Here is a 45,628-nt window from a genome sequence, read left to right on the forward strand (position 1 = left end):
GCCTGCTGCATTGTAAATGTCGACCAGTGCCAATGAGTCGCGTTCCATTCCCTGGATATCTGTTTTCAGATTTACAACAGTACGGATATCAAACTCAGGCACAAGTGACGACTGTGCTTTACAAGTGTAAGTCCCTTCGTCAGGGATGCCTACATTTGAAATGGTCAGTTGGGCATCGGTACCAACAGGTTCATCAACACCTTCTTTGAACCATACATAAGCTTCACCTCCATCAACAGTTCCATCCAGAGTAGCGTCGCTACCACCGGCTACAGTTTGTGTTTCTTCTTCTTTCGCATATTGATAATCGTCGCTAAACCCTGCATATCCGGCTTTCGCATCGTGGTAAGGTTTTACATCGGCAAACGAGAAGTAGTTACCTGTCAGCTGAACTTTGCTGCTGGCACCGCCATTGGCCAGTTCAACAAAGGGCAGCGGGCCTTCAAGCTTGTTGTTCTGCAGGTACAACCTTGTGAGCTGTGTTGCATTCTGGATTGATGCAGGTACCGTACCTGTGAAATCGCTTTCGTGCAAATAAGCTTTGGCCAGCGATGGCAGGTTGAACAGGGCTTCAGGTAGCTGGCAGCCTAACTTTGTTGCCTGGAAGTTGATCTCACTCAGGGCTGTCATACTTTCAATTCCGGCTGGAAGGTCGCCTGTAATATTGGTAAACTTGATCTGCAAACGGGCAATCTTCGTACAGTTCCAGAGTTCGGCAGGTATGCTTCCGTGGATGTCAACATAAGTACGGGCATCTTCGTCTCCTTTAATCTCCAGTTTAGTCAGTTCGGTAAGTTGTCCGATGGATGGAGATATTGTACCAACCATGTCGCTTTGGTACAATGCCAGTTCAGTTACACGGCCGTCAGTAACCACAACACCTTCCCAGGTATCAACAGTTCCAACAAGCCAGTTGCCCTGGTTGGCCCAGTTTGCTCCGCCTGCTGCATTGTAAATGTCGACCAAGGCTAGAGAGTCGGCTTCGTTCACTTGTGCATTAGTACTTGTATAAGAGAAGCACAAGATCAATGCTAGGATAAGATAAAAGTTCTTCATAACTAATTTTTGTGTTTTTGATTAGTATTCTTTCAAAAATCGTGTATTGAATGTGTTATCATTTTCGTCGATAATCAACATCATGTAAAATCCATTCTCCAGCTGACTGATGTCGATTGTTGATTCATTCTGCTGAAGTGATAAAGTGCATTGGCCAAATAAATTGTAGATTTTGATTTCTTTCATTGGCGTATTATTCTTACTGCTAATAAAAAGTTGATTTTTAGCAGGGTTCGGATATACTTTAATCTGATCGTTCTGCCATTCATTGATAGCAGTTACAATTCCGAAAGTTGCATATATTGTATCGTTCCCGGTAATGGTGTGCCAGCGTTTTTCAGCCGACTGATTTTCCCAGGTATCGCCCAACCTGAAGTTGAAGCTGATTTCATCGCCCACATTGTAACCACCTACGGTTGTAATATAAGTAGATGCTGAATGATTAAACGACTCCATTTGGACTCCTGTTGTCCAGTCGCCCTGGATACCCATCAGGTAAGGGATGAGGTCTTCAGCGTTTGTCTCATAACCATCAAGGTCAAGAATGAAGGTCACTTTATTGTTTCTGTAGCCAAAGAAGGTATCTCCTGAAAAGTTCTTTTCTGAAACTTCAATCACAAGATTCCTGCCTTCGCTGATGATTTCATCTGTATTGATCTCATTCGGAGTGATTTCAATTGTAATGATGCCGTTCCCATCTGTAGTCCGAACAGTATCGTATTCTACTGTTGTAGTTCTTTTAAGTACCGTCCAGGTATAGCTTCCTGGTGATAATTCTACAGTTTTGCTCCAAATGTGATCACCTGATGTTGCATCTCCATTGGTGCCATCATCGAAAAGTGCAAATGGCAGGCTCTTCAAGTCTCCTCCGATGAAAATGTTATTCAGGCTTTGCGTTCCATCTTCAACAGTAATAGTAATTGCCTGTCTGTTTTCTACGATCAAATTCGTTACCTGTACCGGACCAAATGATTGCAATGCTCCACCATATAGTCCGTTTAATTTTCCCTTAGTGTAGTTAATGATGATTTCATCAGCCGACGACAGAGATTCAGTCAATACCAGTTCTAATGTTTTAGAAATAGTCGGATCTGTTGGCCCCGGATTGAGTACAATTGTTGCCACCGCTGTTGGTGTTGAACTGTTAACAACAAAGTCGGTTACATTAAATGTTACCGGATCAATGTATCTGTCGAAAGTGATAAGAATACCGCTACCATCCACACGGGTTTTAGCGCTTACAACCAAAGGAGCAACTCTCGTTTTGTTTTGTACAGCTAAATTGTTGAAGGATTGCAACTCACCTCCATTTGCACATTTAATGGTTCCCTGCGTATAAGACAGTATGACCTCTTCTGCATTAATAACGGGCGATGACAGTTCAAGCACATAGGTGTCGTTTAATCTCCCGGTACGTTTAAGGTTGGTGACTGTAATGTTTTTACCCCCGCTTGTAATCTCAAATTCACTGCTTTGAGCCGATGAAGGTAAGACCATTGGCTTGTTGAAAGTTATCTGTAGCGTATTTCCGCTATACGATGTTTCGGCATGTTTAATTACCGGCGTTGATGGGGTAAAACGCACGTAAATGGGCTTGCTAAAAGAGTTGACATAGTCTACGTTAAGGTCGTTTAAGCGAACAAGCTCATTTACAACCAATGCCTTATACTCTCCCGTATCGCTTGCCGATACACTGTTGATAGTGTATTCTGATCCACTTTTGTAGGTATTGAATCCTTTTTTATACCATTTGTATTCTCCGTTTTCACCTCCAACATTTGTTGACAACGTTACCTTCTCTCCGGGCGAAACAATTATCTCCCGTTCACGCCCCATATTGGTTAACTGACGTGCCTCATACTTAATATCGCCGGGGTTGCTAAAAGTCTGGAAATACTTAACAGAAGCTTCCCAATTGGCAAAGGAAATCTGATTGTTATAGACATAGAATGCGTCACCACTGGGGCCGTAATGTTCTACAATTTGTTCGGGAGTCCAGAAATCGAAAGTGGGTATACTGTCTAATAGATTATACCGAAGATTACAAAAACTAAGATTAATGCAATTCCGAAATGCTTCGGACAGAATTCCACTGAAATATACGCCTTCAATATCAATTGCTTCGAGATTCTCCTGAAATAGTTCATCAGGCAACTCAGTTCCTTTCAATCCGATATTTCCGTTTACTTTAAACCATTTTAAAGCAGTAAGAAGACCAACTTCTTTTGGAACGTATCCTTTCAAATTATTGTCACCTGCAGATCGTCGGCTAATTGTTGGGAGAAGATGAATGACTCGCCAAACAGAGTCGGTTGTATTACCAAGCTGTTGTTTTTCCAATAATACACCAAACCAGTCTTTTACCGGCCCTTCGAGCCATTTTCCCATTCCCGCATTTGGGTAGATGTCAGTATGGTACTCCAGCACATTATCACTTAAGTCGTTTATCGAAAAACCATCCTGGTTGCTTTTCCAATTAGGCCCGTCGGTTGCGTTATAGAAGGCAACCAATGCCAGCGAATCCTGCTCCAAACATTTGGTATATCCGCTGTAATCCTGAGCGCTGGCTGAAAAGATGAAAGCCAGTGCAAAAAAGTATGTTAATAACTGTTTCTTCATCTTTACTTATTTTTGAGTTACCACGTCCATTTCAATTACATAACTTTCGCCTTCATACCATTCTGTATTAGTTGGATGAATGGCTTTAATCATGGCCAAACCATATTTGTAAGAGTTTGCAGATGCAAAATCAGTCTGAAAGCCGATGATGTCGCCCACCTTAATGTCGGAAACATAAGTAGCTCCATTTTTCAGGGTATCGTTACTGGCAACGTAGGATAGTTCCGCCGCCGTTAAAAGTGGAAATTCATCTGTTGAAATTGAAGTTGCTTTTTTCAGTTTTGATTTGTTCCTGATTTGCATGCTGGAAGAATAGTGCCAGTCGTAAGGCGCTACCAACATTGCACTGGAGTTTTCTACAATGAAAACAAAATCGAGTGCCTCCTGAACCTTTAAGTTTGCTTCGCTTATGGGTTCGTAATTAGGAAGGTAGTGATACACTTTACCATCAAGGCTTGAAAAACCGTCGGTTTTCGAACTATTATTAAAGTACAAAGCAACATTGTTGTATTTTACAATACCCGGTACGGTAATTACTTCCTGTTCAATGGTTAACTTACCCTCGCCATCAACCATTCCGAATGTAAGTATAGAATTTAGTGAATCCTGATTGACAATATAGTTGTAATAGATGTCAATACTCTTTACATTTTTCTGAATGGTTCCATAGGTGTGGTCAATAAACGGATCGTTACCTCCCGAAGGAATGGTATATCCTGTTCCGCTTCCACCGGAAACCGATGAGGAAACGGTGAGTGATTTTATGGCACTTTCGGAAATTACATCAATTTTGAATGATATGGTGTCACCTATTTTTCCACGGATATAATTCACCGGGACTATGGTAAACTGTGCCGATGATTCAGGATAATCAATCCGGTAGCCCTCTTCAACATCGTAACAGCTGTTTAAAACAATGGCAACGAGGCTCAGTATGAATGCTATTTTTAGATATTTATACATAGTCATAGATTATTGATCGTTATTTTTCCACCAAAACATTGAATTCCAGTTGTTGTCGTACCACGATTTAAACTGCGTACCGTATTCGGCATCTCCTGCACGGCATGGATACTCTGCTTTGTAAGTAGGTTCCTGAAATACCGGCATTTGTAAAAAGTCGCTTCCTTTGGGCTGCAACAGCCACATTAAGGCAAGGTTCCTATCGCCCTGTCCGGTTACCGGAATATCAAAAGCAGTTGCGTTGGCATTGGCTACGTTTACGCTGTTGGTTGAAAGTTCAGAACCAGGATAATCAGCCCTCGAAGGGAATTTAGTTCCACTACCGGTGGCCACATAAGCTTCAGCTCCTGAAGATGCTCTCCAACGTGGCAACATCGTCCGACGATGGTCGAAATAGGGTTCGAAGTTTAACAGGAAGCTTGCAATCCACTTTTGTTCTGCAATCAGTGTCAATTTATCTCTTCCTCCCTCGTAGTCAACACTGGATTGTGCAAGGTAATCTTCAATGCTTTGAGGCGCTGCATCACCAAAGGCCCTGGCATATTTTTCTGAATCGAAGGTTGCACCAAAATGATCAAAAGAAGATTCTATCGATTTTTCATAGTATTCTTTTGCCGTAATATCGGTGGATGTTAGAATTCCTCTTTCAACTGCTTCGGCCAGGAAGGACAACATTTCAGAATAAGTGGCCAGTGCCAAAGGCTTTGTTGCACTCTCCTGCGTGGCTGTTCCTTTATCGTCTTCCACCCTGAAGAATTCTCCAAGTTTAGAAGCATAGTTGGCTCCGTCGTTCCACGATGATGCATAGGCATTATCCGTGGTTATGCCATAAAGGTGACCAGCATATTTATCGGTGCCTGGGTTACTGGGCAGAACGTTGCAAGTTGGATCGTCGTGAACATATTGTACGGGACGTGCATATACCGGCAAGCGAGGATCGTTAAGTGATATTAAACGCTCTATAAATATGTTGCTAAAAGGGGCTTCGTTCATTTTTGCTGAAGACAAGGTGTAATAGCGCGATTGGTATTGTGATCCATCGTAATGGAAGTATGCATTGTCTTCGTTCGAAGTCATAACCGGATAAGTGTTTGGATCCGATACGATTTCATTGATTAATGCCGTTGCGGAATCGGGAGCTGCCTCGTACATGTACATGGCATAGCGGATAAGCATGGTGTTGGCAAATTTTTTCCACTTCAGCATATCGCCACCGAAAATCAGGTCGGTTTGACTGTCAATCATACCAGAGCTTTCGATGGATGCTCCAGCTGACTTCAGTTTATTGATGAGCACGAAATACAATTCTTCCTGTTTATCGTAAACCGGGTCGATAGGGGCATTTTCTGAAATGGTTTCAGAATAAGGTATGTCGCCATACAGCAATGTTAGATTGAAAAAATCGTAGCATTCCCAGATGGTGGCTACAGCCTGGTAATTTACATCACCCATTGCAGTGGCAGCATTTCGCATTTTTTTGATGTACCTGACAGCAGTGTATCCACCTCCCCATGGACCATCATAAGCTGAATCGTCGAATGCATGCCATGCCTGATGGCGGTTTCCCTGGCTTAAACTGATGGTTTTTCCATGATACTCACAAACGACCGGAATTACATTCCAATGTATATAGTCCATACCTGCAATGCCGTACCAAATCATATCGAGCATAAACTGGCTCGGATCATAATCGGTGGTATTGGTTTCGTCAACCGCTGGCGGGTCGTTAGGGTTTTCATTGATATCAGCCTCCCAGGTATCGCAACCCGATACAGCCAGAATAGCGATAAGAATCAGATAGTTCAGTATGTGTTTAACTTTCTTCATGACAATTTAAAATTTAATGTTTAACGAGAAACCATAACTACGTACTGAAGGTGTAGAAGAAACAGCATAGCCCGGAACCTTCGATCCATAGCCGAAGTCGCTGCCTTCTTCAGCATAGCCAAAAGTCTCCGGATCGATGTGCTTCACTTTTGACCACACGGCCAGATTCCTTCCTATTACTGCAATGGTTGCTGTTTGTATGAAGGTCTTTTTCAACCATGTTTCAGGAAGTTTATACGCTATCCTGAGTTCCCTCAACTTTAGGTAGGTATCATCAATCAATTCATTTTCAGGAGCGGTTTCTTCCATTTGGGTAGCCCAGTATTCCTGTCCGCTTTGTCCACCTATTTTGCCGAATTTTTCCAAATCAGCCAGAGTCAGTTTACGATAGGTACCGTCGGCTTCTTCAACCATGCCGTCAGGAACAATACCTGTACGGTCGTTCAGTAAAGTTGCTTCCGACAAGCCATACATATTCAACTTTCGTTCAATTTCATTGTAGATCAATCCGCCATAGCGTAAATCAAATAAACACGAGAAACTGAAATCTTTGTAGTTAATGCTATTGCTCATCGAAGCCATCCAGTCGGGATTGTAATTTCCCAGCACCCGGCGTTCGGTTAAGCGTGTATCGCCCGACAAACTGTAAAGGCGTTCTCCGTTAGGCGCCCTTTCGTAGGCTTGTCCATAAAAGGTACCACGGCGTTGTCCTACACGATCTTCTATGTAGATAAACTCATTAACTCTTTGTGTTTTATTGAAATCGGGTTGATCAACCAGCAATTCATCTACATAAGTCCGATCCAGCGACCAGTTGAATTGGAGGTTCCATTCCAGATCGTTTGTTTTCACAGGAACGGTGTTCAAAGTAAGTTCTACTCCCTTGCTACTGATTTTACCTGCGTTCATCATTTCATATTGGCGACCTCCCGAGGTGATCGATTTATAGGTCTTCAATATTTGATTAACGGTAGATGAAGTATAATAGGTAAAATCCAACTCTATTCTACTATTGAATAAGCGAATGTCCGTCCCGATTTCTTCACCGGTAGTTAATTCCGGTTTAAGGTAGGGGTCTGTGGTATAGTCAACCGGCGAAGGGTATGTTTCACCGGTTTCACTGCTTGTACTCCAGTAATATTTATCGGCTGTAATAAAATATGGCTGAGGAATGTCTTTACCTACTTTTGCCCAACTGGCCCTTATTTTCCAGAAGTTAATTGTTTCAGGAAGTTCGAAGATGTCACTCATCAATGCCGATAAGGTAAACGATGGATAAAAGAACGAATTGTTATCGGGATGAAGGGTTGACGACCAGTCGTTACGGCCCGTAATATCCAAAAATACTTTACGCTGATAATCAAGGTTTATAAAGCTGTAAAGACTATTCCGTTCCAGCTTGCTAATTCCATTGTCTATCCGAATGGGATAATCGCGATTATTCAAATTGTATAAATCCACAAAATGCAGACCTCTGATTTCTCCCTGTATATAATTGGTCTCTCTTCTGTAATGAGTTCCACCAAACGAGATTTTATAATTAATTATACCAGATAAGTTGTTTTCATACGATGCTAAAAACTCTGCGGTACGATCCCATGTATTAGATTGCCCGTTTTTGTAATAACCATACAACTCCAATGGCTGACCACCGTCGTAATGGCTGTATGCATGTTTTTCGTAGTATTCATTATTGGTATAATTTGTACCAAAACGTCCAATAACATTCAGATGTTTGGTAATGTCATATTGTGCCTGCATGTTCAATATTACCTTTGAGTCGGTATAAGAAAATGGCATTTCGTATTGCACAAAATACGGGTTGTTTGCACTACGGCGGTAATTCATTTGCTGATAGCCCTCCAAACCAGGGATCCAGTAATCTTTTAAAGCGCTAATATCGATGCTTCGTGGGATAAACCGCACGTCTACCTGACGGTTGTTCGGACAATATGTTCTAAGGTAATTCAGGTTGGCATTGAACGTTAATTTGTCGAACATCTTAAAACCTGTACTCAAATCGAACCTGTTTTTAGTTAATCCCGTATTGGGCATAATCCCTTTTTGGTCGGTATTGGTATAGGAAAAACGCATGTTACCGTTCTCATTGGCTTGTGATAACGAAACATTATTCACGTAAACATGACCTGTTTCATAAAAATCTTTCACATTATTGGGATAAGCAACCCAGGGATCATATCCGGTGAATTGGTTCCTTGGCTCTCCATCGAATGCAGGCCCCCAATTATAACGGGTGTCGTCGAATGTTCCCTTGCCATTACCATCGTAATAGCTGTACTCTCCGCTTTCTCCCATTCCGTATTTATTCTGATATTCAGGCAAAATCAATGGCGATTGAAAAGTGGAATTTGAGTTGACTTCAACTGTTATACCTTTGCTGCCCTTGCCCGATTTCGATGTGATAATTACCACACCTCCACCTGCTTCGGATCCATAAAGTGCCGCAGCTGCAGGGCCTTTAAGTACAGAAATACTTTCAATATCATCGGCAGCCACATCGTTCGCGCTTCCTCGTACACCATTAATAATGAATAAAGGATCGTTGTTGCCTGCCAGTGACGATTCCCCGCGGATAACAATTCTTGAACCACCACCGCCAATAGCGCCATCACCCTGAATGATGTTCACTCCTGATAATTTGCCGGAAAGTGCATTAATTACATCCAGTTCTTTGACTTTTGCGACCTGTTCTCCTTTAACATTCTGAACAGCATAGCCCAATGCTTTTTCTTCTCTTTTAAGTCCGAGTGCTGTTACAATTACATCGCTGATTTTCTCTGTAAGTGGGTTAAGTACAATTGCATAATAAGTTTCGTTTCCTACAGCCTGTGTTGCAGGTTGCATACCAACAAAAGAAATGTTGAGTGTGTCGCCAACAGAAGCTTTGAGGCTGAAATTTCCATCAATGTCTGTAATGGTTCCGGCCGAAGTTCCTTTGATAACAACATTAACTCCGGGTATCCCCTGCTTATCTTCCGATGAGGTTATTCTTCCTGTTATTTGTTGTTGTGCAAAGGTTACTACGAAACTCGACAGCAGTAAAATGGTCGTAAGTAAGGTTCTCTTTTGCATCTATTAAATTTTTTTCAGTTTAATCATAAGTTTAGTGTTATCTAAATATTAATTGAGCATTGAATCAGTTCTAATATTTCGTCAATAAAATTAGAATACAGTGGTGTAAATACTGCCATATTTTTTGCCTGATACTAATGCTATTTTAGCCTAATATCTCTTTCGGGAGTGATTAATGTTAAATTTAGGATGTAAATTATGCTACCTCGAAGATAATCAGGCGCATTTTCATACAAGAGAATTGTAATAATTGCAACAGCTTGCTGCCACAGGTGACAATGTTAGACAATAATTATTAAGAGAATGTAAGGACATTGTTACCTGAAAGGCAAAAGAATATTGCAATTCTGTTAATTTGCTTACACATATCTCAAAGAGTCAATCTTAACGTCATTTTATACAATATAATAATAAGGGGGAAATTACGCTGCTTAATTTTTATTGACCTCTTCCCCTGAATATGCAGCCTTATACTCTGATGGAGTTAGCTTTACAATTTTTTTGAATTGAACGTTGAAATGCGAGAGATTATTGAACCCACTTTCGAAGCAGGCCCTTGATACCGACATTTTTTCTTCCGCAATTAACTTACAGGCATGCCCAATTTTGAACTCGGTAAGGAATTCAACAAAGGTTTTCTTTGTGTGTTTCTTGAAGTAACGGCAAAAGGCAGTAGGGCTCATACTTACCGTAGAAGCAACATCCTCAAGTTTTATTTGTTTGTCGAAATTATGGATAATGTATTCATGGATTTTATTGAATCGGTAAAAATCGTACGTGTTTACCATTTTTGAGTAACCAGGACTTGAATGGTAACGAAATTCATTTGAATTAGACATCTGATCAAGCAATAAAATAAACTCGGTTATACGCTCCAATCCCGAAGAACGGAAGATCTTCCTCGTGCGTTTATTCAGCTCCTGTCGTGTTTTTCCGGTAAACTGAATGCCTCTTTGTGAGCGTTCAAGCAAGTTCTTGATTTGCCCCATTTCCGGAATATTGATAAAATTCGAGTCGAAGATATCTTTTCGGAATTGTATAACATGTGCTTTTGTGTTAATCATATTTTTTTTCTGCAGATAAATGTCGTCACTTTTCCACCAGTGAGGGATGTTCTCGCCAATGATGCTAATATCACCTTCAGTAAATCTGCTAATATCGTCTCCAATATAACACGTACCTACACTCTTGATAACCAATAATATTTCTATTTCCGGATGAAAATGCCACGGTACAGTAAAATGTGGAATTTCTTCATCAAGGAAAATGATTGGCTGCTGAGGCTCTGTAGAAAGTTGTTGATAAAATGGTTTCATTTTTTTATTAAAAATAACATTTACGGGATAAATATAAAGAATCCGGCTAAGATAGCATTAGTATAAGGCAAGAAAATTAATACAAAAAGGTCAATACTCCTCTACTTTTATAATCATAAAATCAGGACTGAAGTTCATTCAATAAAAATGAATAATGCTTGAATCCAGAATTGACTGAAACCATTGATAAAAAGTGTAAACATTTGATTAATTGCGCTTTTATAGCTTAAATGCTGTTAGTGGAATTTAGCCCTGTTTACCGAATGATCAAAATAATGATTTTTGTCATAAAACAAACATTAAGCTGACAGACAAAGCAGAACTTATGCAAACCGCAATCGAACATATTTTTAGTAAAGCATATAGCCGTTTTGGTCTTGGTGCATTCAATGTATTCAATGCCGAGCAGGTGCATGGTGTATTCAGGGGAGCGCAATTATCCCAAATGCCGGTAATCATCCAAATAACGCCTGTTGCCCGTAATTATATGTCTCCAGAAGTTTTGCAGGCAATTATATTATCAGTTGCAAATCAATATCAAGATGTAGAATTTTCAGTTCATCTCGATCATGGTAATTATGAACACTGTATTGACGCTATCCAATCTGGTTTTTATGATTCTGTCATGATTGATGCTTCACATGAATCATTTGAAGAGAATGTTCTAATTACAAGCGAAATTGTTAATGAAGCACGAAAGAAAAATGTAGCAGTGGAGGCTGAGCTCGGGGTGCTTAGTGGCGTAGAGGATGATCTGTCAATCGATAGCTGTCGCGCCTTCTATACCGACCCTGAGCAGGCAAAAGAGTTTGTGGAAAGAACAGGATGCAACAGTTTGGCAGTTGCTGTTGGTACCAGCCATGGTGCGTACAAATTCTCTGGTGGACAAGGGCTCCAAATTGAAATTCTGAGGAAAATCAATGAATTGTTGCCCGGTTTTCCTTTAGTGCTGCATGGAGCTTCGGCTGTTCCAGCAGAAGAAGTGGAGCAAATTAACCAAAATGGAGGACTTTTAAAAACGGGAGCTTCAGGATTGAAAGAAGAAGAACTACTGGAAGCCATTCGATTGGGAGTATGTAAAATTAATATTGCCACCGACATGCGTTTGATTTGGACGCGTGTGCATCGTGAATTTTTCAAAGCTACTCCTGAACTTTTCGATATGGTTGTCCCCGGGAAAACCTATATGAATGAGCTGTCTGCATTTGTGGCAAAGAAATGCACCATGTTGAAATCTAATCTTTTGAAAGCATGTTGAATCAGTATATAAAAATTCCGTTGTTGGTGAAAGCCAATGACAAAAAAGTGAGTTATCAATGCATTTCTGCAGATGAAGTTGGGTGGAAACACTTGAATTTTGAAAGCAGAATGTTACAACAGCATGAAACCTGGGAAGGAAATACCGGGCAGAACGAAATGCTATTTGTTTTGCTTGGTGGAAACTTTTCAGCACAAACCGATCAGGGATTTTGGGAAACCAAAAACGGGCGGAAAGATGTATTCAGTGGTTTACCCCACGCTTTATATCTTCCACCTAATACCAACTATTCCATTAAGGCATCCAGTCAAGTTTTGGATTTAGCCTGTGGCTGGTGTCCTGCCGAAGAAATTCATCCTGTTCAATTCATTACTCCTGAAAAGGTTGATGAAATGGGCATTGAATTTCGTGGTGGCGATAATGCCAGCCGGCAAATCAACAGTATTCTTCCCCCGGGATCCGATTGTCAGCGTTTAGTGAGTGTTGAGGTTTATACGCCTTCAGGCAACTGGAGCTCTTTCCCTGCTCACAAACACGATGAGGTGAAGATCGATCCGGAAACAGGCGCTGTGAAAGAAGCCAGTTTGGAGGAGATTTATTTCTACAAAGTGGATCAGCCACAGGGCTATGCCATGCAGAAGGTTTATACCGACGATCGTAGTTTGAACCAAATTACCGAATCGCATAACAACGATGCCGTATTGGTACCCCGTGGTTATCATCCTGTTGTAGCCTTGCACGGATACAACGTTTATTACCTGAATTTTCTGGCCGGAAGTCATCAAAGCCTTGCCAATACCGACGATCCTGACCACAAGTGGATTTATGGTACATGGAAAGGTATGGATGAAAGAATTCCTATGGTGACACTGGATATGAATTCAGGTGAAAAGTAATAACTGTTTACAACAATTTAAATGAACAAACAATACGATTTAATAACCTACGGAAGATCATCCATCGATCTTTATTCAGCCAACATTGGAGCACCATTTGTCGACATTAAACAATTCAACTCGTATGTTGGTGGTTCTCCGCTTAATATTGCAGTGGGCGCAAGAAGGCTCGGATTAAATTCGGCTTTGCTTACTGGCGTTGGTGAAGATCAGATTGGCGATTATTTGTTGAACTTCCTCAACAAAGAAGGAGTAGAAACCACTTTGATTCCACGTAAGTCGGGAGCCCGTACCAGTGCAGTGGTGCTGGGAATTGAGCCACCCGACAATTTTCCACTGGTTTACTACCGGGATAATTGTGCCGATTCAAAAGTGAATATCGATGATGTGATAAATGCTAACATTGGCTCGTGCCGCATTTTCGAAATTTCGGCTACTGCACTCAACATAGAGCCAACACGGTCTGCCGGATTCTTCGCTGCAGAAGAAGCGGTGAAGAACAATGTTCCCATTCTTATTGACCTTGATTTCAGAGCTGACCAATGGCACGATCCACGTTCGTTCGGGGTCACCGTCAGGGCTTTTCTGAAAAATTGCACCATCGCACTGGGTACCGAAGAAGAAATTCTGGCAACCATGTTAAGTGATCCCAATCAAATAAGAATAAAAAACCAACAAATTTCAGCTCCAGAAATAAATGGCAATGTGGAAGAGGCCATACAAAAAATTATGGCTTTGGGACTTGAAGCTTTGGTTGTAAAGCGTGGAGAGAAAGGTTCATCCGTTTTCTTGAAAGATGGAACAGTGATTGACATTCCGGGATTTCCTGTTGAAGTTGTAAATGTGCTGGGAGCTGGCGATGCCTTTGCCAGTGGTTTCATTTACGGCTATCTGAATAATTGGGACTGGTACAAGTGCTGCCGGATGGGGAATGCTTGCGGAGCCATTCTGGTTACAAAAGAGGGATGCTCCAATTTCAGTCCAAGGTATGATGAAGTAATGGCATTTGTTGATCAACATGGAGGGCTTTGATATGGAAACAAGACGAAGAACAGTAGGCCAGGCTTTAATCAAATACCTTTCACAGCAATACGTGGAACGTGATGGGTTTGAACAACCTTTTTTTGAAGGTTGTCTGGGAATTTTTGGACACGGAAACGTGGCCGGAATTGGTCAGGCATTAATGCAGTATCCCGATTTCAAATACATCATGACGCGTAACGAACAGGCTTCGGTGCATATTGCCATAGCCTATGCAAAAATGAAGAACCGTTTGGGCGCCTTTGCCTGTACATCTTCCATTGGCCCGGGCGCAACCAACATGCTTACCGGGGCAGCATGTGCCACCATCAATCGTATGCCCGTACTCTTATTACCAGGCGATATTTTTGCCACACGTCAGGTTGCTCCGGTTTTACAGCAACTCGAATCGGCGTGGTCACAAGATATTTCAGTAAACGATGCATTCAAGCCTGTTTCCAAATACTGGGATCGCATCAATCGGCCTGAGCAATTGATTACTGCATTGCCTGAGGTAATGCGAGTGCTTACTTCACCTGCTGAAACGGGTGCTGTTACTTTGGCGATTCCGCAGGATGTGCAGGCAGAAGCCTTCGATTTTCCTGAAAAAATGTTTCAGAAGAAAGTATGGACAATTGCCCGTACTCGCCCCGATTTGTCTTTATTAAGGAAAGCTGTTGAATTGATCAGAAGGGCCAAACATCCGGTGATTATTGCCGGCGGTGGAGTACTGTATAGCGAGGCAACTGATGTGCTTACTGCATTTATTAATCAGACAGGAATTCCTGTTGCAGAAACATTTGCTGGTAAGGGATCATTAACTTATGACCATCCACTGAACCTTGGAGCCATTGGTGCCACAGGAACACCGGGAGCGAATGAAATTACCAACAATGCAGATTTGGTCATTGGTATTGGAACCCGGTACAGCGATTTTACCACAGCGTCTAAAACAGCGTTTCAGCATAACGATGTGAAGTTTATCAACATTAATGTTGCTGAATTCGACTCCTTTAAACATGGGGCCTTGCCATTAACCGCCGACGCAAAAGTAACCCTTAAAGAACTTCAGGAAATGTTACCGGGATTCAGCGTTGACGCTGCTTATTCAGAAAAATGCAAAACACTGAATCAACAATGGGACAAGGTTGTTGCTAAAACCTACAAAGTTCAGGGTGAGCTTCCTGTTCGCCAGGCCGAAGTTGTTGGAGCTGTAAACGATTTCATTAAAAAGCGCGATGTAGTACTTTGCGCTGCAGGTAGTCTTCCCGGCGATTTGCATAAACTGTGGCGTACTTCCGACTCAAAAGGTTTTCATTTGGAATATGGATATTCCACCATGGGTTATGAATGTGCCGCAGGAATTGGTGCTAAAATCGCTGCTCCCGATCGCGAAATTTATGTTATGGTTGGCGATGGCAACTACCTGATGATGAACAACGAAATAGTCACAGCCATTCAGGAGGGAATCAAATATACCATCATATTACTGAATAATAATGGTTTCGAAAGTATTGGCGCACTGTCGCAGTCCTTGGGTGAACAACGCTTTGGAACGAAATATCGCTATCGCGATGCAATGACCGGACAGTTAACCGGCGATCCGATAGTGATAGATTATGCTCAGAATGCACGCAGTTTGGGTGCGTATGTAATTGAGGCTACCAACATCGAATCGTTTAAAGCTGCTTTGAGAGAAGCAAAACGGCAAACCAAAACTACCGTAATTACTATTGAAACGGACTTGTACAAAAGTGTACCCGGATATGCCTGGTGGGACGTTGCTGTTGCACAGGTTTCCGAAATAAATACGGTAAATGAAGCTTATCAAAACTACATGGCAAACAAGAAGAAACAAAAATATTATTTATAGAAGAAGAAAGAGAAAGTATTCTGATGTTGTTCAAGCAGAACAGTAAAAATTAAAAGATGATGAACGAGATATTGAAGAATTATATCAATGGAAAATGGGTGAACAGTGCAGGTAAATCAATCATTCCGGTAATAAATCCTGCAACCGGCAAAGCCATTGTAAAAGTACCTGCGGGAATAAGAGCCGATGTTGACAAAGCGGTCGACGCGGCGGCTAAGGCGTCATATGAATGGCGCAACACACCTGCATCGAGACGGATAAAGTACTTATACAAAATGAAGCAGTTGCTGGAGGATCATACTGACGAAATTGCCGCAATTTGTACCAACGAAAGCGGAAAAACCCTGGCTGAATCGAAGGCAGAAATGGTACGCGCTATTGAGAATATTGAGGTGGCTTGTGGTATTCCTGTTCTGCTTCAGAGCGAATTTTCGGAAGATGTGGCCACCGGTATCGATGAATTTATGATCCGGCAACCTTTAGGAGTTGGTGCGTGCATTACTCCTTTTAATTTCCCGATAATGATTGCATTCTGGTTCATGCCTTATGCTATCGCCTGTGGCAATACCTACATTGTTAAACCATCGGAAAAGGTGCCGGGAACCATGACCCGAATTTTTGAAATTCTTGAACAGCTCAATCTTCCAAAGGGAGTGTTGAACATGGTTCACGGAGGAAAAGAAACAGTTGATGCACTGCTTGAACACCCCGAAGTTCCGGCAATCAGTTTTGTGGGATCAACCGCTGTGGCAAAATATGTTTATGAAAGAGGAACAGCTCATGGGAAAAGAATTCAGGCACAGGGTGGAGCTAAAAACCCAATTGTGGTAATGCCTGATGCCGATGTTGAATCGACTGTCAAGATAATAGCCGACAGCGCCTTTGGATGCGCAGGACAGCGTTGTCTTGCAGCCTCCATAATCGTTACTGTCGGTGAAGCCAAAGAAATTTTCACTGAAAAGCTGATTGAAGCAGCCAAAGCAAAAACAACCGGTTATGGATGTTCAGCGGGAACTGATATGGGACCGGTAATAACCATCGAAAGTAAAAACCGGATTGAAGCAATCATTGAAGAAGGTGTGAACGAAGGCGCAGCATTACTGCTCGATGGAAGAAACATTACAGTAAAAGGTTTCGAAGACGGGTATTTTATCCATCCCACAATTCTTGACAACGTTCAACAAAACAGTGTTCTTCATAAAACCGAAATATTCGGGCCGGTACTCAGCATGATGCACGTTGAAACGCTCGATGAAGCCATTCAGTTGGTGAACGAAGGAGAATACGGTAATTCGGCCTGCATCTTCACCAATAGCGGGGCCGCGGCACGTCAGTTCCGTCACGATGCCATGGCAGGCAATATCGGAGTAAATATTGGAGTGGCTGCGCCCATGGCCTATTTCCCTTTTAGCGGATGGAAACAAAGCTTTTTTGGCGATTTGCACGGACAGTCACGTCATGCTGTTGAGTTTTATACACAAACCAAAGTGGTGATTGAACGCTGGCACAATGAGTGGACCCGTAAATTTTAGTCATGGAATCAACTAACCAAATACATATGATTAGAGTAGCAAATGCACCATGCTCCTGGGGAGTGCTCGAGTTTGAAGAAACTCCCAAACAGGCCGGATTTGAACAGGTGCTTAATGAAATAAAAGAGACAGGATACGAAGGTACAGAGCTGGGCGACTGGGGATTTATGCCTACTAATTCCGGAGAATTGAGAAACGAACTGGTTAAAAGAAAACTGGAAATGCTGGGGGCCTTTGTGCCTGTCTTTTTAAAAGAAAAAGCGTCTCACCTAAATGGAGTAGATACAGCTGTGCGTACAGCAAAGCTTATGGCCGATGCTGGTTACAACAATGCCTTTATTGTGCTGGCCGATGATAACGGTACAATTGAGGAACGAACGAAGAATGCCGGACGAATAAAGCCAGAGATGGGGCTAACCGATGAAGAATGGAAAACTTTTGCGAAAGGTGCTAACCTTATTGCTGCTGAAGTGAAAAAGCAAACAGGGCTTCGTACCGTATTTCATCACCATTGCGGAGGGTACGCTGAAACACCTGATGAAATAGCTAAGTTGATGGAATTAACCGATCCAGAATTGCTGGGTCTGGTTCTCGATATGGGACATTATTGCTTCGGAGGAGGAGATCCGTTATCAGCACTCAAAAAATATATGCATCGCATCTGGCATGTTCATTTCAAAGATTGTGATGCACAAATTGCAGAACAATCAAGAATCGAAGGTTGGGATTATTTCAAGTCGGTAAGTCAGGGGGTTTTCTGCGAATTGGGGAAAGGCTCTGTTGACTTTCCTGCAATTTTAGATGAATTAAAAAAGCAAAATTATCAGGGATGGATTGTAGTTGAACAGGATGTTTTGCCCGGCATGGGAAATCCAAAGCTTTGCGCTAAAAACAATCGTCATTATTTAAGTTCAATTGGTTTGTAAAATATCATGTCTATGAAACAGATGAAAAAATTAAAACTTGGTGTAATCGGTACAGGCCGTATTGGCAAGGTTCATATATCAACCCTGGTTAAAAGCATTCCTCAGGCTGAGGTAATTGCTGTGGCCGATGTAGATGAAGAAAGTGCAAACGAACTGGCACAGCAGTTCGGTATTGGCAAAGTATCTACCAACTACCTCGATATTGTGAATGATTCCAAAGTTGAGGCGGTAGTAATCTGTTCACCTACCAATACGCACGTAAAATACATTATTGATTCAGCAAAAGCAGGGAAACACATTTTCTGTGAGAAGCCGATTGATATTTCCATCGAATTAATTCAGCAGGCCCTCGTTGAGGTGAATAAAATTGGGGTAAAATTAATGGTCGGCTTCAACCGTCGCTTCGATCCCAATTTTATGAAGATCCGAAGCATGGTTGCTGATGGTAAAATTGGTGAACCGCACATTCTTAAAATCACTTCACGCGATCCCGCTCCGCCACCGGCAGAATACAGCGCTGTTTCGGGCGGAATGTTTATGGATATGACCATTCACGATTTCGACATGGCGCGTTATATTGTGGGCAGCGAAGTAGACGAAGTATTTGTAAAAGCGGCTGTTTTGGTCGATGATGAAATCGGAAAGGCTGGTGATGTTGATACGGCAATTATCACTTTAACGTTCAAAAACGGAGCAATTGGTGTAATTGATAACAGCCGTAAAGCAGTTTATGGCTACGACCAGCGCGTTGAAATATTTGGTTCCGAAGGAATGGTAAGTAATGACAATAACTTTCCCGAGAATCACCGTTATTACTCAGTCGACGGAATACATCGTTCACTACCCTTGAACTTTTTCATGGATCGTTATACCGAATCGTATGCCAACGAAATGAAACTTTTCTGCAATGCCGTTCTTAACAATGAAGAAGTTTTAGTTTCGGGTGAAGATGGATTAGTTTCTGTAGCCATTGCCCTGGCGGCTAAAAAATCGTATGAAGAAAACAGACCGGTAAAAATCAGCGAAGTATATTCAGACTGAATAGTCAGTATAAAGTAAGAGTAATTATAATTTCGTAGTTTTAGGCAAAGGAGGGGAGTGATAAGGATAATGATAAGGGTTAATCTTTTATCTTCCCTTTTTTCAGTTTGATATAATAACCGAACCTTTAGAAGAATGAATCGTTCCAGCTTTATATTACTCATCTTTCTACTTTTTATATTTTGGGTTAATGAGGGAGTTTCACAGCCCTGTTATTCCTATATCGACCCTTTCATCGGTTCTGAGGGAAAAGGAAATGTCACAGTTGGCCCATCGGTACCATTTGGCATGGTGAAACCCGGACCTGATATCAACCGGTTTGCCAATAGTGGATATAGCCCCGATACCCTCATGCCTGTTTATGGTTTTAGTCAGGTACATGTTAGCGGAACAGGAGGCGGAGCAAAGTATGGAAACGTTTTACTGATGCCCTATTCCGGTGAATTTAATTCAACTCATCAAACATCGTTACGGAGCAATGAGCAAACCTCTGTTGGTTATTATGGTGTAAAGTTGAAAAAATGGAATATCAACGTGGAATTGACCACTTCTGCAAAAGTAGCCTTTCATAAATACAATTTCAGTACTGGTTCGAAAGGAATTTTGATTGATGCCGGAGCATTTCTTGATGAAGGCGATGCCCCTTTTTCAAGGGAAAATCAGCACCTGGTGGGTTCTGAAATTGAAATCGTATCTGACCATGAAGTACGCGGCTATAACCGTGTACGGGGCGGGTGGAACAATGGGGCGGCTTATACCGTGTATTTTTATGCCGTATTCGACCAGCCTTTTAATGAATACGGAACATGGAAAGGGAATCAGCTGTTTAAGCGCATAAAAGAGCAGGCCGATACCGGAGAAAAAACAGGAGTCTTTCTCTCATTCGACAAAGCGCCATCGGATCAGGTGCAGGTAAAAATTGGAATTTCTTTTCTAAGTTCATTAAAGGCAAAACAAAATATCGAGAATGAAATTCCTCATTGGGATTTCGATAAGGTATTAAACGATTGCCAACAGCAATGGGAAGAACTAATCAGCCGTATCGAAATTGATGAGAGCGCTACTGAAGAGCAAAAAATAATGTTCTATACAGCGCTTTATCATACCATGCTTATGCCGGTTGATCGCACTGGTGAGAACCCTTTGTGGATTTCGGACCAGCCGTATTACGACGATTTTTACGCCATATGGGACACCTACCGCTCATCGCACCCATTATTAACCCTTATTAGCCCGTCGCGCCAGACCGATATTGTAAATGCCCTTTTGGATATTTACAGATATGATGGCTATATGCCAGATGCCCGTAGCGGAAATTACAATGGCCGAACACAGGGAGGCTCCAATGCCGATGTGCTTATTGCCGATGCTTTTGTGAAAGGATTGAAAGGCATCGATTACAAAACAGGTTTACAGGCAATGCTAAAAGATGCCACAGTTCCTCCGGGAGGTAAAGAAGAAAAAGAAGGTCGCGGCGGCTTAGCCGACTATAACACCTTAGGATATATCTCTGACCGTTTCGTACGCGCCGGAAACCGTACCATGGAATATGCCTTTAACGATTATTGCATTGCTACGGTAGCAAAAGGTTTAGGAAATACGAAAGTTTATCAGAAGTATCTGAGACAATCAGGCAACTGGAAGAACCTGTGGCGCGATATAGAAAACCATGGATCCAAAGGTTTCATCATGCCAAAAGATCACAAGGGAAACTGGATCGACACCATTTATTGCAACGGACCAAAAGCAACCGAGGAGTATGTACTTTACAATCCACTGTCAAAAGAATGGCCTGTTTGCGTTTGCTGGTGGTGCGGGTTTTTCTATGAAGGAACATCGTGGGAGTATTCACTCATGGTTCCGCACGATGTGCCAGGTCTGATTGAAAAGTGCGGTGGAAATGAAGCATTCAGGAAACGTCTCGATACTTTCTTCGCTAACGATTATTACAATGTGGCCAATGAACCATCGTTTCTAACTCCGAATTTATACCACTGGATTGGCCGTCCCGATTTAAGCAGCCAACGCATTCGGAAAATAGTCGATGGCAATTACAACAACAGCCGTTCAGGCATTCCTGGGAACGACGATTCCGGTTCCATGTCATCATGGCTGGCCTTTCATATGATGGGTTTGTACCCCAACGCAGGACATTCTTATTACCTGATCAATTCCCCTTATTTTAAGCAAAGCGTAATTCATCAGGAAAACGGGAAAAACTTTGCTATAAAAGCAAAAAATCTAAGCGATATCAATGTATACATTCAGTCTGCCACTCTAAACGGAGAGCCTTATAACAAAGCCTGGCTGGAGCACGGTAATATTATAGCCGGTGGAGAATTAGTTTTTGAAATGGGACCTGAACCTTCCGACTGGGGAACCGAGCTATTGCCACCTGAATAATAACTTAAACATTGAGTTATGAAACTTAGGAACCTGAAAGTAGGTACAAAGCGAACTACTGGCTTTAGCCTGGTTATTGCATTAACCATTGCTGTTTCAAATGCTGGCTATAGAGGAGCAAAAAATCTGACAGATCTTTCTGCCAAAGTTTAGAAAATCGATAGTATTGTTATCCTGGTTTACGATTCTCGCAGGGATGAAAAAGACTTCATGATCAACAAAGATGAGCATAGTAAAAGCCGTCATCAAATGAGAATTGATGGTATAATGAATATTGGACAGAATTACATGGCCATGACCTGCTTCCAGTATCACACTTTCCGTTACACTGAACCACTAAAGGGATAGATTAAACACGCGCTATCCCTTTATTTATGATACATTCATATATTCATTCAAGAATTATAGTTATTCCTGCAAGGACATTTTATTCGCTAACAATGCCTTTGTAAAGCTGGTCGGTATCCAATATATGACTGGTAATCCAGTCTTTGATAAAACCTGCCACTTCGATGGTCAACAGCAAACGACCGCTCTCAAAACGCGTTCTGAAATCAGCGACTTTTTCACAAAACGCAGCGTGTTTTAGTTTGTGCGGTTCAAAATCGGCATAGGAAGCAGCCTGCATCAGTGCTTCCTCGGTAGCAAAGTGCGTTTGTATATAGGCTTCCAGCTCACCAATTACATTTTTCATGGTGCTTTTGTCCGCCCCGCTTTTCAGATTGTTGTAGAAATCGTTGATGAGTTGAAACAGCATTTGGTGCTGTTGATCAATGGTTTTAATTCCTACGCTGTATTCTTCTTTCCATTTAACAAAAATCATAAGCCTGATGATTAAAATTTACCATCCTATAGTACTCCTTTTTAATAGCTTTTCCAAGCACCTCCGGCTTCTTGTAAAACTGTATGGGAACATTTGATAATTTAAGAAAATTGAGCTATATCCTGCAAGTTCACCCGTCTAATCAAAATCGATTTATTTCACTCATTTTTTATTCAACCGGAATTTGTAGCTTTAAAGAGAAAAAATTCGAGCAATATGCAATCTTCAGTTAAAAACCTGCAATACTATAAGTTTAGTGCTTACGGTTTTTTAAAAAACCTGCGTTTTTTTGAAGCCTTTCTTATACTGTATCTTCTCGAAAAAGGAATGAGTTATTCACAAATCGGTATCATGTATGCCGTTCGGGAAGTGGCATTGAACCTTCTCGAAATCCCCTCAGGACTAATGGCAGACACCTGGGGGCGGAAACGAACGCTGGCAGGGTCATTTCTGTTTTACATTGCTTCCTTTCTAGTTTTTTATTTTTCATCCAGCTTTGTGCCCCTGCTTTTGGCATTTGCTCTTTTTGGACTGGCCGATGCCTTCAGAACCGGAACCCATAAAGGAATGATGATGGACTATCTGAAAATGAAGGGCTGGGATCAATACAAAACCGCCTATTACGGACACACGCGCGCGTGGTCGCAGCGGGGCATGGCCTTATCGTCGCTTGCAGGTGGAATCATCGTTTTTTATTCAGGAAATTTCCAAAGCATCTTTCTATATGCCACCATTCCCTATTTGATTAACCTCCTCCTACTGCTATCTTATCCCAATGAGCTGAATTACGCTTCAGAAACTCCGGATAAAAAGAAAAAAAGGGAACAACTTATCAATACATTTAAAAATTTTAAGGTCGTACTCAGCCGACCAGCCGTTTTAACCCTCATCAGCAATTCAGCGCTCCATTCCTCATTCCAGAAATCGGTGAAAGATTATATTCAGCCCGTCATGGTTGCAGCCATTGCCACCTTGCCTCTTTTGCCCCAGTTAAATACAAAGGAGCGACACGGGCTCTTTATCGGAAGCATTTATTTCATCATTTATCTTTTCACGTCGGGCGCTTCGCGTATGGCCGGAATCGTGAAGCAAAACAGACAGGGTCGTGCTGCCAATACAACGCTGCTGGCCGGGCTCTTGGCCGGACTTATTTGCGGACTTCTCTTTAACAGCGAATTCTGGTGGTTTGCCCTTGTGGCTTTTGCACTGATTTACATCGTAGAGAACTTCAGAAAGCCAATAATGACGACACTGGTAGCCGATGAAGTTCCCAATAAAATACTGGCCTCGGTACTTTCAGCACAATCGCAGTTAAAAACGGTGTACGCCGTAATTATTTCCTTATTGCTTGGATTTCTGGCCGATTACCAGGGTGTTGGCATAGCGCTAACTATAATTTCAGCAGGCATTGGACTTCTGTTTTTAGGCTTGCAGTTGTTCCGAAAAATTAAGCTGAGCAAGAGCAATTCATGATTTCAAGCTAATCTTCCAGCTCAACTGAATGTGCAGAAAAATACTAGAATTCCTGTTCATTCATTTTATGTACTTTTCCGTTAAATACCAGTGCATTGACTCCCATCCCACGCGCTGCGGCAAGCGCATCTTCGAAAGTATGCACCATAGGCGCTCCCTGCACATTAAACGAGGTATTGATCAGGGCCTTTACCCCATATTTATGATCCAGTACAGTAAGCAGATCAAACAAATAGGGGTTATCGTCACGGAATCCAACAGCCTGAATACGGGCAGTACCATTGGCATGAATCACACCGGCCAGCTTTTCATGATATTCGGGTAGAACATGAAAATCGAGCAGCATGTATTTTGAAAGGGGATGCATGTGCTTAAGTCCTGTAACCTGGCAGGCATTTTTTTCAAGCATCACCGGAGCTACCGGACGATACCATTCACGCTTTTTCATATCGACACTTACCTTTTTAGCCAGTGCCTTCGTTGGAAGCGCCAACAAACTTCGATTTCCAAGTGCACGCGGACCCACTTCCCCATACTCATTACAGGTACCAATAACTGCACCATTCATCAGTAAAAAAGCTGCTTCCTCAACATCCGATTCGGAATAATCGAGCCGATACGCTTCAATTCCCCAGCCATTCAGGTAAGCACTGTGCCGGGTAATATTGTTCCCCTTCATCCATTCGCCAAATGCAGCTGCACCCAGCGCCAATCCGGAGTCTTCGGTGCAGGGCGGAATATAAACATGATCGAAAATACCACTTTCGATGATGGCCGAATTGGTATGAATGTTCAACGCACAACCTCCGGTATAATACAGGTTTTTACAAGAACTCAGGGTGTTTACATCATCGATCTTCATCAAGGTGGCGCGCATAAAAACTTCCTGAATGGTTGCCACGACATCCTGCAAAAAAGTATTGTGCTGATCGAACGATTGCAAATCGATATTAAAGTCGGCTTTAGCCCGCTCGAAGAATACCGATCGCTGGCTCCAGCAATCCTCAAACCACTTGTTTTGACGCAGCCAGAATTCAATGTCCTCGTTGTAATTGCCCAGGGCTGCATAGCCCATCAGCTTACCCGGCACACTGTTCTGATCCTGCATTTTTGCCCCCATGATCCCAAAGGTGAGTGCATTGGCATTGAAAAGTGAAGTGAGTTGTTTCAGCTCCCAGTGATGCTCCACAGGAATAATTTTTCCCATGCGATACATCCAGGCTGAAAAATTAGAAAGGCTTGCGCCGCCGTCAAAATGAATCAAAAGGCTGTTTTCTTCAAATTCACCAAAGAAAGGAAGACATGAAAACACGTGTGCCAACTCATGGTTTAGCACCCAGGCATTCATTTCGCGCTTAAACCACCAAAGCCGTCCCTGCTCCCATGTTTTTGTCAGGCGTCCCATTAAAGGTGCTTCGAATCTGATTTGCCCATCGCTGCTAATCAACGACCGGCCTACCACATTATCGACAAAAACCACATCGGCCTCACGATCGACCCAGCCGGCCTCGCGCACCAGTGACGTTAAATGCCGATGCATTTTATTATCGCGTTTAATGCGCGAATAACGTTCAAGCTGAAGCATGTTTTCAACTTTTCCTTCATGCATCATCACCAATGAATGATCATGCACATACTGAGGATATGGATGATCGCTTCTGTCCTGAATTCCGTATATTCCTAAAGTGGCCTTACTTTGCTCCATTAAATTAAAAACTGTATAACAACTGAAAAAACAAGCAGCAACCATATGAACCCTTCGGCCCAAAGGCGTCGCCTTGAAAAAAGGAGATAGTTGGTGAATAGAAATGTGAGGGGAATAGCCAGTATTACCAGCAATTCATAGGAAACAAAGGGAAAAATAAGCAATAATAATGAAGCAGCAAAAAACAAAGCCAGTATCTTAAAATAACGTCTGGTACTAATCCCCTTTTCTCCATATTGCTTCAGAATGAAAATACTTGCCAGAATAATAAGGAACAGTAAAAAGAGGAGATATAACTGAAACGGCAATTTAAACAGTATACCGATATCCCGGGTCCGGGTAAACGGGCTTGTAACCAGATCAAACCAGGCTGATACATCACTCCAGATGAAATAAGCCAAAAATGAAAACATCCAGGGAAAGAACAAGCCAACAAAAGGCAGTGTCCATTCTCTCCATTCAGCATTACTGCGCAGAATCAGAATTGCAAAAGGAACCAGTACTACCAATACACTTACTGGCATGTAAAACAAACCGGCCAGTCCCAGCAAAAATCCAGCATCGAAGGCATTGCTGTATGCACGTTGTTTTTCGAACGCGCTAAAAATACTCCGGATGGCCAGCACAACGAATACCGCAGCAAACAATACAGGACTTACAACTTGTAATTCGGGCAGTGCAAATACAATAAGCAGAAAGAGATAGGTTGGAAGAAATGTTGGCTCTTTAACAAAGGCAAAACGAGCATTGATTTGTACCAGCAGAAAACAAAGTGCCATGGCCAGCAAATAAGCAAGTGCCGTATTCAGCGTTGGCTCCATTATCCATTTTCCCAAATTGATCGCAAGTGGCCCGGCAGCGTCCCAAAGCTGCCACTTACTTTGAACCGGATTGATAAAACCGGGTAAAAGCAGCAGGATTCCAAAAACCGGAAACAAGAGAAACTGATAAAAGTTATTGGCTCTGAAAAGCTTAAGCAACATAAGCGTTAAGGTCAACTGGTTTGTGCTGAAAGTTAAACAAAAACGAGCAGAAATGTTTGAAATTTCTGCTCATTCCTATTTCTGTAAAGAAGTCGCACTTATTTCAGATCGAAGCCTAAATCACGTCTGAAGTACTTTCCTTCAAAAACAATTTCGTCGGCATTTCTGTAGGATTGATCAAGTGCATCCTGCATGTTTTTACCATAAGAACTTACGGCAAGCACCCTTCCGCCATTGCTTACCACATCGCCATTAAGGCTGTCGGTCCCTGCATGAAATACAATGCTGCCGTTAACTTTATCCATACCATAAATGGTTTTTCCCTTTTCGTAATGCCCGGGATAACCACCCGAAACCAATACCACCGTTACGGCGGTACGTTCATCAAAAACAAGTTCTTTTTGGTCGAGCTCATTGTTGGCTACTCCTTCGAGCAAGTCGACAAAGTCGCTTTTTACCCTTAGCATCACCGCCTCGGTTTCAGGATCGCCCATTCGCACATTGTATTCAATAACGTAAGGATCGTCGTTTACCTTGATTAAACCCAGAAAGACAAATCCTTTGTAGGCTATCTGATCTTTCTGAAGTCCTTCGATGGTTGGCTTAATGATTCGTTCTTCCACCTTTTGCATGAACTCGCTGCCGGCAAAGGGAACCGGTGAAACAGCACCCATACCTCCGGTATTGAGTCCGGTATCTCCCTCTCCAATACGTTTGTAATCTTTGGCTTCGGGAAGAATTTTGTAATTTATGCCATCCGTAAGTACAAAAACCGACAATTCGATTCCCGACAGAAACTCTTCAATGACCACCTTATTACTGGCTACACCAAACTTACCATCCAGCATTTCACTGAGCTCGGCCATGGCATCATCAAAGCTATCGATAATCAATACTCCTTTGCCGGCAGCCAAACCATCGGCCTTAAGCACATAGGGTGGCTGAAGGGTCTTCATAAACGAAGCCGCCTTGTCTGTCTCTCCTGCGGTAAATGTCTGGTAACGCGCTGTTGGTATCTTATGACGCTCCATGAACTCCTTGGCAAAGTCCTTACTGCCCTCAAGCAGCGCTCCTGCCTTTGATGGTCCAATTACCGGAATGGTGTTCAGATCAGCATCAGCAGCAAAGTAGTCGCTGATTCCTTCTACCAGTGGAACTTCCGGACCAACCAGCACCATGTCGATTTGCTTGCTGATCACTTCCTTTTTTAAACCTTCGAAGTCGGAAACATTTACACTGAGATTAATTCCAAGTGTTTTGGTTCCGGCATTCCCGGGTGCAAAATAAAGTTGTTCAACTTTGGGGCTTTGTTGAATTTTCCATCCCAAAGCATGCTCACGACCACCCGATCCAACGATTAAAATTTTCATGATTAAGAAATATTTTATGCTCCTTTAAGTAACTTATTGATGTTTTCCCGCATGTGCAGTACCCGGTCGAAGAGGTTCGATTTCAGCGGATAAAGTTTCGGGAATTCAATCTTCCGGAAAGAATAACCCTCAAGTGCAAGATCGTCGATTACACGGGGTAATGCTTCGAGAACATTCTTTTCAGCCTTTAGCGAATCGTGAAAAGTAATGATTGAACCATCGCTGACATGTTCCACTACATTTTTGTAACATTGCTCCGGACTTAATTCCGGATCATAATCACAACTAATCACATCCCACATGATCAGCTTGTAGCGTTTCACAATGGCATGATACTGCATGCGCCTCAACAAACCATGTGGCGGACGAAAAAGGTTTGACCCGATTAGTTCGTTCGCCTTTTCAATATTTGAAAGGTACTTTGGGGTACTGTGTTTTATGCCCTGCAGGTGATTGTGGGTATGATTCCCCACACTGTGTCCTTCGGCTTTTATTTGTTTGAAGAGTTCGGGATAACGACCAACGTTTTCACCCACACAAAAGAAGGTCGCTTTAATATCCTTTTCCTTCAGAATTGCAAGCACCTGCGGTGTTACCTCCGGAATCGGGCCATCGTCGAAAGTCAGATAAAGCACTTTCTTACCCGTTGGTATGCGCCAGATGGCTTCGGGGAAAAGCCGGGTAACCCACTCAGGCAACTGAACTTTCAGCTTCTTTAATCGCTCCATTCCTGCTATTTTCGGAGATTTCCTCTTCATCAACTGATTCATTTACCCGATCAGCGTGCCGGTTGGGTGAGCAACTGATTATAATACAAATCAAACTGCTCTCTGATGCTGTTCTGCAGGCTTTCATTTTCTACCTTACCAGCCATCGACATGAGCTCATTCATAAAGAAGAGTGTGCTGCGAACCTCACTTTCAAGCGATGCAAACAGCGCATTGTCAAAACTGAAATAATATTCAAGTTCACTACCAAAATCACCCGCCATGTCCTCAATCAGTATGGCAGCTTTCTCTTTGGCTCCGGCATCAACATAGGTTTTGGCCACCTGAAGTGCAAAATAATCGTAAGGTACTTTCTCTGCTGGTATCATTTCAATACAGCGATCGAGTACCTGAATAGCCGAATCGGTTTTTCCTTCAAGGATTAATGCTTCGGCCAGTCGCTGGAAATTATTGCGGGTATTGGTCAGCATCCGACGGTTGTTCTCGTCGACATAAACACCGGGTGCATTTACATTGCCCCATTTGAATTCATTCATCAGGTTCTGATACATTCGTTCAGTGTCGACCGAGCCCCGCTGAAAACCATCACCCTGGGCCAGTACCGGCACAATACGATAGGTAAAACCTTCGAGACGAAAGTACTTGTCGAGCGACAAATACTTATCTGAACCAACCGAAATTGCAAAATACATGGCACGTTTCCAGTTGTTGTGGTAGAGCATGTCGAGCAACATCAGCTGATCTTTGGCAATATAGCTTCCACTTAGCTCTATGTGCATGGTATCAACGATCTGATCGTAATCTTCGGGACTTACCACGCCATTGGCTATTACGGCTTCCTTGTCGACCACCATGTAAAGGCTGCGAACAGGAAGGTAGGAAGCATTTTCGGCACGGGCAATCTTTGTACGCGGATCATCATCCTTGATAAAATCGAGTGCTTTCCCGAGCTCTATGCTTTTTCCCTTAAGGCGGGGATCTTCCATGATGTACACGATGTCGCGCGTACCCATTACATACTGATCGTATTCAAAGCTGATGGGTAGTGGCTCCGACTCGTAGGCTTTGCGTTGCATTTGGTTAACATACCAGTCGGTTTGGAAATAACTAAGATTACAAACTCGCTTGCTGGTTCCAACACCTTCCACTTCCTGGTTGTACCAGAGCGGATAGGTATCGTTGTCGCCATTGGTGAAAACAATTCCCTGTTCATCAACACTGGCCAGGTAGTTGTAACCAAAATCGCGGGCTGAGGTTCGGCCTGAGCGATCATGATCATCCCAGTTTTCAGCAGCCATCAGTACAGGCACAGCCAAAAGCGAAACGGCACTAACCGTAAGCGCTGCCACCGTTTCGGGAGCAAGCTTTTTAAGCATTTTGTAAAGCCCGGCAACCCCCAGTCCAATCCAAATGGTGAAGGCATAAAACGATCCGGCATAAGCATAGTCACGTTCCCTCGGCTGGTATGGATACTGGTTCAGATAAACAACAATGGCAATACCTGTTAGAATAAAGAGCAGGGAAACGACCCATAAATCGCGTTTGCCCTGGCGACCTGCTTTGTATTGAAACCAAATTCCTATAATTCCGAGCAGCAGGGGAAGGAAGTAATACCTGTTCCTGCCGGGGTTGTCGGCATATTTTGCCGGCAAATTATCCTGATTACCCAAACGGGCTTCATCAATCAATTTGATACCACTGATCCAGTTCCCGTCAACCACATTGCCATGACCCTGAATATCGTTTTGTCTTCCGGCAAAGTTCCACATGAAATACCTGAAGTACATAAAATTAACCTGATATCGGAAGAAGAACCTCAGGTTCTCGGCAAAAGTGGGCTTCATAATGGTCTCCGTTTCGCCCCCCTGCCCCCGATAGGTCATTCTCATTCCCTTAATATTGCCCCACTGTTTGTAGGCTTCAATGTGCCGAGGATCCGACTTGCTCCACATGCGTGGGAAGAAAGTGGAAAATTCATCGGCATAATTGGGTTTCTGGCGTTCGTTGGTAAGAACATATTTGCCATCCTTTACACGGTACTCATTCTTATCGTGTACGTATGGATTGTCACTGTCGAGCGGTGAATTGTAATGCTGACCGTGTACCAGCGGGCGATCGCCATACTGTTCCCGATTCAGGTAGGAAAGCATGGCAAAAACATTGTTCGGACTATTTTGGTCCATTGGCAGGTTGGCATTCGAACGAATAGGAATGATCATGTACGTTGAAAAACCGATAACAATCACTGTAATTCCGACAATCACAGTATTGGTCAATACCATTTGTTTTTTGTGCGTAATGTAAATTCCATACACGATGGCAGCCAGCAGCAAGGCAATAAAAAGGAAACTGCCACTATGCAATGGCGCCCCCATTCCATTCACCAGCAGGCGTTCAAAAATCGAAGCGATCTTCACAATACCCGGGATAATTCCATAAAGAATCAGACCCAAAATCAGGCCGGATACAACCAGTGCAACAAAAATGCCCTTATTCGTCACCTTGTATTTCTTGTAATAATAAATGAAAGCAATGGCAGGAATGGCCAACAGGTTCAAAAGATGCACCCCTACCGAAAGGCCTGCCAGGTAACAAATAAGAATAAGCCAGCGGTTGGAATAAGGCTGGTCGGCAATGTTTTCCCATTTCAGTATGGCCCAGAATACCATGGCTGTAAACAACGAGGAGGTGGCATATACTTCGGCCTCAACTGCCGAGAACCAGAAAGTATCTGAGAAAGTGTAGGCAAGCGCACCCACAACACCACTTCCCATAATGGCTATAAGTTCACCAGCCGAAGGCTGCTCATCGTTGCTGATCAGTCGGCGGGTAAGATGGGTGATGGTCCAAAACAGGAAGAGTATGGTAAAGGCACTTGCCAGTGCCGACATCACATTCATCGAAACTGCGGCTAAGTCAGGACCAGCCAGCAGGGTAAAGAATCGTCCTATCAGCATAAAAAAAGGCGCCCCCGGAGGATGCCCTACTTCCAGTTTGAAAGCGGTGGTAATAAACTCACCACAGTCCCAGAAACTGGTGGTAGGTTCGATGGTCATCAAATATACTATGGCGGCAACTGCAAAGGTGATCCATCCGACAACGATGTTTAGTTTTTTGTAGTTCATTTGTTTTACTTTATTCGATAATGCTGAGTAGATTATACAACTTTAAAGGCTTGCTAAACAATACAAGTTGCGAATATAACAGAATCTTTTTAGTCTTTCTAATGAGAATCTTGTTTTTAGGATTTTTTATGCACCTCATAAATTACTAAATTTGAACACATGAATCGCATCGATGTAACTTGCGCACTTGTAATCAAAAATGGAAAACTACTGGCATGCCAGCGGGGTGCCGAAAGTTTCCATCCTTTTGAGTGGGAGTTTCCGGGGGGTAAGGTGGAAGCCGGGGAAACTCCGCAGGAATGCATTGTGCGTGAACTTCAGGAAGAACTGGGCTTAGCGGTTGAAATCAGGAAAGAACTTGAGGCAATTGAGCACGACTATCCCTGGAACAGAATCAGGCTGATTCCCTTTCTGTGTGCAGTTACAGAAGATGAACCTATCATGAATGAACACCACGCCATACGATGGATCAAACCTGCCGATTTCGAAAAATTAAAGTGGTCGGCAGCCGATTTTCGCTTATTTAAACTAAACAGGGAACACATCGGATGATTTCACTGGCTGGCATTTTCTTCACTTCACTGTTGCTTGCCTTTTCGGGCGCCATGATGCCTGGCCCACTGCTTACTGTAACCATCAGCGAAAGCATTTACCGGGGGCCTAAAGCAGGTCCGCTTTTAATTAGCGGCCATGCCTTGCTTGAACTGCTCCTGCTGGTAGCACTGCTTTTGGGTTTGGGGCCCATACTGAAACACAATTTATTTTTTATGCTCGCTGCTTTCGCAGGTGGTGCTGTCATGCTGTGGATGGCCTGGGGAATGTTTCGCTCACTTCCCGTGCTGTCGGTCAACCCCGAAAAGCAGCAACGTGCAAAAAACAACCTGATCGTAACGGGAGCTGTAATGAGCCTGGCCAATCCCTACTGGATCATCTGGTGGGCAACCATCGGGATTGGCTACATCGTTCATTCACAACAACTGGGCATGAGCGGAATTGCTTTCTTTTTTGCAGGCCACCTTCTGGGCGACCTGATTTGGTACAGTGCCATTTCATTGGCTGTTGGACACGGGAAACAACTCTTTACCGATAAGGTATACCGAATACTGATTGGGATTTGTGCTGCTTTTCTGGTTGGCTTCTCGCTTTATCTGCTTGGCTCAGCCATTTTAAGAATACAATAAAAAAGCCATTCTGTAATTAAACAGAACAGCTTTCTACTTGAGTTATGAAAATAACAACTAATAATTGTCTGAATGGCAGCTTCACTTTCAGATCGACTCTGTTTCAACCACTTTGGCTAAAACATCACCATAGGGAAGGAATAAATACTTCTTCCCTTCAAAGCTGAGCTCCGAACCGCTAAAATCTTTGTAAAGCACCATGTCGCCTGCCGAAAACTCAGGGTTTTCGATGTTGCTTAACGCAACAACCCGGGCTATCTTCTCCTTTTCTCTTGCCGAATCGGGAATAATGATACCCGAAGCTGTCTTCTGCTCCGACTTCTCTTCGGGAAGCTCGAGCAGCACATTTTGATTAACGGGTTGCAATTCTCTCATTTTAAATTCGCTTATTTATTTAACAGTAATTTCTCAATGTTATCCTTAAACATTTGCTTGGTTTGATCTCTGTCGCGGGCAATTCCTGAGGTCATCGAGGGTTTTCCTTCCATCGGACAATACAGAAAAGCAGGGATTCCTGAAATGCCAAATACCTGCGACAATTCCTTTTCGTAATCGACATTTACCTTGTAAATATTGATTTTTCCCTTGTACTCCTGTGCCAGCTCTTCCAAAATAGGTGAAGTAATACGACATGGTCCGCACCAGTCGGCATAGAAATCAATCACACAGGGCTTGTCTCCCTTGAAGACCCATTCTGTAGGATTGTTCTCATAATCCATCACCTTGGCCAGAAAATCAGCTTTGGTCATTTTTATTACAGCAGTTTCACTTTTCTCCTCATTGGGTTGTTTGCTGTTGGCCCCGGGTACTCCGGCTGCAAGCTGAAAACTTACCAAAAGAGTTAATGCTGCCAATACTAATTTCATTTTTCGCATCGCGTTAATTTTTAATATTTAATAGTTGATTTATTCTGGTCTTGTCAAATCCAACAACAATGCTTCCATTGATATCGGTTTGCGGAACCCCCTGCTGGCCGCTCTTCTTAACCATTTCTTCAGCTTTTCGCTGATCGCTCGACACATCCACATCGGTGTAGCCAATGCGGTGCTCATCGAGATAACGTTTTAAGGTTGTACACCAGCTGCACGTGGGGGTAGAATACACCACCACCCTGTTCACCGCTTGCTGACGCTTTTCAGCTGCGGTGATGAAAAAGCGGTGTGTAAACAAACGGGAATAGAAATCGTGTTGCTGACATCCCTTCACCATGTTTTTCAACCGCCCCCCTTCAAATTCGAGCAAAACAGGTACTGTTTGCACACCATATTCGGGATGAATATCACGTACCCTGCTCACATCTGCTTTTAACAAGGCACTATCATTAAATGAAACAGCTGCCTTCAGGTATTGTTGATGGGCACAATCGCTCTGCTGAGCACCCTTCTTGTAGAGCAATAAATAAGCAGCTTGCTGCTCCCTCAAAATATTCCGGAGCTCAGTCAACGATAAAACTTCATGTACCATGGCTTATCTAAAATACTGATCGATAATTCCTTTGATTTGTTCCTTCGTCTGGATGCTGCTGGTAGCTTTCACAGTTTCTCCGTGTTTGTAGTAAAAAGTGAAAGGGAGCCCCATAAAACCACGGGCTTCAGGAGCATTACGTATAAGCCCGGCATCCGGAATATCGAAGTCCATATCGGCAAATACAACATCGGGATAATCAGCTTCGAGTTCCGACATGGCAGCGTAAACAGGAACACACATAGGGCCCATGCGTCCACAACAAATCATTACCTGTTCGTTTTCGCCAATCAGTTTTTCAAAATCATCCTTCGACAATACATGCTCTAAGTTCGTATGCAACATAGCTTTTGGTTTAAAATACTGTACGAAAGTAGAACGGAAAACAAATATTGCCTGTAACAAAAGTCACATATTAACTTTTCTTAATTATTGCATAAAGCGGAAGAAAAATAGACAAGGTATAGATATTGTATAGAAAGGATGTTTGGCTACTGACAAGTAAGCATTTACTTTTGTAGTGTTAAGAAGAATAAGTTGAGGAATTATTAGTTCTTAACCAAACGGCTGAAGTTTTTTATGATGGATACAGTGAGAGGGTTGAATAATTAACTGACTATCATTCAAAGGGGAAAACGATTGAATTGATCATGGCTTTCTAAATCTTTAGAAAGCCATGTTTTTTTATTCATCAAAAACACTTTCATCATCAGCAACATCCTCAAGATCTTCATCGGTGTACTTACTTTCATATTCTTCCCGAATGCCTTCTTTAAGTGTTCCATCGGCATCAAAATCTTCATCATCCTCAACAATCTTCACGGCTTCACTTACTGTCATCCGAACCATGTAATAGCGGTCTTCGGTTTCAAAGGGTAAAGCACTTACCAGCAACCCGTCCTTATTGGAAAAGGTGATCAGGCTGTCACTAAAACCATATGGATACTCCAGCTTAATCTGTTCCTGAATTTCCACCGGTAACTTATCGTAATCTTTAATCACCCTTGGCTTTGAACTGTTCATTTTAAAATCTCTTTTTCGGTTAGGAATTACAACTTCAACACAATACTATTTCACACACAACACTTTAGGCTAACACCCCTGCATTTCTGATAACCGGGGAAAAATACAAAACTTTTGCTAACCTCCACATCTTAGTTACCTTTTCATCACTATTTTTCGAAAAAACTTCAATCATGCCCAATAATGCTTTCAGTTTGAATCGTTTTCAAAAATTCATTGTTACTTATCAGTACATTCAAACAGGGAGGAAAGGTTTCATTTTTTTTCGACAAAGTCAATAACATGAACTACTAATTAAGCATTAGTTTTTACATCGCTGCGAATTAATAGAAAATTAAATTTACTCGAAATCAAAAGCTTGTGTTTTTTTGTTGTTGTAAAACTGATAATTTTGCAACACTTACATTAGTTAAAGAATAATTCGAAACAATATGACAGAAACTAAGAAAACAATGTTGATGATCCTTGACGGATGGGGCATTGGCAATGGTGACAATGGCGACATTGTAAAAACAGCGCCCACCCCCTTCATGGATTCACTTTTTGAAGAATACCCTCACTCACAACTTCTGGCCAGCGGAGAACACGTTGGACTGCCTGACGGACAAATGGGAAATTCGGAAGTTGGCCACCTGAACCTGGGAGCCGGAAGGGTACTCTATCAGGACATGGTAAAAATAACCAGGGCCATTAAAGACCGCAGTATGTGGCAACATCCACAAATAGTAAAAGCGTACACTTACGCCAAAGAGAATAACAAACAGGTTCATCTGGTTGGCCTTATCGGACCTGGCGGGGTACATGCACTCAGTACCCATATGATTGCGCTTAGCCAGATTGCCACAGAAATGGGACTTGAAAAAGTTTTTGTACACGGACTTACCGATGGTCGCGACACCGATCCGCGCTCGGGCTACGGCTTTATTGAAAGCGACCTGAAGGCACTCGAAAGCACCAACGCCCGCTTTGCTTCCATCATTGGTCGGTATTTCGGTATGGACCGTGATAAGAATTACGATCGCATGAAGCTTGCCTACGACCTCTGGCTCGAAGGCAAAGGCGAAAAAAGCACCGACCTGCTGGCTTCCATCAAAAATTACTATGAGCAGGAAATTACCGATGAGTTCATGAAGCCCATTGTAATGACCGACGAGAACGACCAGCCACTGGCTACCTTCGAAAAAGGTGACGTGGTCATCTGCTTCAACTTCCGTACCGACCGGCTGCGTCAGGCAACCATTGCCTTTACCCAGGAAAACCTGCCACAATTTGGCATGCAAATCCAGGACCTTCAATGGTATACCATGACTGAATACAAGGCCGACTTCAAAAACATTAATGTTATTTTTACGAAAGACAAGGTGACCAATACCATGGGTGAAGTGGTATCGAAGGCAGGCCTGAAGCAAATCAGAATTGCCGAAACTGAAAAATATGCGCACGTAACCTTCTTTTTCTCGGGAGGTCGCGAACTGGAGTTCCCAGGTGAAAAACGCATCTTGTGTCCTTCGCCCAAAGTACCGACCTACGACCTGAAGCCCGAAATGAGTGCCTACGACATCCGCGATGCCATTGTTCCCGAACTCGAAAATGCCACTGCCGACTTTGTTTGTCTTAATTTTGCCAATGGCGACATGGTAGGCCATACCGGCGTTTACGATGCAATCTACAAGGCAGTTGTTGCAGTCGACGATTGTGTGAAGGATGTGGTGACCGCAGCCAAAAAAGGAGGCTACGACGTGCTCATCATTGCCGACCATGGAAATGCCGACAATGCAGTGAATGAAGACGGTTCACCCAACACAGCCCACTCGCTCAACCCGGTACCCTGCATCTGGGTGACCGACAACCGGGAAGGCAAAATCAGCGATGGTGTACTGGCCGATGTGGCTCCTACCCTGCTGAAAATAATGGGACTGGTCATTCCACCCGAAATGACCGGAAAAGTGCTTGTTTAGTATTGTACTGAATTGAATTGATATTTTCAAAGCCTGACAGCCTCGTGCCTGTCGGGCTTTCTAATTTTAATTAGTGTTGTTTTACCAAGCTGACGTGGTCCGGTAAGCAATTGGATGAACAAACGTTGATCCTCAATCCTGTTTCTAAAATGCTTATAATGTGTTCGCTTGATCATATCTGTTTGATAAAAGTTCTCTAACACATGAATTTCATTATCTTCTTCTACCTTCCTTTTTGTATTTTTACTCTAAGTACATGACAAAAATTTATAAATTCCAATATCATCTTGAAAATAAGCATTTAACAGTACTGTTGCAATATAAGTTAAACCATGTTTGAATAGGCTTTTCGCTCTTTTCCCATGCTTTTTGATTGGGATTGGCTTGATATATTTGTCTAAAAAATCTCCGACCAGGTATGCCCAGGTAAAGGCTACTATTACCAATGCAAACAATTTTTCAATGCGCTCTATATCTGACAAGTGAGTATCTTCAATATTAAACCCACTTGTTTTCAAAGCCCTAAATGCAGTTTCAATCTGCCATCGTTCTTTGTAAACCTCAAGTGCTTCTTCTGGTTTGTTGAATGAAATAATGATCTGTAATTCAGGCTTGCCATCTTTGCCTTTTCCTTTCGATGCCGAAAGGTAACAAAGCTGGTTGTTCAAATAAACAATCCGGTGGTTCACCCGGCACCCGTTCATTGGTAAATCGGCAAACATCCAACTGGCTTTAACCTGTTTTCCATTGTGTGGCTGCAATACCCAAAAGTTCTCACGGATACGGATGTGGTATCGAATTTTTCTATCATTCAGATATTTGATCCACCTTTCACCTACAAACTCACGATCGGCAGTCAAACACTCCAGAGTTTCTCTGCCAAAGAGGCGGATATAGCGTTCAACCAATTCAATGCGTTCACTGGTGTTTGAATTGCCAAATTTGGGCAACAACTTAAACAACAATGGGAACGCTACTCCCTGATAAACGATTGCAATTACCAGTACATTGATATTTTGCTGTCCGAACTTCCAGTTTGTCCTGTCCATTGCCAGCCGGAAAGGTGGTTTGTGTGGCAATAATCTGAAAATCAATCGTGCTATTAAATCGGCATCGAGAATATAATCGGCCATAAAACGTTGAATCCTGCGCAAAGACGAACTCGTACTGGCATGAGAATCAAATGCTGAAGCCAACTTCTCAAAACCAACCGTTTGCACTTTACAGAGCGCACTGATCATTAAAACAAAGAACTTAACACGTGCCAGATTCCAACCTGATTGTTTATGGAAAATGGAAACTAAATCACTATTTTTATGCTCAACTCTGGATGTCATGACTCTTACTTCGAAGTGTGGTAATTTCTTGTAAGATACTGACATTCAGAGTTTTAAACAAATATTTCAACAGTTATTTTGCTGATAATCAGCTATTTATATTTTTGTCATGTAGTAAGATTTTTACTTCAAAGCTTAACAAAAACCAATACAGCTTATGAAATCCATTAATCCATACAACAATCAGCTCCTGGCTGAATATACCGAAATGACAGCCGAAGATGTTGCTGCAATCATTGATTTGAATTACGAAGCCTGGCAACGCTGGAAGGAAACAAGCTTTGCTCATCGTGCCACTTTAATGGAGAAGGCTGCTAAGGTTTTGCGAACGAAAAAGGAAGAACTGGCAATTTTAATTACTGCTGAAATGGGCAAGCGCATTGCCGAAGCCGAAGCCGAGGTGGAAAAATGTGCCTGGGTTTGCGATTATTATGCCGAACAGGCCGAAACCATGCTGGCCGATGAAGCCATCGAAACCGACGGACAAAAAAGTATGGCGGTGTTTCAACCCATCGGACCGGTACTGGCAGTGATGCCCTGGAACTACCCCTTCTGGCAGGTGTTCCGTTTTGCTGCTCCTGCCTTAATGGCCGGGAATGCCGGTTTACTCAAACATGCCTCGAATGTGCAGGGCTGTGCTTTGGCCATCGAAAAAGTTTTTAAAGAAGCCGGCTTTCCCGAAAATATCTTCCGAACCCTGGTGATTGGCTCACCCAAAGTGGAGGCCGTGATTGCCAATCCGAAGGTGCGGGCGGTAACTTTAACGGGCAGCGAAGAAGCCGGACGAAAAGTGGCTGCTGCAGCGGGTAAATATCTGAAAAAATCGGTGCTCGAACTGGGAGGCTCCGATCCCTGCCTTATCCTCGAAGATGCCAATTTGGATGAGGCCGTTCGTGTGGGTGTGCAAAGCCGGATGCTCACCTCGGGGCAAACCTGTATTGCTGCGAAACGCTTCATTGTGGTGGAAAGTGTTGCCGATGAATGGCTGGCTAAAATGAAAATTGAAATGGAGCGCTACCAGCCCGGCGATCCGATGAACAGAAATACCCTGCTGGCTCCTTTGGCAGCACGAAATTTTGTCGACGACATCCAGCAACAAATCAGCGCTTCAGTAAAAATGGGTGCTAAAATTGAAGTGGGCGCACATGGCACTAAGGACGAAAGTTGTTTCTATCCAATTACCCTGTTGTCAGGTGTAAGTCGCGACATGCCCGTATTTAAATTCGAGACTTTTGGCCCGGTAATAGCAGCCACTGTTGTAAAAAACGAAGAGGAAGCCATCAAAGTGGCCAACGACAGTTTGTTTGGCCTGGGCGCTGCCATATGGACCAACAACATTGAGCGCGGTGAACGACTTGCACGCCAAATAGAAGCCGGTGCTGTTTTTGTGAACGGCTTGGTAAAATCTGATCCACGTTTACCCTTTGGTGGAATTAAAAACTCGGGGTTTGGCCGCGAACTGTCTCATTACGGCATCAAAGAGTTTTGCAACATCAAAAGCATTTGGGTGAAATAAAAAGGTGGGACCAACGCCCCACCTTTCCAATTACCAATGGCATCAACTACTTCAGGTCGAAACGGTCAAGGTTCATCACCTTGTTCCACGCCGCCACAAAGTCGCTTATAAATTTCTCGTTGGCATCGCTGCTTGCATACACTTCAGACAAGGCCCTCAGTTCGGAATTCGATCCAAATACCAGATCAACCCGGGTACCCGTCCACTTCAGCTTTCCGCTTTTACGGTCAATGCCGTCGAAACATTCTTCCGAATCGGAATTGGGCCTCCATTCAACATTCATATCGAGCACATTCACAAAGAAATCGTTACTTAACACTCCGGGATTGTCAGTGAATACTCCGTGGTTTGATCCATCGTAGTTGGTATTCAGTACCCGCATACCTCCCATGAGCACGGTGAGTTCAGGGGCAGTGAGTGTGAGCAACTGGGCTTTATCGACCAGTAAATGTTCTGTTGGAATGGAATATTTCTTTTTAAGATAGTTGCGGAAACCATCAGCAACCGGTTCCAGTACTTCAAAGGCTTCCACATCGGTTTGTTCCTGAGAAGCATCCATGCGTCCGGGCGTAAAGGGAACCGTGATTTTAACCCCGCCCTCTTTGGCTGCTTTTTCCACCGCAGCACAGCCGGCCAAAACGATCAGGTCGGCAAGCGAGACCTGCTTATTTCCTTTTTGAGCACTGTTAAATTCCTCCTGTATGGCTTCAAGCGCTTTAAGCACTTTCGAAAGCTGCTCAGGATTATTTACTTCCCAGTCTTTTTGCGGTGTCAGCCTGATGCGTGCACCGTTGGCACCACCCCGTTTATCGGAGCCTCTGAAAGTTGAAGCCGAAGCCCAGGCTGTTGAGACCAGTTCGGATACCGACAAGCCAGACTTCAGTACTTTGTGCTTCAAATGCTCCATATCGTCGTCATCGATCAGGCTGTGGTTGACTGCCGGAATCGGATCCTGCCAGATCAGGTCTTCGGCGGGAACTTCGGGCCCCAGGTAACGCGACTTGGGTCCCATGTCGCGGTGGGTCAGTTTGAACCAGGCGCGGGCAAAGGCATCGGCAAATTCCAGCGGATGCTCATAGAAACGCCTTGAGATCTTTTCATAGGCGGGATCGAAACGCAGCGACAGGTCGGTGGTAAGCATGGTGGGCTTGTGCTTTTTCGACGGGTCGTGTGCATCGGGCATCTCCGCCCCTGCATTTTTAGCCTCCCACTGATAAGCACCAGCCGGACTCTTGGTCAGCTCCCACTCGTATTCAAACAGGTTTTTAAAGAAATAATAACTCCACTTCACCGGGGTCTGGGTCCATATCACTTCCAGTCCACTACTGATGGTATCACCCCCCTTTCCGCTTCCGAACGAGCTTTTCCAGCCAAGTCCCATTTCCTCAAGGGGTGCTGCTTCGGGTTCAGGTCCAACATGCGCAGCATCGCCAGCACCGTGGGTCTTTCCAAAGGTATGTCCACCGGCAATCAGGGCCACGGTTTCTTCGTCGTTCATGGCCATACGGGCAAAGGTTTCACGAATGTCTTTTGCAGCTGCCACCGGATCGGGCTTTCCATCGGGACCTTCGGGATTTACATAAATAAGTCCCATTTGAATGGCCGCCAGCGGATTGTCCATTTTCTTCAGGTCCAGATCGCGATCGTCGTTTTTCAGCCATTCGCTTTCAGTTCCCCAGTCAACATCTTCTGCGGGCTCCCATACGTCTTCACGCCCGCCTGCAAAGCCGAAGGTTCTGAATCCCATCGATTCCAGGGCAACATTGCCTGCAAGAATCATCAGGTCGGCCCATGATATGTTCTTTCCATACTTCTGCTTGATGGGCCACAACAAACGACGGGCCTTGTCGAGGTTGACATTGTCGGGCCAGCTGTTCAGCGGGGCAAAACGTTGCTGCCCCAAGCCGCCACCACCGCGTCCGTCGCCGGTACGGTAGGTTCCGGCACTGTGCCAGGCCATGCGTATAAACAAGGGACCATAATGCCCGAAGTCGGCAGGCCACCACTCCTGTGAGTCGGTCATCAATCGGTGCAAATCTTCTTTCAGTGCTTTATAATCGAGGCTTTTGAATGCTTCGACGTAATTGAAATCCTTTTCCATTGGGTTCGACAAGGAAGAATACTGCCGAAGAATATTCATTTTTAACTGCTTGGGCCACCAATCGCGGTTTTTGGTTCCGCCTCCGCCATGACTGTGTTTTCCACTTGCTCCGGTTACCGGGCATTTGCTGGCATTCTCTGAATTATTTTCCATATAAACGTGTTTTATTTTTAGTTTTTGACTTATAAACTGATTTAGACCAAAAAGTTAACATGTTAAATAACAAGCAGAATACCGGTTTTGTTGTTTTGTATCGAACACATTTAGTGAATCCCAAAAAAATTACAGCATCGTTTCAGGCTTGCTTCAGACTTAGTCCAGATAATCTCGAATCTTAAATAAACGAAGCATTGGATGCCATGAAACTTCTTTTTAAATAATACTTCAATCACAACTCAATCAAATAGTTAATCCATTGAATTTTAATATTTCATTGTAAAAATACTTCATACTCAACTTCCTTTACAGTAACTGTATATTTATTATACACCCCATACTGTTACAAACTACTATACTGCAAATACCAGCGATAGATTGTCTTGATACTAAGCTTGTAGTCGCTGCTTTTAATTACAATAATTGGTCAATGAGAATTCCTTTTTTTCTTAATTTTATACTTCCCTGAATAAAGCGATTGTTAACTCAATGAAGAAAAGAAATAAAGGGAAAAGCCCCCAGCAAATTAAACAGGAGCAAGCTCACCGGAAAAACCTTTATTTGGAAAGAATACACACGGTGATGGATGGTATCGCCAGTGAGCCGGCCTATCACCTGCTCGGTCATCTGGAAATTGAATTAATTTATCTTGCGCGCATGCGCCCGTTCAAACTAGAATTCGCGGAATCAACAAACATATTTTCCAGGCAAGTCAACGACCATCTTACAACGATACTCAAAAAAACCATGGTTGCCATTGACAACGAAAATACCATGGTCAATTTGTACGATTTTTACACTTTAATTGAAACAATTTTCGTGTTCTGGAGAAATACAAACAAAGAATCGTTTCCCCATGCAGCAAAGTTTATCGAACGATTTCCCATTTTCACCAATGGTTATGATACTAAACGGCTGGCTGCCTACGAAATGTTTTACAAGAAGATAGAACGTATAGCCTGGAGTATTACCAACGTGTTGGAGATCATTGCATGGATTAATCCCTTCGAAAACAATGATTGGAACAATAAATCCTTGTTTTTCAATCACTATGTTGTACACCACGAAAAGACGCCGTCTGAAATTCTGGAAATAGACGGAAAGAAACGACGCATCTTCAGACTTGGCTATGGGACAAAAGATGGTATAACCTGGTTGTCGCTTACACCGGGTAGGCTGGGGAAGCATGGTCGTATGAAAAATCTTCCATTGAAGGTTTACATCCAAAAACATGCACTTGACCGTATTAAAGAACGCCTGGGAGATGTACTTCATACCATTCACTTTTTTCTGATAACCAATGCTATTCTTCAATGTGAAGCCTATCCGGCCGGAGGAAATAGTTTTCTTCTGGCCTGTAAATACGATTCGGTTAAACTAGGCTATTTTAAAGCAACGATCATCGAAGATAAGCTGCTCATTCGAACCTTTCTTTTTCTAACCAACAACGGTACTCCCGAGGGAAAAATGTTGGAAAACCAGCTGGGCATTCAAAAGGAAGATAAGAAGTACTTTGGCATCGATACACTCAAAGTGTTCATTAATTCGGACATTGAACAGAATGAAAAACTAAAAACTGTCTTTTGCCAGGCTGGTTGTGGCGATTTATTCGGAATAAGCAAATATTTTTCCGGAAATGATAACCATTTCATCCATTGTGCCGACGCGCTTGCGAAGTACCTGGAAATTCAAAAATAAAAAAGCGCTGTTATCTTAATTCAGCTTCAACATTGTTCGCTTGAGTAAAGATTGCTTCGCTGCGCTACCAATGACCTGATTATGCAGCTTAAAGTGGTGGCGCTGAGCATTGCCTTGCTTACTGTTTCGTTCCAGTCGTGGAAAGCAGCCACGAGGAATCCGACAGAGCGTTTGAGGTATGAATAGTCAGGCTTTCACTTACAAAATACACCAAAGGAAATAATTGAAAGGACAAGACCTTTACAGTAAAAGAATCTAAGTTGCTTTCAAATTAATGCGCCTTATTTGTTCTTTTAATGCGCCTTATTTTGTAAATTACTGCACCTTAATACTCCATAAGGTCTTATCCAAATACCACCGATCATGGCACTTAAATACAAAATTGTTTCGACCTATCGTCCCGGAGAAGGCAGAAGCGGCCAACAACTCTGGTTTCCCAAACTAAGCGGTTCAGAACAGATCACACTGCGGGAAGTAGCCCGCATATTGCAAAGCTGGTCGACAGCCAGCCAGGCCGATGTTTACCTGATTGTAAGAGGCCTGGTCGATTTGATTCCCCGGCTGCTGACCGACGGAAAGACGGTGAAGCTCGACGAACTGGGAACCTTTCGCCTGCATGCCAAAGTAAACACCAGCGACACCCCTGAGGCAGTAACAGCAAAAAACATCAGGGAGTTACGCATCAGTTTCCGGCCCGACAAGCAAATTAAAGAACAGTTGAAAAATGTAAAATTTGAGAAAGTAAAGTAAGCATTCTGATGCCAGGCCTCTGAAGGCTATTTCTCTTCGCCCAGGTAAAAAAGGCAGCGCATCGGCCTGGTATTGGGGTGCTTCGTCGTTTCATTTTGAATAGGGCGAAAAAAGAAGAAAATAATTTATGAAAAAAAAGAAAAACCTCTATATTTGCACCGCTCTTAAGAAAAGAGCAGGTAGTACAACTTGAATTAATGGCGAGCTAGCTCAGCTGCTTAGAGCGTCCCGGTTTATAACCGGGAAGGTCGACAGTGAAAGCCCGCCAAAACAAAGTTAGAATTGAAATAATAGAAATGGCGAGGTAGCTCAGCTGCCTAGAGCGTCCCGGTTTATAACCGGGAAGGTCGACAGTTAAAGCCCGTCAAAACAAAGTTAGAATTGAAATAATAGAAATGGCGAGGTAGCTCAGCT

General features: G+C 43.1%; 35 protein-coding genes. 16 read left to right on the top strand and 19 right to left on the bottom strand.

The features are described 5' to 3' along the window. The 6 genes from FHS86_RS12290 to FHS86_RS12315 form a co-directional block, all read right to left on the bottom strand. Positions 1-1,056 (bottom strand): hypothetical protein (locus tag FHS86_RS12290; protein WP_429413911.1); only part of this gene is annotated, 1,056 nt, incomplete at its 3' end. A 21-nt stretch (positions 1,057-1,077) separates the two neighbouring features. After that, complete coding sequence (locus tag FHS86_RS12295; RefSeq protein WP_429413914.1) at positions 1,078-3,675, bottom strand: T9SS type A sorting domain-containing protein; 2,598 nt, start codon at positions 3,673-3,675, stop codon at positions 1,078-1,080. Positions 3,676-3,681: 6 nt separating this feature from the next. Beyond that, a complete protein-coding gene (locus FHS86_RS12300; protein WP_429413917.1) occupies positions 3,682-4,638 on the bottom strand; it encodes a hypothetical protein in 957 nt (318 codons plus the stop codon). A gap of 9 nt (positions 4,639-4,647) precedes the next feature. Further along, entirely contained in the window at positions 4,648-6,465 is a 1,818-nt protein-coding gene (locus FHS86_RS12305) for a SusD/RagB family nutrient-binding outer membrane lipoprotein (RefSeq protein ID WP_429413919.1), read from the bottom strand. A 6-nt stretch (positions 6,466-6,471) separates the two neighbouring features. After that, a complete protein-coding gene (locus tag FHS86_RS12310) occupies positions 6,472-9,558 on the bottom strand; it encodes a SusC/RagA family TonB-linked outer membrane protein (RefSeq protein ID WP_429413921.1) in 3,087 nt (1,028 codons plus the stop codon). 431 nt (positions 9,559-9,989) lie between these two features. Next, positions 9,990-10,874, bottom strand: a complete 885-nt coding sequence (locus FHS86_RS12315) for an AraC family transcriptional regulator (protein ID WP_429413924.1) — start codon at positions 10,872-10,874, stop codon at positions 9,990-9,992. 325 nt (positions 10,875-11,199) lie between these two features. On the opposite strand from FHS86_RS12315, the gene FHS86_RS12320 reads away from it, so the two are divergent. The 9 genes from FHS86_RS12320 to FHS86_RS12360 all read left to right on the top strand — a co-directional run bounded on the left by FHS86_RS12320 (position 11,200) and on the right by FHS86_RS12360 (position 21,976). Next, entirely contained in the window at positions 11,200-12,132 is a 933-nt protein-coding gene (locus tag FHS86_RS12320) for a class II fructose-bisphosphate aldolase (RefSeq protein WP_429413927.1), read from the top strand. After that, positions 12,126-13,028, top strand: coding sequence for a 5-deoxy-glucuronate isomerase (gene iolB / locus FHS86_RS12325; RefSeq protein WP_429413930.1), 903 nt, complete (start codon positions 12,126-12,128; stop codon positions 13,026-13,028). Before FHS86_RS12320 ends, iolB begins: the two co-directional genes overlap by 7 nt. Before the next feature lie 21 nt (positions 13,029-13,049). Beyond that, positions 13,050-14,060 carry a 5-dehydro-2-deoxygluconokinase gene (iolC, locus tag FHS86_RS12330; protein ID WP_429413933.1) on the top strand — a complete coding sequence of 337 codons (1,011 nt, stop codon included), beginning with the start codon at positions 13,050-13,052 and terminating at the stop codon, positions 14,058-14,060. Position 14,061: 1 nt separating this feature from the next. Further along, a complete protein-coding gene (iolD, locus tag FHS86_RS12335) occupies positions 14,062-15,921 on the top strand; it encodes a 3D-(3,5/4)-trihydroxycyclohexane-1,2-dione acylhydrolase (decyclizing) (RefSeq protein ID WP_429413936.1) in 1,860 nt (619 codons plus the stop codon). A 56-nt stretch (positions 15,922-15,977) separates the two neighbouring features. Continuing rightward, positions 15,978-17,453: a CoA-acylating methylmalonate-semialdehyde dehydrogenase gene (locus FHS86_RS12340; protein ID WP_429413939.1), complete on the top strand. Its 1,476-nt coding sequence runs from the start codon at positions 15,978-15,980 to the stop codon at positions 17,451-17,453. 26 nt (positions 17,454-17,479) lie between these two features. Further along, positions 17,480-18,379, top strand: a complete 900-nt coding sequence (locus FHS86_RS12345; protein ID WP_429413942.1) for a sugar phosphate isomerase/epimerase family protein — start codon at positions 17,480-17,482, stop codon at positions 18,377-18,379. A gap of 12 nt (positions 18,380-18,391) precedes the next feature. Continuing rightward, the gene (iolG, locus tag FHS86_RS12350) at positions 18,392-19,420 is read left to right on the top strand and encodes an inositol 2-dehydrogenase (RefSeq protein ID WP_429413944.1); all 1,029 of its coding nucleotides are present in this window, start codon (positions 18,392-18,394) and stop codon (positions 19,418-19,420) included. A 135-nt stretch (positions 19,421-19,555) separates the two neighbouring features. Continuing rightward, on the top strand, positions 19,556-21,823 hold the full coding sequence (locus tag FHS86_RS12355) for a GH92 family glycosyl hydrolase (protein WP_429413947.1): 2,268 nt from the start codon (positions 19,556-19,558) through the stop codon (positions 21,821-21,823). Positions 21,824-21,841: 18 nt separating this feature from the next. Next, complete coding sequence (locus tag FHS86_RS12360) at positions 21,842-21,976, top strand: hypothetical protein (protein ID WP_429413949.1); 135 nt, start codon at positions 21,842-21,844, stop codon at positions 21,974-21,976. A gap of 274 nt (positions 21,977-22,250) precedes the next feature. Here the strand turns inward: FHS86_RS12360 and FHS86_RS12365 are convergent, their stop codons facing one another. After that, positions 22,251-22,646, bottom strand: a complete 396-nt coding sequence (locus tag FHS86_RS12365) for a bacteriohemerythrin (protein WP_429413952.1) — start codon at positions 22,644-22,646, stop codon at positions 22,251-22,253. Positions 22,647-22,862: 216 nt separating this feature from the next. Here FHS86_RS12365 and FHS86_RS12370 point away from each other — a divergent pair, with 216 nt between their 5' ends. Next, entirely contained in the window at positions 22,863-24,119 is a 1,257-nt protein-coding gene (locus FHS86_RS12370) for an MFS transporter (protein ID WP_429413955.1), read from the top strand. Positions 24,120-24,162: 43 nt separating this feature from the next. Here FHS86_RS12370 and FHS86_RS12375 read toward each other — a convergent pair whose 3' ends face one another. From FHS86_RS12375 to FHS86_RS12395, 5 genes are all read right to left on the bottom strand, one after another. Then, a complete protein-coding gene (locus FHS86_RS12375; RefSeq protein ID WP_429413958.1) occupies positions 24,163-25,824 on the bottom strand; it encodes a carbamoyltransferase C-terminal domain-containing protein in 1,662 nt (553 codons plus the stop codon). After that, positions 25,824-26,807, bottom strand: a complete 984-nt coding sequence (locus FHS86_RS12380) for a DUF6427 family protein (protein WP_429413961.1) — start codon at positions 26,805-26,807, stop codon at positions 25,824-25,826. The genes FHS86_RS12375 and FHS86_RS12380 overlap by 1 nt, the downstream gene beginning before the upstream one ends. Positions 26,808-26,905: 98 nt before the next feature. After that, positions 26,906-28,177: a phosphoribosylamine--glycine ligase gene (gene purD / locus FHS86_RS12385; RefSeq protein WP_429413964.1), complete on the bottom strand. Its 1,272-nt coding sequence runs from the start codon at positions 28,175-28,177 to the stop codon at positions 26,906-26,908. Between the two features lie 14 nt (positions 28,178-28,191). Beyond that, positions 28,192-28,905: a polysaccharide deacetylase family protein gene (locus FHS86_RS12390; RefSeq protein ID WP_429413966.1), complete on the bottom strand. Its 714-nt coding sequence runs from the start codon at positions 28,903-28,905 to the stop codon at positions 28,192-28,194. 50 nt (positions 28,906-28,955) lie between these two features. Beyond that, positions 28,956-32,030 carry a glycosyltransferase family 117 protein gene (locus tag FHS86_RS12395; protein ID WP_429413969.1) on the bottom strand — a complete coding sequence of 1,025 codons (3,075 nt, stop codon included), beginning with the start codon at positions 32,028-32,030 and terminating at the stop codon, positions 28,956-28,958. Positions 32,031-32,189: 159 nt separating this feature from the next. Here FHS86_RS12395 and FHS86_RS12400 point away from each other — a divergent pair, with 159 nt between their 5' ends. Continuing rightward, complete coding sequence (locus FHS86_RS12400) at positions 32,190-32,582, top strand: (deoxy)nucleoside triphosphate pyrophosphohydrolase (protein ID WP_429413972.1); 393 nt, start codon at positions 32,190-32,192, stop codon at positions 32,580-32,582. Continuing rightward, the gene (locus FHS86_RS12405) at positions 32,579-33,211 is read left to right on the top strand and encodes a LysE family transporter (protein WP_429413975.1); all 633 of its coding nucleotides are present in this window, start codon (positions 32,579-32,581) and stop codon (positions 33,209-33,211) included. Before FHS86_RS12400 ends, FHS86_RS12405 begins: the two co-directional genes overlap by 4 nt. 87 nt (positions 33,212-33,298) lie before the next feature. On the opposite strand, the gene FHS86_RS12410 is transcribed toward FHS86_RS12405, so the two are convergent. The 5 genes from FHS86_RS12410 to FHS86_RS12430 form a co-directional block, all read right to left on the bottom strand. Continuing rightward, entirely contained in the window at positions 33,299-33,586 is a 288-nt protein-coding gene (locus FHS86_RS12410) for a co-chaperone GroES (RefSeq protein WP_429413978.1), read from the bottom strand. An 11-nt stretch (positions 33,587-33,597) separates the two neighbouring features. Next, positions 33,598-34,086 (bottom strand): thioredoxin family protein, encoded by a 489-nt coding sequence (locus FHS86_RS12415; RefSeq protein ID WP_429413981.1) that lies wholly within the window; start codon positions 34,084-34,086, stop codon positions 33,598-33,600. Positions 34,087-34,090: 4 nt separating this feature from the next. Further along, the gene (locus tag FHS86_RS12420; protein WP_429413984.1) at positions 34,091-34,675 is read right to left on the bottom strand and encodes a glutaredoxin family protein; all 585 of its coding nucleotides are present in this window, start codon (positions 34,673-34,675) and stop codon (positions 34,091-34,093) included. 3 nt (positions 34,676-34,678) lie between these two features. Next, entirely contained in the window at positions 34,679-35,020 is a 342-nt protein-coding gene (locus FHS86_RS12425; RefSeq protein WP_429413987.1) for a thioredoxin family protein, read from the bottom strand. A 339-nt stretch (positions 35,021-35,359) separates the two neighbouring features. Continuing rightward, entirely contained in the window at positions 35,360-35,698 is a 339-nt protein-coding gene (locus FHS86_RS12430; protein ID WP_429413989.1) for a hypothetical protein, read from the bottom strand. A 452-nt stretch (positions 35,699-36,150) separates the two neighbouring features. Between FHS86_RS12430 and gpmI the strand changes: the two genes are divergently transcribed. Beyond that, positions 36,151-37,656: a 2,3-bisphosphoglycerate-independent phosphoglycerate mutase gene (gene gpmI, locus FHS86_RS12435; protein WP_429413992.1), complete on the top strand. Its 1,506-nt coding sequence runs from the start codon at positions 36,151-36,153 to the stop codon at positions 37,654-37,656. Positions 37,657-37,904: 248 nt separating this feature from the next. On the opposite strand, the gene FHS86_RS12440 is transcribed toward gpmI, so the two are convergent. Beyond that, a complete protein-coding gene (locus tag FHS86_RS12440; protein WP_429413995.1) occupies positions 37,905-39,038 on the bottom strand; it encodes an IS4 family transposase in 1,134 nt (377 codons plus the stop codon). 112 nt (positions 39,039-39,150) lie between these two features. Between FHS86_RS12440 and FHS86_RS12445 the strand changes: the two genes are divergently transcribed. Further along, positions 39,151-40,509: an NAD-dependent succinate-semialdehyde dehydrogenase gene (locus tag FHS86_RS12445; protein ID WP_429413998.1), complete on the top strand. Its 1,359-nt coding sequence runs from the start codon at positions 39,151-39,153 to the stop codon at positions 40,507-40,509. Between the two features lie 46 nt (positions 40,510-40,555). Here FHS86_RS12445 and katG read toward each other — a convergent pair whose 3' ends face one another. Then, on the bottom strand, positions 40,556-42,763 hold the full coding sequence (gene katG, locus FHS86_RS12450; protein ID WP_429414001.1) for a catalase/peroxidase HPI: 2,208 nt from the start codon (positions 42,761-42,763) through the stop codon (positions 40,556-40,558). A gap of 492 nt (positions 42,764-43,255) precedes the next feature. Here katG and FHS86_RS12455 point away from each other — a divergent pair, with 492 nt between their 5' ends. After that, entirely contained in the window at positions 43,256-44,464 is a 1,209-nt protein-coding gene (locus FHS86_RS12455; RefSeq protein ID WP_429414004.1) for a hypothetical protein, read from the top strand. A 363-nt stretch (positions 44,465-44,827) separates the two neighbouring features. Beyond that, the gene (locus FHS86_RS12460; RefSeq protein WP_429414007.1) at positions 44,828-45,214 is read left to right on the top strand and encodes an HU family DNA-binding protein; all 387 of its coding nucleotides are present in this window, start codon (positions 44,828-44,830) and stop codon (positions 45,212-45,214) included. Positions 45,215-45,628: the final 414 nt, after the last annotated feature.

Source organism: Roseimarinus sediminis, assembly GCF_050433125.1.
GTDB classification, from domain to species: Bacteria; Bacteroidota; Bacteroidia; order Bacteroidales; family Prolixibacteraceae; genus Roseimarinus; species Roseimarinus sediminis.

What these genes read in the sequence shown, in the direction of transcription:
- FHS86_RS12310 (WP_429413921.1), bottom strand. Translation starts at nt 9,558, where the DNA reads ATGCAAAAGAGAACCTTACTTACGACCATTTTACTGCTGTCGAGTTTC.
- gpmI (WP_429413992.1), top strand. Translation starts at nt 36,151, where the DNA reads ATGTTGATGATCCTTGACGGATGGGGCATTGGCAATGGTGACAATGGC.
- FHS86_RS12295 (WP_429413914.1), bottom strand. Translation starts at nt 3,675, where the DNA reads ATGAAGAAACAGTTATTAACATACTTTTTTGCACTGGCTTTCATCTTT.
- iolG (WP_429413944.1), top strand. Translation starts at nt 18,392, where the DNA reads ATGAAACAGATGAAAAAATTAAAACTTGGTGTAATCGGTACAGGCCGT.
- FHS86_RS12360 (WP_429413949.1), top strand. Translation starts at nt 21,842, where the DNA reads ATGAAACTTAGGAACCTGAAAGTAGGTACAAAGCGAACTACTGGCTTT.
- katG (WP_429414001.1), bottom strand. Translation starts at nt 42,763, where the DNA reads ATGGAAAATAATTCAGAGAATGCCAGCAAATGCCCGGTAACCGGAGCA.
- FHS86_RS12315 (WP_429413924.1), bottom strand. Translation starts at nt 10,874, where the DNA reads ATGAAACCATTTTATCAACAACTTTCTACAGAGCCTCAGCAGCCAATC.
- FHS86_RS12415 (WP_429413981.1), bottom strand. Translation starts at nt 34,086, where the DNA reads ATGCGAAAAATGAAATTAGTATTGGCAGCATTAACTCTTTTGGTAAGT.
- FHS86_RS12375 (WP_429413958.1), bottom strand. Translation starts at nt 25,824, where the DNA reads ATGGAGCAAAGTAAGGCCACTTTAGGAATATACGGAATTCAGGACAGA.
- purD (WP_429413964.1), bottom strand. Translation starts at nt 28,177, where the DNA reads ATGAAAATTTTAATCGTTGGATCGGGTGGTCGTGAGCATGCTTTGGGA.
- FHS86_RS12395 (WP_429413969.1), bottom strand. Translation starts at nt 32,030, where the DNA reads ATGAACTACAAAAAACTAAACATCGTTGTCGGATGGATCACCTTTGCA.
- FHS86_RS12345 (WP_429413942.1), top strand. Translation starts at nt 17,480, where the DNA reads ATGATTAGAGTAGCAAATGCACCATGCTCCTGGGGAGTGCTCGAGTTT.
- FHS86_RS12445 (WP_429413998.1), top strand. Translation starts at nt 39,151, where the DNA reads ATGAAATCCATTAATCCATACAACAATCAGCTCCTGGCTGAATATACC.
- FHS86_RS12340 (WP_429413939.1), top strand. Translation starts at nt 15,978, where the DNA reads ATGATGAACGAGATATTGAAGAATTATATCAATGGAAAATGGGTGAAC.
- FHS86_RS12455 (WP_429414004.1), top strand. Translation starts at nt 43,256, where the DNA reads ATGAAGAAAAGAAATAAAGGGAAAAGCCCCCAGCAAATTAAACAGGAG.
- FHS86_RS12370 (WP_429413955.1), top strand. Translation starts at nt 22,863, where the DNA reads ATGCAATCTTCAGTTAAAAACCTGCAATACTATAAGTTTAGTGCTTAC.
- FHS86_RS12440 (WP_429413995.1), bottom strand. Translation starts at nt 39,038, where the DNA reads ATGTCAGTATCTTACAAGAAATTACCACACTTCGAAGTAAGAGTCATG.
- FHS86_RS12300 (WP_429413917.1), bottom strand. Translation starts at nt 4,638, where the DNA reads ATGTATAAATATCTAAAAATAGCATTCATACTGAGCCTCGTTGCCATT.
- FHS86_RS12405 (WP_429413975.1), top strand. Translation starts at nt 32,579, where the DNA reads ATGATTTCACTGGCTGGCATTTTCTTCACTTCACTGTTGCTTGCCTTT.
- FHS86_RS12430 (WP_429413989.1), bottom strand. Translation starts at nt 35,698, where the DNA reads ATGAACAGTTCAAAGCCAAGGGTGATTAAAGATTACGATAAGTTACCG.
- FHS86_RS12390 (WP_429413966.1), bottom strand. Translation starts at nt 28,905, where the DNA reads ATGGAGCGATTAAAGAAGCTGAAAGTTCAGTTGCCTGAGTGGGTTACC.
- iolB (WP_429413930.1), top strand. Translation starts at nt 12,126, where the DNA reads ATGTTGAATCAGTATATAAAAATTCCGTTGTTGGTGAAAGCCAATGAC.
- FHS86_RS12305 (WP_429413919.1), bottom strand. Translation starts at nt 6,465, where the DNA reads ATGAAGAAAGTTAAACACATACTGAACTATCTGATTCTTATCGCTATT.
- FHS86_RS12425 (WP_429413987.1), bottom strand. Translation starts at nt 35,020, where the DNA reads ATGTTGCATACGAACTTAGAGCATGTATTGTCGAAGGATGATTTTGAA.
- iolC (WP_429413933.1), top strand. Translation starts at nt 13,050, where the DNA reads ATGAACAAACAATACGATTTAATAACCTACGGAAGATCATCCATCGAT.
- iolD (WP_429413936.1), top strand. Translation starts at nt 14,062, where the DNA reads ATGGAAACAAGACGAAGAACAGTAGGCCAGGCTTTAATCAAATACCTT.
- FHS86_RS12400 (WP_429413972.1), top strand. Translation starts at nt 32,190, where the DNA reads ATGAATCGCATCGATGTAACTTGCGCACTTGTAATCAAAAATGGAAAA.
- FHS86_RS12420 (WP_429413984.1), bottom strand. Translation starts at nt 34,675, where the DNA reads ATGGTACATGAAGTTTTATCGTTGACTGAGCTCCGGAATATTTTGAGG.
- FHS86_RS12320 (WP_429413927.1), top strand. Translation starts at nt 11,200, where the DNA reads ATGCAAACCGCAATCGAACATATTTTTAGTAAAGCATATAGCCGTTTT.
- FHS86_RS12365 (WP_429413952.1), bottom strand. Translation starts at nt 22,646, where the DNA reads ATGATTTTTGTTAAATGGAAAGAAGAATACAGCGTAGGAATTAAAACC.
- FHS86_RS12460 (WP_429414007.1), top strand. Translation starts at nt 44,828, where the DNA reads ATGGCACTTAAATACAAAATTGTTTCGACCTATCGTCCCGGAGAAGGC.
- FHS86_RS12355 (WP_429413947.1), top strand. Translation starts at nt 19,556, where the DNA reads ATGAATCGTTCCAGCTTTATATTACTCATCTTTCTACTTTTTATATTT.
- FHS86_RS12380 (WP_429413961.1), bottom strand. Translation starts at nt 26,807, where the DNA reads ATGTTGCTTAAGCTTTTCAGAGCCAATAACTTTTATCAGTTTCTCTTG.
- FHS86_RS12410 (WP_429413978.1), bottom strand. Translation starts at nt 33,586, where the DNA reads ATGAGAGAATTGCAACCCGTTAATCAAAATGTGCTGCTCGAGCTTCCC.